The sequence below is a fragment of the Pseudomonas sp. XP2 genome, assembly GCF_053557975.1.
Genome location: NZ_JBNRIK010000012.1, coordinates 120167 through 170983 on the forward strand (window position 1 = coordinate 120167; position 50817 = coordinate 170983).

General features: G+C 63.9%; 48 protein-coding genes and 2 riboswitches. Of the genes, 32 read left to right on the forward strand and 16 right to left on the reverse strand.

The window, feature by feature from the left end:
• Positions 1-10: 10 nt before the first annotated feature.
• The 4 genes from ACK1VC_RS15100 to ACK1VC_RS15115 form a co-directional block, all read right to left on the reverse strand.
• Positions 11-955 carry a LysR family transcriptional regulator gene (locus ACK1VC_RS15100; RefSeq protein ID WP_024717697.1) on the reverse strand — a complete coding sequence of 315 codons (945 nt, stop codon included), beginning with the start codon at positions 953-955 and terminating at the stop codon, positions 11-13.
• Positions 956-1097: 142 nt separating this feature from the next.
• Complete coding sequence (locus tag ACK1VC_RS15105) at positions 1098-1808, reverse strand: YebC/PmpR family DNA-binding transcriptional regulator (RefSeq protein ID WP_016486024.1); 711 nt, start codon at positions 1806-1808, stop codon at positions 1098-1100.
• 97 nt (positions 1809-1905) lie between these two features.
• Positions 1906-3297: an FAD-dependent oxidoreductase gene (locus tag ACK1VC_RS15110; RefSeq protein ID WP_191087491.1), complete on the reverse strand. Its 1392-nt coding sequence runs from the start codon at positions 3295-3297 to the stop codon at positions 1906-1908.
• Positions 3298-3312: 15 nt separating this feature from the next.
• Positions 3313-4629 carry an MFS transporter gene (locus tag ACK1VC_RS15115; protein ID WP_016486022.1) on the reverse strand — a complete coding sequence of 439 codons (1317 nt, stop codon included), beginning with the start codon at positions 4627-4629 and terminating at the stop codon, positions 3313-3315.
• Between the two features lie 244 nt (positions 4630-4873).
• On the opposite strand from ACK1VC_RS15115, the gene ACK1VC_RS15120 reads away from it, so the two are divergent.
• Together ACK1VC_RS15120 and ACK1VC_RS15125 are read left to right on the forward strand one after the other, a co-directional pair.
• On the forward strand, positions 4874-5743 hold the full coding sequence (locus ACK1VC_RS15120) for a LysR substrate-binding domain-containing protein (RefSeq protein WP_023048826.1): 870 nt from the start codon (positions 4874-4876) through the stop codon (positions 5741-5743).
• A 141-nt stretch (positions 5744-5884) separates the two neighbouring features.
• Positions 5885-6256, forward strand: coding sequence for a DUF2784 domain-containing protein (locus ACK1VC_RS15125; RefSeq protein ID WP_191087490.1), 372 nt, complete (start codon positions 5885-5887; stop codon positions 6254-6256).
• Here the strand turns inward: ACK1VC_RS15125 and tam are convergent.
• Positions 6246-7022: a trans-aconitate 2-methyltransferase gene (gene tam / locus ACK1VC_RS15130; protein ID WP_016486020.1), complete on the reverse strand. Its 777-nt coding sequence runs from the start codon at positions 7020-7022 to the stop codon at positions 6246-6248. The two genes, ACK1VC_RS15125 and tam, sit on opposite strands and share 11 nt — an antisense overlap.
• Positions 7023-7126: 104 nt before the next feature.
• Between tam and ACK1VC_RS15135 the strand changes: the two genes are divergently transcribed.
• Entirely contained in the window at positions 7127-7306 is a 180-nt protein-coding gene (locus ACK1VC_RS15135) for a hypothetical protein (protein ID WP_016486019.1), read from the forward strand.
• A 3-nt stretch (positions 7307-7309) separates the two neighbouring features.
• Here ACK1VC_RS15135 and ACK1VC_RS15140 read toward each other — a convergent pair whose 3' ends face one another.
• Positions 7310-8725 (reverse strand): amino acid permease, encoded by a 1416-nt coding sequence (locus tag ACK1VC_RS15140; protein WP_016486018.1) that lies wholly within the window; start codon positions 8723-8725, stop codon positions 7310-7312.
• Positions 8726-9050: 325 nt separating this feature from the next.
• Between ACK1VC_RS15140 and ACK1VC_RS15145 the strand changes: the two genes are divergently transcribed.
• The gene (locus tag ACK1VC_RS15145) at positions 9051-10475 is read left to right on the forward strand and encodes an aminotransferase-like domain-containing protein (RefSeq protein ID WP_016486017.1); all 1425 of its coding nucleotides are present in this window, start codon (positions 9051-9053) and stop codon (positions 10473-10475) included.
• 141 nt (positions 10476-10616) lie between these two features.
• On the opposite strand, the gene ACK1VC_RS15150 is transcribed toward ACK1VC_RS15145, so the two are convergent.
• Together ACK1VC_RS15150 and ACK1VC_RS15155 are read right to left on the reverse strand one after the other, a co-directional pair.
• Complete coding sequence (locus ACK1VC_RS15150; RefSeq protein ID WP_023048829.1) at positions 10617-11855, reverse strand: Zn-dependent hydrolase; 1239 nt, start codon at positions 11853-11855, stop codon at positions 10617-10619.
• Positions 11856-11886: 31 nt separating this feature from the next.
• Complete coding sequence (locus ACK1VC_RS15155) at positions 11887-13191, reverse strand: MFS transporter (protein ID WP_095114839.1); 1305 nt, start codon at positions 13189-13191, stop codon at positions 11887-11889.
• A gap of 290 nt (positions 13192-13481) precedes the next feature.
• Between ACK1VC_RS15155 and ACK1VC_RS15160 the strand changes: the two genes are divergently transcribed.
• The 3 genes from ACK1VC_RS15160 (at position 13482) to ACK1VC_RS15170 (ending at position 15951) form a co-directional block, all read left to right on the forward strand.
• Positions 13482-14390: a LysR family transcriptional regulator gene (locus ACK1VC_RS15160; RefSeq protein WP_070086463.1), complete on the forward strand. Its 909-nt coding sequence runs from the start codon at positions 13482-13484 to the stop codon at positions 14388-14390.
• Between the two features lie 103 nt (positions 14391-14493).
• Positions 14494-15291: an SDR family NAD(P)-dependent oxidoreductase gene (locus ACK1VC_RS15165; protein WP_191087489.1), complete on the forward strand. Its 798-nt coding sequence runs from the start codon at positions 14494-14496 to the stop codon at positions 15289-15291.
• Positions 15292-15408: 117 nt separating this feature from the next.
• Positions 15409-15951: a WYL domain-containing protein gene (locus ACK1VC_RS15170; RefSeq protein ID WP_023048832.1), complete on the forward strand. Its 543-nt coding sequence runs from the start codon at positions 15409-15411 to the stop codon at positions 15949-15951.
• A 51-nt stretch (positions 15952-16002) separates the two neighbouring features.
• On the opposite strand, the gene nfsB is transcribed toward ACK1VC_RS15170, so the two are convergent.
• Positions 16003-16656 carry an oxygen-insensitive NAD(P)H nitroreductase gene (nfsB, locus tag ACK1VC_RS15175; RefSeq protein ID WP_095114837.1) on the reverse strand — a complete coding sequence of 218 codons (654 nt, stop codon included), beginning with the start codon at positions 16654-16656 and terminating at the stop codon, positions 16003-16005.
• Between the two features lie 111 nt (positions 16657-16767).
• Between nfsB and ACK1VC_RS15180 the strand changes: the two genes are divergently transcribed.
• Genes ACK1VC_RS15180 through ACK1VC_RS15190 form a run of 3 tightly spaced genes read left to right on the forward strand, consistent with a single transcriptional unit; the run spans position 16768 to position 19205 of the window.
• A complete protein-coding gene (locus ACK1VC_RS15180) occupies positions 16768-17691 on the forward strand; it encodes a LysR family transcriptional regulator (RefSeq protein WP_016486010.1) in 924 nt (307 codons plus the stop codon).
• Positions 17692-17739: 48 nt separating this feature from the next.
• On the forward strand, positions 17740-18570 hold the full coding sequence (locus tag ACK1VC_RS15185; RefSeq protein WP_016486009.1) for an AraC family transcriptional regulator: 831 nt from the start codon (positions 17740-17742) through the stop codon (positions 18568-18570).
• A 50-nt stretch (positions 18571-18620) separates the two neighbouring features.
• A complete protein-coding gene (locus tag ACK1VC_RS15190) occupies positions 18621-19205 on the forward strand; it encodes a LysE family translocator (RefSeq protein WP_191087488.1) in 585 nt (194 codons plus the stop codon).
• Positions 19206-19378: 173 nt separating this feature from the next.
• Here the strand turns inward: ACK1VC_RS15190 and ACK1VC_RS15195 are convergent, their stop codons facing one another.
• Complete coding sequence (locus ACK1VC_RS15195; protein WP_449117976.1) at positions 19379-20578, reverse strand: sugar transporter; 1200 nt, start codon at positions 20576-20578, stop codon at positions 19379-19381.
• A 205-nt stretch (positions 20579-20783) separates the two neighbouring features.
• Here ACK1VC_RS15195 and ACK1VC_RS15200 point away from each other — a divergent pair, with 205 nt between their 5' ends.
• Positions 20784-22100: a hypothetical protein gene (locus tag ACK1VC_RS15200; protein ID WP_145914430.1), complete on the forward strand. Its 1317-nt coding sequence runs from the start codon at positions 20784-20786 to the stop codon at positions 22098-22100.
• 141 nt (positions 22101-22241) lie between these two features.
• Here ACK1VC_RS15200 and calA read toward each other — a convergent pair whose 3' ends face one another.
• Entirely contained in the window at positions 22242-23294 is a 1053-nt protein-coding gene (gene calA / locus ACK1VC_RS15205) for a vanillin reductase (protein WP_060518776.1), read from the reverse strand.
• Between the two features lie 181 nt (positions 23295-23475).
• On the opposite strand from calA, the gene ACK1VC_RS15210 reads away from it, so the two are divergent.
• Positions 23476-24381: an AraC family transcriptional regulator gene (locus ACK1VC_RS15210; protein ID WP_060518777.1), complete on the forward strand. Its 906-nt coding sequence runs from the start codon at positions 23476-23478 to the stop codon at positions 24379-24381.
• A gap of 128 nt (positions 24382-24509) precedes the next feature.
• On the opposite strand, the gene ACK1VC_RS15215 is transcribed toward ACK1VC_RS15210, so the two are convergent.
• Positions 24510-25109 carry a TetR/AcrR family transcriptional regulator gene (locus tag ACK1VC_RS15215; RefSeq protein WP_016486003.1) on the reverse strand — a complete coding sequence of 200 codons (600 nt, stop codon included), beginning with the start codon at positions 25107-25109 and terminating at the stop codon, positions 24510-24512.
• Positions 25110-25200: 91 nt separating this feature from the next.
• Here ACK1VC_RS15215 and ACK1VC_RS15220 point away from each other — a divergent pair, with 91 nt between their 5' ends.
• From ACK1VC_RS15220 to ACK1VC_RS15235, 4 genes are all read left to right on the forward strand, one after another.
• Positions 25201-25797: an NAD(P)H-dependent oxidoreductase gene (locus ACK1VC_RS15220; RefSeq protein ID WP_016486002.1), complete on the forward strand. Its 597-nt coding sequence runs from the start codon at positions 25201-25203 to the stop codon at positions 25795-25797.
• A 122-nt stretch (positions 25798-25919) separates the two neighbouring features.
• Positions 25920-26426: a sigma-70 family RNA polymerase sigma factor gene (locus ACK1VC_RS15225; RefSeq protein ID WP_016486001.1), complete on the forward strand. Its 507-nt coding sequence runs from the start codon at positions 25920-25922 to the stop codon at positions 26424-26426.
• Positions 26423-27397, forward strand: coding sequence for a FecR domain-containing protein (locus ACK1VC_RS15230; RefSeq protein WP_191087486.1), 975 nt, complete (start codon positions 26423-26425; stop codon positions 27395-27397). Before ACK1VC_RS15225 ends, ACK1VC_RS15230 begins: the two co-directional genes overlap by 4 nt.
• A gap of 93 nt (positions 27398-27490) precedes the next feature.
• On the forward strand, positions 27491-29923 hold the full coding sequence (locus tag ACK1VC_RS15235; protein ID WP_095114833.1) for a TonB-dependent siderophore receptor: 2433 nt from the start codon (positions 27491-27493) through the stop codon (positions 29921-29923).
• Positions 29924-29930: 7 nt separating this feature from the next.
• Here the strand turns inward: ACK1VC_RS15235 and thpR are convergent, their stop codons facing one another.
• Positions 29931-30476, reverse strand: coding sequence for an RNA 2',3'-cyclic phosphodiesterase (gene thpR / locus ACK1VC_RS15240; RefSeq protein ID WP_095114832.1), 546 nt, complete (start codon positions 30474-30476; stop codon positions 29931-29933).
• Between the two features lie 158 nt (positions 30477-30634).
• On the opposite strand from thpR, the gene lpxO reads away from it, so the two are divergent.
• From lpxO to ACK1VC_RS15255, 3 genes are all read left to right on the forward strand, one after another.
• Positions 30635-31534 (forward strand): lipid A hydroxylase LpxO, encoded by a 900-nt coding sequence (lpxO, locus tag ACK1VC_RS15245; protein ID WP_060518784.1) that lies wholly within the window; start codon positions 30635-30637, stop codon positions 31532-31534.
• A 113-nt stretch (positions 31535-31647) separates the two neighbouring features.
• A complete protein-coding gene (locus ACK1VC_RS15250; RefSeq protein WP_013973174.1) occupies positions 31648-31992 on the forward strand; it encodes a carboxymuconolactone decarboxylase family protein in 345 nt (114 codons plus the stop codon).
• Positions 31993-32070: 78 nt separating this feature from the next.
• On the forward strand, positions 32071-32640 hold the full coding sequence (locus ACK1VC_RS15255) for a GNAT family N-acetyltransferase (protein ID WP_060518786.1): 570 nt from the start codon (positions 32071-32073) through the stop codon (positions 32638-32640).
• 132 nt (positions 32641-32772) lie between these two features.
• Here ACK1VC_RS15255 and ACK1VC_RS15260 read toward each other — a convergent pair whose 3' ends face one another.
• Entirely contained in the window at positions 32773-33519 is a 747-nt protein-coding gene (locus tag ACK1VC_RS15260; protein ID WP_016485995.1) for an outer membrane beta-barrel protein, read from the reverse strand.
• 160 nt (positions 33520-33679) lie between these two features.
• A riboswitch (cobalamin riboswitch) is annotated at positions 33680-33887 on the forward strand.
• A 109-nt stretch (positions 33888-33996) separates the two neighbouring features.
• Here ACK1VC_RS15260 and ACK1VC_RS15265 point away from each other — a divergent pair.
• From ACK1VC_RS15265 to ACK1VC_RS15295, 7 genes are all read left to right on the forward strand, one after another.
• Entirely contained in the window at positions 33997-36123 is a 2127-nt protein-coding gene (locus ACK1VC_RS15265) for a TonB-dependent receptor (RefSeq protein WP_191087485.1), read from the forward strand.
• 185 nt (positions 36124-36308) lie between these two features.
• Positions 36309-37475 (forward strand): DUF1624 domain-containing protein, encoded by a 1167-nt coding sequence (locus ACK1VC_RS15270; RefSeq protein ID WP_023048892.1) that lies wholly within the window; start codon positions 36309-36311, stop codon positions 37473-37475.
• 28 nt (positions 37476-37503) lie between these two features.
• A riboswitch (cobalamin riboswitch) is annotated at positions 37504-37700 on the forward strand.
• Between the two features lie 111 nt (positions 37701-37811).
• Complete coding sequence (locus tag ACK1VC_RS15275; RefSeq protein WP_023048893.1) at positions 37812-38822, forward strand: ABC transporter substrate-binding protein; 1011 nt, start codon at positions 37812-37814, stop codon at positions 38820-38822.
• Complete coding sequence (locus ACK1VC_RS15280) at positions 38822-39838, forward strand: FecCD family ABC transporter permease (protein ID WP_102690064.1); 1017 nt, start codon at positions 38822-38824, stop codon at positions 39836-39838. Before ACK1VC_RS15275 ends, ACK1VC_RS15280 begins: the two co-directional genes overlap by 1 nt.
• Positions 39835-40623, forward strand: coding sequence for an ABC transporter ATP-binding protein (locus ACK1VC_RS15285; RefSeq protein ID WP_016485990.1), 789 nt, complete (start codon positions 39835-39837; stop codon positions 40621-40623). Before ACK1VC_RS15280 ends, ACK1VC_RS15285 begins: the two co-directional genes overlap by 4 nt.
• Before the next feature lie 17 nt (positions 40624-40640).
• Entirely contained in the window at positions 40641-41075 is a 435-nt protein-coding gene (locus ACK1VC_RS15290) for a pseudoazurin (RefSeq protein ID WP_023048895.1), read from the forward strand.
• On the forward strand, positions 41072-42409 hold the full coding sequence (locus ACK1VC_RS15295) for an OprD family porin (protein ID WP_191087484.1): 1338 nt from the start codon (positions 41072-41074) through the stop codon (positions 42407-42409). Before ACK1VC_RS15290 ends, ACK1VC_RS15295 begins: the two co-directional genes overlap by 4 nt.
• A 47-nt stretch (positions 42410-42456) precedes the next feature.
• Here ACK1VC_RS15295 and ACK1VC_RS15300 read toward each other — a convergent pair whose 3' ends face one another.
• A complete protein-coding gene (locus ACK1VC_RS15300; protein ID WP_016485987.1) occupies positions 42457-42780 on the reverse strand; it encodes a hypothetical protein in 324 nt (107 codons plus the stop codon).
• A 122-nt stretch (positions 42781-42902) separates the two neighbouring features.
• The gene (locus ACK1VC_RS15305) at positions 42903-43400 is read right to left on the reverse strand and encodes a GNAT family N-acetyltransferase (protein ID WP_095115097.1); all 498 of its coding nucleotides are present in this window, start codon (positions 43398-43400) and stop codon (positions 42903-42905) included.
• A gap of 130 nt (positions 43401-43530) precedes the next feature.
• Here ACK1VC_RS15305 and ACK1VC_RS15310 point away from each other — a divergent pair, with 130 nt between their 5' ends.
• The 6 genes from ACK1VC_RS15310 to ACK1VC_RS15335 all read left to right on the forward strand — a co-directional run.
• Positions 43531-44010: a hypothetical protein gene (locus ACK1VC_RS15310; protein ID WP_016485985.1), complete on the forward strand. Its 480-nt coding sequence runs from the start codon at positions 43531-43533 to the stop codon at positions 44008-44010.
• 64 nt (positions 44011-44074) lie between these two features.
• Entirely contained in the window at positions 44075-45646 is a 1572-nt protein-coding gene (locus ACK1VC_RS15315) for a sensor domain-containing diguanylate cyclase (protein ID WP_191087483.1), read from the forward strand.
• Between the two features lie 146 nt (positions 45647-45792).
• Complete coding sequence (locus tag ACK1VC_RS15320; RefSeq protein WP_016485983.1) at positions 45793-46569, forward strand: ParA family protein; 777 nt, start codon at positions 45793-45795, stop codon at positions 46567-46569.
• A gap of 169 nt (positions 46570-46738) precedes the next feature.
• Entirely contained in the window at positions 46739-47149 is a 411-nt protein-coding gene (locus ACK1VC_RS15325; RefSeq protein WP_016485982.1) for a DUF2946 family protein, read from the forward strand.
• A 68-nt stretch (positions 47150-47217) separates the two neighbouring features.
• Positions 47218-49368, forward strand: a complete 2151-nt coding sequence (locus tag ACK1VC_RS15330) for a TonB-dependent receptor (protein WP_023048957.1) — start codon at positions 47218-47220, stop codon at positions 49366-49368.
• A gap of 198 nt (positions 49369-49566) precedes the next feature.
• On the forward strand, positions 49567-50817 hold a 1251-nt coding region (locus ACK1VC_RS15335; protein ID WP_449117977.1), incomplete at its 3' end, for an MFS transporter.

The window sequence follows — 50817 nt, forward strand, 5'->3', positions numbered from 1 at the left end:
CGCATACCTGCTATGGCAAACCCGCATGCCCGCCCTGCACGCCAAACTGCGACTGACGCCACAGCTCGAACACCCGGTTGCGCAACCAGCGATGCTCGGCCGAAGCCTGCAGCCGCTGGTGCCACACCACCCAGTAGCGCTGGCTATGCTCGATAAAGCCCAACGGCCGCCAGGCCAGGTCATGCAAGCGGCAAAGTTGCCGGGCGATGTGCTCGGGCACGGTGGCCACGGCCTGGCTGTTGGCAACGACCTTTACGGTGGCGGAAAAAAACGGCACTTCCAGGCTGACACGGCGCTGCAGGCCTTGGGCGCGAAGGTGACGGTCGATGAAACTGTCCTTGTCGCCACCGCCAGAAATCCGCACATGCTTGTGCGCCAGGTAATCGGCCTGGCTGAGCGAGGTGTGGGCGGCCAGCGGGTGATCGTGGCGCATCAGGCACACCGCGCGGTCCTCACCCAGCAAGCGCCCGTGCAGGTTGGGTGGCGACTCGTCGAACAAGGTGGTTGCCAGGTCGATTTCGCCGCTGGCCAGCAACGCATACTGGCCGGCCTGCCAGGTACGGTACTCCAGCGATACGCCGGGCGCTTCGTGTTCCAGCGCGGCCACCAGTAACGGCAGCATGTGCTCGGCCACGTAGTCCGAAGCGGCCAGGCAGAAACGGCGCTCACAGCGCGCTGGATCGAATACGGCGGGCTGGCGCAGGGCGTGCAGTTCTTCGAGGACCTGGCGTAGCGGTTCAACCAGGGCTTCGGCGTATTCGCTGAGTACGTAGCCGCGGCCTTGGCGAACCAGCAACGGGTCGTCGAAGGCTTCGCGCAGGTGGGCCAACTGGCGGCTGAGGGCCGACTGGCTGACGCCCAGGCGCTCGGCGGCGTGGCTGAGGTTTTTCAACTGCAGCAAATGGTCGAGGGTGCGCAGGTGGGCGAGGCTGAGGGAGGCGAAGGTGGGGTTCATGCAGGCTGCCTGCGGTGGCATTCAAGGGCCTATTCGCGGGCTCGCCCGCTCCCACAGGTTCACTGCTGTGCCGGAAGCTGCGGTGAACCTGTGGGAGCGGGCAAGCCCGCGAAGGGCCGCAAAGCGGCCCCGGATACACACATTAGTCAGTGAGGCCGACGTAGACGTTCTGCACGTCATCGTTCTCGTCGATCGCTTCGAGGAACGCTTCAACCTCAGCCAGTGCTTCAGCACTCAGGCTGGCTGCGCTCACCGGGTTCTTCGGGGTATAGCCGATTTTCGCCGCGGTCACGGTGAAGCCGTGCTCCGGCAGGGCCTTCTGCACGGCATCGAGGTCAGTGGTGTCGGTAATGAACAGGGTCGAGCCCTCTTCTTCACCTTCTTCGAAGTCCTGAGCGCCGGCTTCGATGGCAGCCATTTCCGGGTCGGCGTCACCTTCCGGGGTGGCTTCGATCAGGCCGACGTGGTTGAAGTCCCAGGCCACCGAGCCGCTGGCACCCAGCTGGCCCTTGCGGAACAGCACACGGATTTGCGCGACGGTGCGGTTGACGTTGTCGGTCAGGCACTCGACGATCAACGGCACCTGGTGCGGCGCGAACCCTTCGTAGGTTACTGCCGAGTACTGCACGGCATCACCGTCCAGACCAGCGCCCTTGCGAATCGCCCGCTCCAGGGTTTCACGGGTCATCGAAGCCTTCTTGGCTTGCACGATGGCCAGGCGCAGGCGTGGGTTCATGTCGGGATCGGCGCCCGATTTGGCAGCGATCTGGATTTCCTTGGACAGCTTGCCCATGACCTTGCCTTTGGCATTGGCCGCTGTTTCTCTATGTTTGGCTTTCCACTGTGCGCCCATGTCGACTCTCTTGTTTCAGCGGCCGGTTCAGGAAGCGACCGGCCAAAAGTGGGGGCATTTTATACGCCCTCGAGCATGGGATCGACAAGAAATCTCATCAGCCTTTATCGGCTTTGCCCGCCGCCGCCGCAAACCGCGCCAGGCGCACATCCAGGCGACGCGGCCGCAAGCCGTGATCCTCGGCGCGCTCCTTGCGACGGATGGCATTGCGCACCATCAGCGAGCCCAGGTAGCGGATCGGTTCGGGCGGGAACAGCCCCAGCGGCCCCTTGACCAGCGGCGAACGGGTCCACGGGTTATCCAGCCCCAGCGCCAGCGACGAAAGAATCTGCCCGCCCATATGACACGGGCCAACGCCGCTGCCGGAGTAACCAAAGCCGTAGAACACGTTGCCCTGACCGTCCAGGCGACCAAAGAACGGCAAGCCGGTCACCGAACGGTCCGACGGCCCGTTCCAGCTGGCCGCCAGTGGCACCTCGGCCAAGGCCGGGAAAAACTCGCCAAGGGTTTCGCGCAGCAAGGGCCGGTACGGCGAAGGCTGGTCGAATACCGGCAGCATGCGCCCGCCATACGCGAAGGTGTTGCCACCCTTGCCGAGCATCAGCCGACCATCAGAGGTGTTGTGGTAGTAATGCACGAAAATACGCGAGTCGAGCACGCTGATTCCGCTGTCCAGGCCGGTCTGGCCGAGCAGTTCGGGGCACGGCTCGGTGATCACCATGTCGCTGGAAACGATCGCCACACTGCGCTCGAACTGCGGGAAGGCGCGTGCCATCCAGGCATTGAGGCCCAGCACCACGCGGTCGGCGCGCACGGTGCCATGAGCGGTGCGTACCTGCACCGGGGCACCGTGCTCCAGGCCAGTCATGGCTGTGCCTTCATGAATGCGCACGCCGCGTTGCAAGGCCACCCGACGCAAGCCGCGCACCAGCTTGCCCGGCTGCACCGTGGCGGCGGCCGGCGAGAACCAGCCCTCCAGGTGCCGCGCCGAACCCGCCAGGCGCTGCACCTGCTCCAGTGGCAGGCGGCGGAACGAGTTGATCCCCTTGTGCTCCAGCGCGGCGATCACCGCATCGGTGGCGCCTATCTGGGCCGGGTTGGTGGCAGTGTACAACGTGCCGTCCAGCCGAAAGTCGCAGTCGATGCCATTGGCCGCGCAAAACTCGCCGATGCCGGCGATGCTGCGCTCCGACTCGCGCACCAGGCGCACCGCCTCGGCCACGCCGAACAGGCGTTCGAGGGTGAAGTACTTGGCCGACCAGGACAACGCGCAGCCACCATTGCGGCCACTGGCACCGGCGCCGCAGATGTCGGCTTCGATCAGCACCACCTCCAGGGCCGGTACGGCCTCCTTGAGCATCAGTGCCGTCCACAGGCCGGTATAACCGCCACCGACAATGCACACATCGCAACGGGTATCGCCTTGCAGCGGCGGGCACACCGCCTCCTGCGTGGAATCCAGGGCCTGTTGCAGCCAGAAGGGTCTCATTTGCTCGCTTTCCTTTCAGGTACGCAGTGGCTTGATTGCCATGCTGGTATTCGGTGCTACGTCGGTACTTTGTGCATTGCTGGCCGGGCGGCTGTTCCAGTGCGGTAACAGCACCAGCGCCGAGAACAGCGCGCAGCCAGCGAACACGATGAACACCGTGACGCCATCGAAGTAACCGGGTAGCAGCCCGCCCAGCACCGCCCCCACCGAGCCACAGCCGTTGACGAAACCTGCGGCGGTGGCGCCGGCCTTGGCGGTGCCGAAGTCGATGGCTGCAGCACCACTGATCATTGAGTCCGGCCCGTACAGGGTCAGGCCCATGACGAACAGCAAGGCCACCACCAGCATCACGCTACCGGTATGCATGGCCGCCATGAACGCCGCCAGGGTCATGGTCAGCAGCACCAGGCTGATCACGCAGGCCGGCATGCGCCGGGCGCCGAACAGTTTGTCGGAGGCCAGGCCGATCATGATCGGGCCTAGCAACCCCGCCAGTTCGAAGGCGGTCGGGATGATTGCCGCCCCCACCTTGCCCACCGATGGCATCTGTTCGAAGACAATCACCGGCCCCCACAACAGGATGGCGTAGCGCGCCGGCTTCAGCAGAAAGTACGCAAGCCCCAGGGTCAGCACCGTGCGGTTGCGCAGGATCTCCCTCAGCGGTGCCCACACGCTGCACAGGTTGTCCGCCGGGGCCATGCTCTGCGGCTCGGGCTCCACGGCCGGCAGGCCGACATCTTCAGGCTTGTTGCGCTGCAGGAAGAAAAACAGCACGGCCACCAGGGCCACCACCGCGGCACTGGAGAAGAACGCTGCGTGCCAGGTGCCCACCAGGGTATAGGCCCACCACCCCGCGAACGGTGAGGCCACCAGGCCGCCGAAGGCATAGCAGGAACTCCACAGGCCCAATACCCGCCCGCGCTGCGAAGCCGGGAAGAAGCTGCCGATGTTCTTGCACAAGCCGGCCCAGCCGGTGGACTGCGCCAGGCCCTGCACCAGCATGCAGGTGGCAAAGATCGGGAAGGTGGCGTAACTGCCCATCACCACTGCCGCCAGTGCAGAAATCAGCAACCCGCCAAGCACCACCACACGCGGGCCGAAGCGGTCGGCGAGCATGCCCCAGGTGAACTGGCCCACAGCGTAGGCGGCCAGGTAGATGGCGTCGAGGTTGGCCATGGCGGCCTTGTCGAGCATGAAGCCTGGGTCTTCGGCAATGCCCAGCTTGGCTACCGAGAAGGCTTTACGGGTGAAGTAGAAGGCGGCGTAAGCCAGCCAGGTGATGGCGAAAATCTGGATGCGCCAACGTTTCAACGCGGCTAGGGATTGATTCATGTAAGTCTGACCTCTTGCTCAAGTGTGCCGGCAGAATGTGAAGAAACGCCTGTCTTGTTCTTGTGTTACGCACAGCGATGACGAGGCTGTCATCGGGTCAGATGGCGCCGTGTGGGTGCCATGGCCCAGGCGGTACTCGTGGTACCCGCATCGGGCTGACATTCATGGAAACAGTTGCGCTAAGATAAATAAAATCGATTTATCGTATTACACACATAAGCCCAGCTTGTTACTGAGGTCTGTCATGTCGCTTTCCCACGCACAACTGAAGGCCTTCCATGCGGTGGCCGTGCACGGCAGCTTTACCCGCGCCGCAGAAAAGCTGTTCCTTACCCAGCCAGCGGTGTCGGACCAGGTGCGCAAACTGGAGGAGCGCTTCGGCGTCTTGCTGTTCCACCGCAACAAGCGTTCGGTGCAGCTCACTGATCTTGGCGAGCGCTTGCTGGGCATCAGCCAGCGCCTGTTCGCCTGCGAGGTCGAAGCTCAAGAGCTGCTGCACGATTCGCGTGCGCTGCACACCGGCAGCCTGGTGCTGGCGGTGGATGCGCCGGTACACGTGCTGCCGCAGATCGCCCGCTTCTGCCAGCGCTACCCGGGCATCCAGGTGAAAATCGAGACCGGCAACACCGATGAGTCGCTGGCCCGCTTGTTCAGCTACCAGGCTGACCTGGCCCTGCTCGGCCGGGATGTCGATGATGAGCGCCTGCATTGCCTGCCACTGCGCCGCGACCCGATGGTGGCGTTTGTTTCGCATAACCACCCGTGGTCCAGCCGTGGCTCGATCAGCCTCGCCGACCTCGACGACACACCCCTGGTGCTGCGCGAGCCCGGCTCGGTGACGCGCCAGACGCTGGAAGAAGAGATGCAACGAGCGGGTTTGCGGATTCGCCCGGCGATCCAGGTGGAAGGCCGGGAAGCGGCGCGTGAGGCGGTGGTGGTGGGGATAGGCGTGGGGGTGGTCTCGGCGGCCGAGTTTGGCGCCGATGCGCGGGTGTGCGCGTTACCGATTGTGGATTGTCAGCGGCATTTGACCGAGACGCTGGTGTGCCTGAGCGAACAGCGTACGCGCCGGGTAGTGGCGACCTTTTTGCAGATGGTTGAGGAAGGGTTGTAAGCCTGTACCGGCCCTTTCGCAGCGCAAGGCTGCTCCTACAGAGGAATGCGATAACCTGTAGGAGCAGCCTTGTGCTGCGAAGAGGCCAGTGCAGGCCACCCGACTATGCTGGGATAACTTCAACCCCCGGGCACACTAACCATGCTCTACCGCCTGGCCGCCGACACCCTCGTCCTGCTGCACCTGGCCTTCATCCTGCTGGTGCTGTTCGGCGGCCTGCTGGTACTCAAGTGGCGCCCTGCCCTGTTCATCCACTTGCCGGCCCTGGCCTGGGGCGTGGCGGTGGAATGCCTGCACCAGGGCTGCCCGCTCACCACCTGGGAAAACCGCATGCGCAGCGCAGCCGGGGGCGCAGGCTACCAGGGCGGCTTTGTGGAGCACTACATCTGGCCACTGATCTACCCCGCCGGGCTGACACCGCACATCCAGCTGTTACTGGGCAGCGTTGTGCTGCTGCTCAACCTCGGCGTCTACAGCTACGTGGCCTGGCAATGGCACCGTCCTAGCGGGTAGCGATCACGAACAACCGCGGGAACGGCAGCAGCACCTTGCCATCGGTGGCCGGCGGGTAGTCGCGCTGCATGGCCTGCAGGTACATCTGCAGAAAGTCGCCCTGCTCCTGCTCGTCAAGCCTGGCCAGGTAAGGCCGCAAGGCCGAACCCTTGAACCACTCCACCACCGCTTCGGCGCCACCCACCAAAGGGTGGTGATAGGTGGTGCGCCACACATCCACCCGCGCACACAGCGGGCTGAGCAGGTCGTAGTAGAACGCCGCACCGTGCCGTGGCGGCAACTGGAAATCGGCGAATTTCGCCGCCCAAGGGCCTTGGCTGGCAATCTCGCGCAACTGCCGATGGGCTGGTTCGTCGAGGTTGTCGGGGGTCTGCACGGCCAGGCTGGCGCCTTCACTCAACTGACGCACCAGGTGCGGGTACAGCGAGGCGTGGTCAGGTACCCATTGCAGCGAGGCATTGGCCAGGATCAGGTCTTGCGGCTCTGGGGCGGACCAGCCGGCAATGTCGGCAATGACCGTGCGTACCCGCGGGATGCACAGCCGTTTGCGTTCGCGGGCCTTGTCGATCATGTCCGGGTCGCTGTCCAGTGCCGTCACCTGGGCATCGGGGTAGCGCTGCAGCAGCACCTCGGTGGAGTTGCCCGGGCCGCAGCCCAGGTCGGTGGCGTGGCGCACCGGCCGTGGCGGGATGGCGGCGAGCAGGTCGCGTACGGCACGGGTGCGTTCGTCTTCGAACAGGGAATACTGGTTGGCGGACCAAGCCATGTGGGGCTCCTTTTGGGCGGGCAATGTGCCTAGCATATGCCATCTGTCGACTGTGAGGGCCCTATCGCCGGAACTGACCGCCTATGCGTGAAGTCAGTCCATGTATGCGCCTGCCCATGAAGACCTACATCGCCCTCGCCATCCTGGCCCTGATCGCCGCCGCCGCCCTGCTCGGCTCGCCGTGGATGAACCAGCGCTTCCACATGCCCGCAGAAAAAACCCAGGCCCAACAACGCGAAACGGCCGGGTCCCCAAGGGAGCCGGCCGTTTCCAGGCACGAGTGACGCTTAGTGCTGCTTGCTGCTGCCAGAGCGGATCTGGTGCACCACGCCCATTGCCACCACGACTGCCGCCGCAATACCGGTGGAAATCACCAGGATCTGGTAGTCAGGCATGAAGGCCATGGTGACCAGTGCGGCCACGATGAACGCGATCACCAGGTAGGTCAGCCACGGGAACAGCCACATCTTCAGGCGCACTTCCTTGCCTTCGGCAATCAGCTTGCGGCGCATGCGCAGCTGCGAGAAGGCAATGACCAGGTACACCAGCAGGGCGATCATGCCGGTGGTGTTCATCAGGGTATCCAGCACGTCTTTCGGGCGCAGGGTTTCGCTGAAGTTGATCAGCGCACACACCACGGCCACGGCGCACGAGCCCATGATCGCGTATACCGGTACACCGGTGCCGGCGCGGGTGATCTTGAAGAACGACGGCGCATCACCCCGTTGGGCCAGGGAGAACAGCATGCGCGAAGCGGTGTAGTGGCCCGAGATCAGGCAGCTGCTCACCGAGGTCAGCACCACGAAGTTCATCAGCAGCTCGGCATACGGCACGCCCAGCAGTTCCAGGGTACGGCGATAAGCGCCATAGCCGGAAACACCCAGGTGCGGGTCGTTCCACGGTACCAGGCAGACGATCAGGAAGATCGAACCGACGTAGAACAGGCACACACGCCATACCACCGAGTTGGTGGCCTTGACGATCTGCGCGGCCGGGTCCTTGGCTTCGGAAGCGGCGATGGTGACGATTTCGGCGCCCAGGAAGGCGAACATCACCCCAAGCAATGCACCGATCACGGTGGTGATGCCATTGGGCATGAAGCCTTCGGCGGTGAGGTGGCTGATGCCACGCACTTCACCAAACTGCCAGACGTTCATCACGGCAGCGGTACACACGATCAGGAAGCAGACGATCGCGATCACCTTGATCAAGGCGAACCAGAACTCGAACTCACCGTAGTGCTTGACGTTGAAGAAGTTGACGGTAATCAGCAACAGGGTCGTGGCCAGCACGAACACGTTGACGCTGACATCCGGGAAGAAGCCGTGCAGGATCTTGCCCGCCACATAGGCTTCCCAGGCCATGAGGATGACCCAGTACCACCAGTACAGCCAGCCGATGGTGAAACCGGCCCAGCGGCCAATGGCGCGGTCGGCGTAGGTGGAGAACGAGCCGGTGTCTGGCGAGGACGTCGCCATTTCACCCAGCATGCGCATGATCAGTACCACCAGGATGCCGCCCGCCAGGTAGGCCAGGACAGCGGCTGGGCCGGCGCTGTGGATCACGCTGCCGGAGCCGACGAACAAGGCGCCGCCAATAACCCCGGCGATCGACATCATCGTCAGGTGGCGCGACTTCAGCGAGGCACTGAGCTTGCTCTCGTGCCCGCCTTTCGCGGTGGTGGTTGTGGATGTTGCGTCCATCAGTTGTGTACCCCGTGCTTCTTTTTATCCAAGGAAAACCGTGAAACCCCGATGGCTGGCGGTTTCACCTGTACATCAGTGCTAATGCGGGCAGGATGGTGTGAGCGAACACACGCAGGCCCTCCATGGCGGCCTGCTGACGCGCCCCAGGACGACTGCCTGAAGCGAACTGAACATGCTTTATGTGGCGATATCCGACACCTAATGTAAAAATGTCCGACGCAGAGAGCCATGCACAGTGGCATGAATCTCGCACTGCACTGTACAGGTCGCCCATGCAGTACACCCTGCAAACGCCAGGCGATACGCACCCTGAAGGCCCCGAATGTTCGAATTACATCCAGACTCCCCCACCCCGCTGGTCAACCAGATCATCGACGGGTTGCGTGAGTTGATCGACAACCAGACCCTCAAGCCGGGCGCCAAGGTCCCGTCTATACGCGCCTTTGCCGCGAGCTATTCGGTGAGCACCTTCACCGTGGTCGAGGCCTACGACCGCCTGGTCGCCCAGGGGCTGCTGGTGAGCCGTGGCAATGCGGGGTTCTTCGTCAACCGTGCGGCGGGCGAAATGCTGGACCGGCACACTACCGAGGCCGACGCCAGTCGACCAATGTTCAACTCCGAGTGGTACCTGCAGCAGATCTTCGAGATCCGTCAGTTGCCCTACAAACCGGGGTGCGGCTGGCTGCCCAACGACTGGATGTACGAAGACGGCCTGCGTCGCGGGCTGCGCCAGGTGGCCGGCAGCCCACTGGAACTGTCGGGTTACGGCGACCCCATGGGCCTGATGGAACTGCGTACGCTGACAGCGCAGAATTTGCAGCAAGAGCTTTCCATCGTCGCCAACCCGGCACAGCTGATGCTCACCCACGGTGCCAGCCAGGCCCTGGACCTGGCCGCCCGCACGCTGGTGCGCCCAGGCGATGTGGTGCTGGTCGACGACCCTGGCTACCCCAACCTGATGAGCATCCTGCGTACCCAGGGCGCAACCCTGGTAGGCGTGCCACGCACCCCGGCCGGTTACGACCTGAACCAGCTGGAGCAGTTGCTCACCCACCACCGCCCGACGGCGTTCTTCACCCAGCCGCACCTGCACAGCCCGACCTGCTCACGCACACCGCTGCCGCAGTTGCACCGCCTGCTGCAACTGGCCAGCCAGCACGGCTTCCGCCTGGTGGAAAACAACCTGTACGCCGACATGGTCACCGAACCGCAGCCATGCCTGGCCAGCCTCGACCACCTGCAGCAGGTGGTGTACGTGGGCAGCTACTCCAAGAGCATCTCGCCCAATGTGCGGGTCGGCTACATGCTGGCCAACCCCGAACTGATGCAGAAGCTGCTGCACCTGAAGATGCGCTCAGGCCTGACCACCTCGCAGGTGATGGAGCGTGTGGTGTACGCCGCGATCATCGACGGCCGCTGGCGCAAGCACCTCAAGCGCCTGCGCCAGCGGCTGGCCGAGGCGCACCAGGAAGTTGGCCGGCATCTGCATCGACTGGGCTTCGAACTGTTCACCGAATCGGATGAGGGCATGTACATCTGGACCCGCCACCCGGCGATTCCGGACAGTGCCGCATTGCTGGATGATGCGCTGGAGAAAGGCATCATGCTTGGGCCTGGGCAGTTGTTCATGGTCGATGCCAAAGCGACCGGGTGGATGCGCTTCAATGTGGCGTTCAGTACGGACCCGGCGATGTGGGAGTTGCTGGAGAAGGTGTTCGTCAAGCATGTGCGAAGGGGTGGGATGTAGTTCGCCACGACATCCTCAGCGTGGGTAAGGTTTGCAGGAACTTGTGGGAGCGGGCTTGTCCCGCGAAGGGGGCCTGGCGATACATGGCACCGGCTTTGCCGGTGTTCGCGGGGCAAGCCCGCTCCCACAGGGTCCCCCTATTCAATGAGTTATGTCGACACGGCCTGCACGTGCCAGCACAGCGTTCAGCAGTACATCCGCGCCCTGTCGGGCATCATCAGGCAGCACGTCCTCAGCCTCGTTGTGGCTCAGGCCACCGACGCAGGGGATGAACACCATCGCCGTCGGGCAGTACCGCGCCAACAGAATGGCATCGTGACCCGCCCCGCTGACAATCGATTGCTGCGCATACCCAAGGCCATCCACCGCTTGCTGCACGGCAGCCACGCAGTCGGCATCGAACGGGGTCGCCGGGCTCACCCAGTGGCGCTCGATACGCACTTGCAGGCCGCGCTGGCTGGCGATGGCTTGCAGCTTCAGGGTCAGCTCGCGCTCCATGGCTTCGATGGCCTCGTCGCGGTGATGGCGCAGGTCGACCGTGAACTGCAGCAGGCCGGGAATGGTGTTGCGCGAAGACTTGGCAATGGAGAGCTCACCTACGGTGGTCAGGCCTTGGGGGGAAAAGTCCGCTGCCAGTTGCTCGACCGCCTGGATCATCCGCGCAGTGCCGTACAGCGCATCCTTGCGCAGCAGCATCGGCGTGGTGCCGGCGTGTGCCGCCATGCCCTCGACCGTCACGTCCAGCCAGCGGATAGCCTGGCCACCACTGACCACGCCAATGGCCTTGGCGTTGTCTTCAAGGATCGGGCCTTGTTCGATATGCGCCTCGAAATAGGCATCCACCTCGCCGCCCAGCGGGCGTTGGCCGGCGTACCCGGTGCGGTGCAGTTCATCGGCGACGCTGACGCCATCGGCATCGCGAATGGCCAGCGCCTCGGCCAGCGCGAGGCTGCCGGTGAACACCGCCGAGCCAAACATGGCTGGGGTGAAGCGCGCGCCCTCCTCGTTGGTCCATACGGCAATTTCCAGTGGCTTGCGGGTCTGGATGTTCAAGTCGTTCAGGCGGCGCACCACCTCCAGGCCGGCCAGCACGCCATAGACGCCATCGAAACGGCCTCCTTCGGGCTGGGTGTCGAGGTGGCTGCCCATCATGACCGGGGCGGCATGCGGGTCACTGCCGGCACGGCGGGCGAACAGGTTGCCGATGGCATCTACCGACAGGCTAAGGCCCGCTTCGCGGCACCAGTGGCTGAACAGTTCACGGCCGGCTTTGTCCTCCTCGCTGAGGGCCAGGCGGCAGTTGCCGCCGCGGGCGGTGGCGCCGACTTCGGCCATGGCCATCAGGCTCGCCCACAGGCGTTCGCCATTGCTTTTCAACATATGCGGGTACTCCAGAATAGTGGGGGTTCGATCAGGCCAGTTCCAGGCGCTGGCTACGGGCGTACTGGCGCGCCAAGGCGAGCACGCAAACCAGCGAAATGGTGGCGATCAGGGTGTAGAAGGCTGCCATCGGCCACCATTGGCCGCTGAAGGTATGGGCCAGCCAGGTGCCAATCAGCGGGGTCAGGCCGCCAGCGATCGCGCCGCAGATCTGATAGGCCAGAGAAATGGCGGTGTAGCGCACGCGGGTTGCGAACATGCCGCTGACATAGCCGGCAATCACCGCGTAGAAGGAAGCCATGCAGGCTGCGGCCAGGGCGATGCCAAGCACGATCAACGGGCCCTGGCCCGAGCTGACCAGCACGAACATCGGGTAGGGCGAGGCCATCGCCAGCAGTGCAACCAGCGCCAGGAAGCGCGTCGCGCCGACCTTTTCCGACAGCCACGCCGCAAGCGGCTGCACACAGAACTGGATGATCGCCACAAAGAACAGGCATTCAAGGATCAACGAGCGCTCCAGGTGCAACTGCTGGGTGGTGTAGCTGATCATGAAAGTGTTGGTGAAGTAGACCCCGGCAATGCCCAGGGTGTTGGCGCCGATGCACAGCAACAGCGGGCGCCAGGCGGTGCGCAGCACTTCAAGGACTGGCGCCTGCTCCTTGCGCCGAGCCTTTTGCGCCTGCTCGCGGCTGGCGATGAACTCGGGTGACTCATTCACCCCCAGGCGAATCGCCAGGCCCACCAGCAGCAGCAACGCGCTGGCCAGGAACGGCACGCGCCAGCCCCAGCTCATCAGTTCCTCTTCAGGCAGGCGGGTAACCGCGCCAAAGGCCAGAAGCGACAGAATCAGGCCAGCCGGGCTGCCCAGCTGGGCGAACGAGGCGAAGAAGTTGCGCCGACCTTTGGGCGCATGCTCGCCGGCCATCAATACCGCCCCGCCCCACTCGCCGCCCACGGCAATGCCCTGGACGATGCGTAGCAGGATCAACAGCACCGGCGCGGTGGCGCCGATCTGCGCGTAAGTCGGCAGCAGGCCGATGCACACGGTAACGATGCCCATCATCAGCAGGGTGATGACCAGCGACTTCTTGCGGCCGATTCGGTCGCCCACGTGGCCGAAGACGATGCCGCCCAGCGGCCGGGCGAAGAAGCCCACGGCGAAGGTGCCGAACGCGGCCATGGTGCTGAACAGGCTGTCGTCAGAGGGGAAGAACAAGGCACCGAACACCAGGGCGGCGGCGGTGGCGTAAATGTAGAAGTCGTACCACTCGATCATGGTACCGATGAACGCGGCGGCGGCTGCACGGCGGGGCTGGGCGGAAGCGGTGGGGTTCATGGGGGCTCCTTTGCTTGTTGTTCTGGCAGGAGTTGCTGGGACACGGTGGCGCTCTGGTGGCGCTTGGCCTGCTGGTTCGGTGCTGGCTTGTTCGCGGGCTCGCCCGCTCCCACAGGGGTCGCACCCTGTCTGCAACAGTGCAGTACCTGTGGGACGGGGCAAGCCCGCGAAAAAGCCGCCGCCGACACACCGGGCTTCAATGCATGCGATTTATCGGCCCGGGGCTATGATTAGTCAATTTTCTATTTATTATTCGAACTATTAACCACGCTTATTATCGAGCCCCCGCCATGTCTGACCGCCTGCTCAACGACCGCCTCGACTGGAACCTGCTGCGCACCTTCCGGGTCATCGGCCAGGAGCTGTCCATCAGCCGCGCCGCCGCCCGCCTGCACCTCACCCAACCGGCGGTAAGCCAGGCGCTCAAGCGCCTTGAAGAGCAGCTCGGCCGCCAGCTCATTGCCCGCCGTGGGCCGCGCTTCGTGCTGACAGAAATGGGCGAGCAGCTGTTCCAGCTGGCCGGCGAGGTGTATGGGCAAATGTCGCAGATCGGCGGCTTGCTGGAGCAACCGGCGGACGAAGTGGTGGGCAAAGTGCGCCTGCTGATGATCAGCCGCATCGTCAGCGAACGCTTCGACAACTTCCTCGCCGACTTCCACCGCCAGCGCCCGCGAGTGGAACTGGAAATCGACGTGATGCGCAGCTCCGACATCGTCGCCGCCCTGCAGGAAAAAACCGCCACGGCGGGCCTTAGCCTCACCCGGCGTGCACAGCCACGGCTGGAACAGCGGCTGTTCCTGCGCCAACGCTATGCGTTTTTCTGTGGCAAGCACCATGCCCTGTTTGGCCAGGCCGAAGGCGACCTGCAACGGGAGAACTTCGTCAGTTTCACCAGCGATCAGATTGGCGGCATGTTGTCGCCGCTGACCATTTTCCGAGACCTGCAAGGGTTCGCCGGGCGGATCGTGGCCTCATCGCCAAGCCTTGAAGAAGTCCGCCGGCTGGTGATCGCCGGGTTTGGCATCGGCTGCCTGCCCGAGCATGTGGTGGCACCGGATGTCGAAGCGGGGTTGCTGTGGAAGCTGGCGCCGCAGGAAGGGATTGCCGATGTGGATATTCACCTGTTGTGGAACAGGGAACAGCGGTTCAGCCGGGCGGAAGAGGTGTTTATCGAGGCGTTGCAGCGTGTCATAACCTAGCGCTTCTGAGCGGCTCCATAGACCTCGCGCGCTCGCGCTTGCCAACCTGCGTGCTTCACTAGAATGGCTTGCATCACTGCAACTCACTTACAGGAGCCATCCCATGAACATCGACCTCGGCGGACGCACCGCCATCATCAGCGGCTCGACCGGCGGTATTGGTCTGGCCATCGCCCGTGGCCTGGCCCGCGTCAATGCCGACGTGGTCATTGCCGGCCGCAGCCAGAAGTCGCTGGACGCCGCCCTCGCCGAAGTGCGCAAGCAAGGTGGGCGTGGCCAGGTGCACGGCGTGGTCGCCGACCTGGGTACCGCCGCCGGTGCCGAAACCCTGTTCGCTGCCCACCCACGGGCCGACATCCTGGTCAACAACCTGGGCATCTACGACGACGTCGACTTCTTCGATGTAGACGACAGCGAGTGGGCGCGCTTCTACGAAACCAACGTGCTCAGCGGTGTGCGCCTGGCCCGCCACTATGCCCCGGGCATGATCGAGAACGGCTGGGGGCGGATCCTGTTCATTTCCTCGGAATCGGGTGTCGCCATTCCTGCCGACATGATCAACTACGGCGTGACCAAGGCCGCCAACCTGGCCGTTTCCCATGGCTTGGCCAAGCGTCTGGCCGGCACCGGGGTTACCGTGAACGCAGTGCTGCCGGGCCCGACCCTGACCGATGGCGTGACCGCGATGGTGGCCGATGCAGCCAAGGCTTCCGGGCGCAGCATTCGTGAAGAGGCGGACAACTTCGTCCGCACCGCGCGGCCAAGCTCGATCATCCAGCGCGTCGCCGATGTCGATGAGGTTGCCCACCTGGTGGTGTACCTCGCCTCCCCTTATTCCTCCGCCACCACCGGCGCGGCCCTGCGGGTCGACGGCGGCGTGGTCGACAGCCTCGCTATCTGAATTCAACTGGCGGCATTCGGGGAAAACTTGGATCCCATTCTATGAGAGGGTATGCTGCGCAATAGCTATACGCCACTATCCAGGCAGGTTTGACGCCTGCCTTCAAGGACGAAGCCTTTGCCCAGCCACCCAACCCGCCATACCATCGCCCGACAGTGGCAGCTGCTCAAGTTGCTGCCCGGCCGCCACCCCGGGATGAGCTCTACCCAGTTGCAGGCCGCCCTGACAACCGTGGGCCATACCACCAGCAAACGCACCGTCGAACGCGACCTGGTCGAGCTTGCCGCGTTGTTCCCGTTGCAGTGCAACAGTAAAGGCATGCCTTACGGCTGGTACTGGCAACCGGGCCTGAGCCTGAGCGAAGCGCAGCAGCTGCAACCCGACGTGCTTACCCCCCCGGACCACGTTGAACTGCATGCCTGGGTCGATGACGCGCTGGCCCGCCGCCTGGAACAATCACCCCTGTCAGCAGACATGCAACTGACACCGCAAGCGAGCGGCGGCGCCGTGCTGGTCGCTACCGTGGCCGACAACCGGGCGCTGATGGGCTGGCTGCTGTCCCAAGCAGGTTCTATCCGCATCCAGGCCCCGCTGGCGCTGCGTGTGGCCATGCTCGAACAGCTGCGCCAGAGCCTGGCACTGCACGATGGCAGTTATTGACTGGCAAGCAAAATTCATTGTCAGGCGGGGCCGTCTGTGGCCCCGGTAATCTCACAAGAAAGTGAACACTTGCGAAGCCGGCAAGCGTGATTTGTTCAGCCCGGCGTTGAAGTCCGACTCGCTGCGATAACCCAGGCTGAGGATCACCACACTGGTAAAGCCACGCTCACGCAAGCCCAGCTCAGCATCGAGCACCTTGCTGTCGAAGCCTTCGATCGGGGTTGCATCCAGACCATGCGCCGCTGCCCCCAGCAGCGCCGTACCCAAGGCCAGGTAAGTCTGCTTTTCCATCCAGTGCTGCACGTCCTTCTGGTCATAGCGGTGCAGGTTGACGTAATGGCGGCGGCTCTGGTTTTGCCCGGCGCGGGCTTGCTCGTCACGGAAACGGCCATCGGCAGCCTCTTGATCAAGCACCGCATTGAGGTGCGCTTCGGTCATTTCGGTGCGGGTGCAGAATACGATCACGTGCGACGCATCGAGGAGCTTGGGTGTGTTGTAGGCAAAACCCTCGTTGGTACTCTTTGCCAGGCGGGCCTTGCCTTCGGCGGTATCAGCAACGATGAAGTGCCACGGCTGTGAGTTGACCGAGGACGGGCTGTGGCGCAGCTGTTCAAGCAAGGCATCGACAGTGGCCTGGGGAATACGGCGCGAGGCATCGTAGGCTTTGGTGGTGTAGCGGCGCTTGGCCAGCGAGACGGTATCCATGCAACAACTCCGGGAATCAACGGTGTATGTGGCGTGTATCTTATCTTTCCAGTACAAAAGAAAAACCGGCACAATGCAGCAACACTTTCATCCACGGAGTGAAAATGCAACATGCTGCGTATTGCCGACCTCGAACTGTTTGCCCGCAGCAGCGTACTGGGCAGCTTCACAGCCGCCGCCCATGAAGCCGGCCTGCTGCCGGGCCAGGTGGCCGCAGCAATCAAGCGCCTGGAGCGCGACCTCGATGTACGCCTGTTCGCCCGCACCACGCGCAGCCTGCGCCTGACCGCCGAGGGCGAGCGCTACCTGCCCACCGCGCTGAATGTGCTGGAGAGCTTGCGCCAGGGCCATGAAGACCTGCATGGCAACCCCAATACCCTGCGCGGCACCCTGCAGGTGTCGGCACCTTCCGACATGGGCCGCAACATGTTGCTGCCCTGGCTCAGCGCTTTTCGCCGCGAGCACCCGGCATTGCAACTGCGTTTCTTCCTGTCCGACCAGATTGCCGACCTCAACCGCGACCCGGTGGATGTGGCCATCCGCTATGGCCTGAACCAGGATGCCAACTACATCGCTCTGCCATTGGCCGACTGGAACCGCAGAGTGCTGGTCGCATCGCCCGACTACCTGGCCCGCCACGGCCGCCCGCTCAGCCCCGACGCCCTGCAGCAACACGCCTGCCTGCTGTACATGCAGCACAACCGGGTATACGACAAGTGGCAGCTGGGCAACCGTACCGTGCAGGTGCGCGGGCCGCTGGTCAGTGACGATGCCGACGTCATCCGTCGCCTGGCCATTCAAGGCGAAGGCATCGTCTACAAGTCGTGGCTGGATGTCAGCGCCAACATTGCGGCCGGTGAACTGGAAATCGTCCTGCCCGAACTGCTCGGCGAACCTACCCCGGTCACCTTGGTCTGCCCGCATCGCAAGCAGCTCACACCGGCAGTTTCGCAATTGCACCTGTGGCTGCGCGAGCGCTTCGAGGCCCTGCGTGATCGGGCACTGACCAACGGCTGCACAATCGTTCCAGACTGAGCCGGGGGGTTGCGCTAAGGTAGCCATTTACCCCAACGGCACACGTTCATGAGCAACTGGATCGACCTCAAGCAAGACGCCGATACCGGCATCGAATCGGTCCGGGCGCATTTCGTCGGACATGCCTACGACCCGCACTGGCACGACAGCTTTCTGGTCGGCGTAACCGAGCAGGGCGTGCAGCAGTTCAACTGCCGTCGGGTGCGCCATCGCAGCACGCCGGGGCAGGTATTCTTGCTCGAGCCTGGCGACATCCACGATGGGCTGGCGCCCACCGAAGAAGGCTTCACCTATTCGACGCTGTACCTGCAGCCCGCTTGGCTAGACCAACAGCTGCGGTCGCTGTTCGAGCACACACCGGGCGACAGCCTGCCCAGTTTTGCCGATACCCTGTGCCACGATGAGCGCCTGGCGCGGGCCACCGCCCTCGCCTTCTGCACCGTGCACGACCGGGACTTGCGCATCGTGCGGCAAACGGCCATGGACGACCTGCTGGCCTGTCTGACCCGCCACATGCACTGGCGCCGACGCATCAACCCCGACCCGCGCCTGCCGCTGAGCGCGCAGCGCGCGCGTGATTACCTGCACGCCCACCTGGAGCGCGACGTCGGCCTGGAAGACCTGGCCCAGGCCTGTGGCATCGACCGTTTTCGCCTGACCCGTGCATTCAAGGCCGCGTTCGGCATTGCACCGCATGCCTACCTGATCCAGCTGCGCCTGGCCCGGGCACGGCGCCTGCTCGCCCAGGGCCAGACGCCTGCCGATGTGGCCGTGGCCTTGGGCTTCGCCGACCAGAGCCACTTGGGGCGCTGGTTCCGTCGGGCCTACCGGCTGACCCCTGCCGACTACCGCAGGCGCTGCTCAAACCTTCCAGACTGAACCCCTGAAGGCAGCGAGCATGGTGCTTCGATTTTCCGGAGCCATGAACCATGTCGCAGTCGTTGTTGCCTTTCATTCTGTTCGCCCTGGTTGCCAGCATCAGCCCGGGGCCGACCAACCTGCTGATCCTGGTCCATGGCGCGCGCGCAGGTTTGCGCGCGAGCCTGGTGCCAATCGTGGCGGCCTGTGGCGCGGCAGCGGCAATCGTGTTGATGGTCGGTCTAGGGCTGGGTGAGCTGCTCCTGCGTCACCCCTTGGCCCAACAGCTGATGAGCTGGGCCGGCGTGTTGTGGCTAAGCTGGCTGGCGTGGAAGATGCTGCGCAGTGCCGCCACCCCCTTGCAAGCGGCCACCGCGCAAGGGCTCAGTGCTTTCAGCGCCGCATCGCTGCAGGTGGTGAACCCCAAGGTGTGGCTGATGGCTGTGGCGGTGGTCGGGGTATTTGCAGCGCCGTCATTGCCGGTGTGGCAACTGGCGCTGGTATTTTTGCTGATCGCCCTGCCGTGCATGGCAGCCTGGGCGGTGCTGGGGGTGGGGAGCGCCAGGTGGTTGCAGGCACCGCGGCGGTTGCAGCTGTTCAACCAGGTGTTGGCGGGGGTGCTGTTGATTTCTGCCTGGGCTGCCGTACTGGCTTGAAGATCAAGCGGTATCCCCTCGGGTCTACGGGGCACCTGAAGGAGCGGCCTTGTGTCGCGATCGGGGCGCGCAGCGGCCCCAAGATGTCAGCTTCGCCGCAGACATTGCCGGGGCCGCTTTGCGGCCCATCGCGGCACAAGGCCGCTCCTACAAAAAGCCCGCTGGCCATTGGGTCAGTGCGTCAGCGCCTCGCGGAAGCGCCGGGTGCTGGCAACAGCCATTACCAGCCCGACCACCGCCACGCTACCGCCCACCAGGCCGATATCCGCCACATCCATCTGGCTGCTGACAATACTGCCCAGCAGCGCACCGCCCCCAATCCCGATGTTGTAGATACCCGAGAACAGCGCCATGGCCACATCGGTGGCATCGGATGCCAGCTTCAACGTCTTGGACTGCAGCGACAGGCTGAAGCTGAGGATCGCCACACCCCAGAACATGCTCAGCGCCGCGAACGCGTAGAAATTGCCCGACAGGGGCAACATCAGCAACAGGCATGCGGCGAGCAAGCCGATCGAGCCTACCAGGAAGCCATGGGGGAAACGGTCACCGTAGCGGCTGAACAGCAATGAACCGAATACCCCGGCACCGCCGAACAGCAACAACAACAGCGTGGTGCGCTCACCGCCAATCTGCGCCACGTGCAGGGCAAACGGTTCGATATAGCTATAGGCGGTGAACTGAGCGGTAATCACCAGCGTCACCAGCAGGTAGGTAATCACCAGCGCCGGGCGCTTGAACAGGATTGGCAGGCTGCGCAACGAGCCCGAGTTCTGGCTGGGCAGCAGCGGCAGCGACTTCATCAGGCACAGCATGGTGGCCAGCGCGACCCCGGCAATGCTAAGGAAGGTAACACGCCAGCCCAGCGCCTCGCCCACCACGCGACCCAACGGAATGCCCAAAACCATGGCCAGGGTGGTACCGGTGGCCAGCAGGCCCAGCGCCTTGGCCTGCTGGCCAGGTGGCGCCACGCGTACTGCCAACGAGGCGGTAATGGCCCAGAACACCGCATGCGACAGGGCGATGCCGATACGGCTGACCAGCAGCATGGCAAAGCTCTGCGACAGCCACGACAGCAAGTGGCTGACGATGAACACCAGGAACACGAACAACAGCAGGCGCCGCCGTTCGATGTTGCGGGTCAGCAGCATCATCGGCAGCGAGGCCAGCGCCACCACCCAGGCATAGATGGTCAGCATCAGCCCGACCTGGGCGGTGCTCATGTCGAAGCTGCGGCCAATGTCACTGAGCAACGCCACCGGGACGAACTCGGTGGTGTTGAAGATGAAGGCCGCCAGGGCCAGGGCGATGACGCTCAGCCAGCTGCCGCTGCCGGCCGCGGGCGGCATGTGGGTGGGTATGGGTCCGTTCATGGGTGGAAAACGCTTCTCCGCAGACAAGGCAACAGTTCGCACGCCAGCCACCCGCTTGCAGGGGTGCCGACGTACGCGCTGTTATTGATAGGAATGCACGGCATGGTACGCGTCAACCCGGGGCCTCACAACCGCAAGGCAGGCAGAAGGAGTACCATGCGCGCTTTGTGTGAAACGCGTGTGCAACAAGGAGCCCGATCCGCTCATGGACAAGCAGCACCCCCAGCAGCAGTGGCAGCAGGCAGTCATTGCCTATGCCCAGGCCGTCAATGACTACGTCGCGCAGGGCCGTGCGCAAGGCTGGGACAATCTTGAAGAGCCGCAGGCGCCAGCCACCGGGCACCTGCTGGACGCCTGGCTGACAGCCCTGCAGGCAGCCAATCACCCTGGCGCCGACGAACAACAGCGTCGAGCCTTCCGCGAAGCCTGGCCACCTGCGCACCACCCCCTGGTACCGTTGCTCGAAGACCACGGCCAAGGCATCAGCAATGTCCTGCTGCTGGAGGATGGCAGCCTGCTGGCACGCATCGGCATGCCTTACGACAAGGGCCATGTGGTGCGTATCGGCCACCAAGAGGTAACCCCGGTCATCGGCATCGAACACTTTGGCCGCTGCCCGGCCCGTCGCTACTTCGCCCTGGCCAACGCCGAAGGCGTGCGTGTGACCGATGGCTGGGGCGGCCCACACGTGCAGCGCCTGGCCTGGCCAACCGGGCTGGAGGGGTTGCCGCCAGGTTACCCGTTCGAACCGTTCGACCTGCCGCCCACCCCGACCGCGCTGATCCCCTTCCCGGATGGCCAACGCGTGCTGCTGGTGAGTGCCGAAGGTATCTTCGTGCTGTCCACCGAGGGTGCGACTCGCCTGCTGCCACAGCAGACACGCGTGCTCGATGAATTGGCCGAAGGCACCGACCCGGACGACATCAGCCTGGGGCTGAGCATGGAGCATGGCGCGGTGTCGGCGGATGGCCGGCTGATCGTGGTGGGTGAGCAAGGCAGCCGGCACCTGGTGCTGGACGCGCAACTCAGGCTGCTGGCGGACATCGGCCCTGGCAGCGAGTACCCGCACTTCGCGTTGTTCAACCGCGCGGGTGACCACCTGGCCCTCAATGCCTGTCATTTCTACAGCGGCGCCACGTTGGGGGTAAACGTCGCCGATTTGCCGGGGCTGGAAACCGACTACTACAGCCAGGACCCACGTACCCCACTGCTGCAGGATGGCGCGCGGGTATACGCCGGCGTAGCGCGTAATGGCGAGTACATTGTGGGGGATGCCTATGGCTACCTGCGGGCGTTTGGCGAGGACGGTACGGAACACTGGCAGCATTACCTGGGCTCGACCATCAGTGCGATGGATATCAGCGCCGACGGGCAAACGCTGGTGGCGGCTAGCCACGCGGGGGTGGTGTCGGTAATTGCGCTGGATAACGGGCGGCCTGAATGGCAGATCGGCACCGGGGCACATGGCGAGGTGCGGCGGTGGTTGTTCTGGCGGGGGTGGGACAAGGCGATGGTCTGGTAACAGAACCAGGATTTGTTGCAGCCTGTACTGGCCCCTTCGCGGGTGAACCCGCTCCCACGGGACCGCACATAGCGTGAATGCCGTGGTGCAACTGTGGGAGCGGGTTTACCCGCGAAGAGGCCAGGACAGGCAGCCGATCAATCAGCCTTGCAACGTGGCCATGTCGATCACGAACCGGTACTTGACATCACCGGCGATCATCCGCTCATACGCCTGGTTGATGTTACGGATATCCAGCATCTCGATATCGCAGCGGATGTCGTGCTCGGCGCAGAAGTCCAGCACTTCCTGGGTCTCGGCGATGCCACCGATCAACGACCCCGCCAGCACCCGGCGCTTCAACACCAGGTTGGCCGCATGCACGGGCGGGTCGATCGGTTCGATCAGGCCAACCAGGATGTGCACACCATCGAACTTCAGCGTTTCCAGGTACGGGTTGAGATCGTGTTGCACCGGAATGGTATCGAGCAGGAAATCGAAACGACCAGCTGCGGCGTGCATCTGCTCGGGGTCGGTGGACACGATCACATGGTCGGCACCCTGGCGACGGGCTTCCTCAGCCTTGGCCTGGGAGCGAGTGAACAGGGTCACTTCCGCACCCAGAGCCTTGGCCAGCTTGATGCCCATGTGGCCCAGCCCGCCCATGCCGAGGATGCCGACCTTGTGGCCCGGACCGACGCCGTGATGCTTGAGCGGCGAATAGGTGGTAATGCCGGCGCACAGTATAGGTGCGGCGCTGGGCAGGTCCATGCCGGCCGGGATGCGCAGCACGAAGTGCTCGCTGACCACGATGCTGCTGGAGTAACCGCCCATGGTGTTGCTGCCGTCGACCCGGTCCGGGGTGGCGTAGGTCATGGTCGGGCCTTCCGAGCAGTATTGCTCCAGGTCCTTGGCGCAGGCTTCGCAATGGCGGCACGCGTCGACCATGCAGCCGACGCCAACCAAGTCACCCACCTTGTGTGCGGTGACCTTGGCGCCCACCGCCGTGACCCGGCCAATGATCTCGTGGCCAGGCATCAGCGGGTACACGGCAATGCCCCATTCGTTGCGTGCCTGGTGGATGTCGGAGTGGCATACGCCGCAGTACAGGATGTCGATGGCGACGTCGTCCGGGCGCGGGCTGCGGCGCTCGAAGGTCATGGGGGCCAGAGGGCTGGAAGGGGTTTGGGCGGCGTAACCGATGGCGGTATACATGCAGGTCCTCGCAGGGAAGTGAAACGATTCAGGCGACGCATTTTGCGCGTCCAACCGCGTCACGCCCACGGCAGATTCTCCGGCATCCATGCCTGATTATCCGAAGATGCCATCTGATAACTCGCGCCATCCCCTTAATCTGCGATGATTAAGCTGTCTGATCCTCTGCCCTTGGTTTAACATGCAACTGACCCGCCACGTCGACGCCAATTCGCCACTTTGTACGCTGATCCGCAGCCTCGCCACGCGCCCGGGCTTTGTGCCCACGCACCTGCCCCAGGTACAGGTGCTGAGCTGGGACCACTATGTGGCCAGCAGCCCGCAGATCTACGAACCCAGCCTGATGATCCTGGCCCAGGGCAGCAAGCTGGCGCGCCTGGGGCCGCGCACCCTGGAGTACGGCGCCGGGCATTACCTGGTGCAGGCGTTGTCGGTGCCGTTCATGTGCGAAACCTTCGCCACCCCTGACGCGCCATTGCTGGGCGTGGCGGTGGACATCGACCGTGGCGTGCTGGGTGAACTGGTGCAGAGCATGGGCCTGGTGCCGGACGCTGCAGTACAGGCGCAAACACCGCAATCGATGACCTCGGCGGCACTGGATGCGCCAATGCGTGACAGTGTGGAACGGCTGCTGCACTGCCTGCAGGACCCGCTTGATGCCAAGGTGCTGGGCCCGGCGCGCGTACGTGAGGTGCTGTATACCGCGCTGCGCGGCCCGCAGGCCGGTGTGTTGCGAGCACTGGTGGAGCAACAGGGGCATTTTGCCCGCATCGGCGCCGCCCTCGCCCACCTGCGCGAGCACTACGCCGAGCCGCTGAGCGTGGAGGCACTGGCCGCGCGGGCCAACATGAGCGTTTCGACCTTCCATGAACACTTCAAGCGCTGCACCGACATGGCACCGATGCAGTACCTCAAGCGCTTGCGGCTACTCAAGGCGCAGCAGATGCTGATCGGTGAAGGCCTGGGGGTGGCGCAAACAGCGCACCGGGTGGGTTACCAGAGCACCTCGCAGTTCAGCCGCGAGTACAAGCGCCAGTTCGAGCGCAGCCCGGGGGATGAACAGCCCTATCAGAGCTTGCCTGTGTAGCGAAGCCAGTTATCAAGCATGCTCGATCACTGTGGGAGCGGGCGCGCCCGCGAAGCAGACAACGCGGTGGATGGCACCGGCTATGCCGGTGTTCGCGGGTGCGCCCACACACAATGGTCGCATGCGCTTCATGTTTGCCGTTCGACCATGGCGATAATGGCGGCCTTGAGCTCAGCCTTGGCCTGCCCGGCTTCCAGCTCTCCCGCTGCAGCCGCCTGGGACAGCGCATCCGCTGCCCCGACCAGCAGGCGCATGCCGGCAACCCCTACATTGCCGCTGGGCGAAAACCCGGCCAAGGCTTCGCGGCACTTGTCCAGGAACGGCTGCTCGTACGCCCGTTTCAGCGCCTCCAGTTCCGGCGACCCGGCCAGCGCTGCCGACACCCCGGGTATCTCCCGGCCCTGGCTCATCACGCAGTCCACGTAGGCCTCGGCAATCACCCGGGCGCGGCTGGCCAAGCTGGCTTCACAGCTGGCCAAGGCTTGCGCCAGCATCTGCGACTGACGCGCATCGTATTCCTGGTACAGCGCCATCAGCAGCCCGTTGCGGGTCTCGAAATGGTCATAGACCACCGGCTTGGTTACCCCCGCCTGTTCAGCCAGGCGGCCCAGGCTCAAGGCATCGGTACCCTCCTCCCGCACCAATTGCCAGGCCATGTCCAGCAACTGCCTGCGTCGGTCGTCGCGGCTCAGGCGCTTGCGGGAACGGGCTTGATCGTTGCTTGACATCGATTACCTACCAAAAGTAACTTACTAAGAGTAACTTACCTGGAGTATATAACGCTTCAGGCTACCCTGCACCGTTGAATGGAGAGCCACCATGCACGCTCTGATCGTCGTCGGTCACCATGACCCGCAATCCCTCACCCACGCGCTGGCCCGGCAGGTTGCCGACGGCCTGGCCAGCGTCGGCCACAGCAGCGAAATCGCCGACCTGGCCAGCGAAGGCTTCGACCCCCGCTTCAGCCTGGCAGACCATGCCGTGCACCGCCGGCTGGCAGCACCGCCGGCTGATGTACTCAACGAGCAGGCACGCATCGAGCGCGCCGATGCCCTGGTGCTGGTCTATCCGGTCTACTGGTGGTCACTGCCGGCCCTGCTCAAGGGCTGGGTCGAACGGGTATTCAGCAATGGCTGGGCGTTCGACTATGAAGAAGGCGCCACGGTGAAGAAATTGCGTGGCATGAAGGTTCACCTGATCGGCGTTGCGGGTGCCGATACAGGCACCTTCGAACGGCACGGGTATGGCGAGGCGATGCGCGTGCAGATCGAGCACGGCATCTTCGACTATTGCGGCGCCGAGGTACTCAGTTCCACCTTGCTGGATGACAGCGAAGGGCCTGACCAGCTTCCCCACTTGCACCATGCACACGCCTTGGGCAAAAAACTGTTTGCAGATTGCCAGGCCGCAGCCTGAACTGTGCGCAGTGCCGCTACTCAAGTAGCGGCAGCTCGGTTCTGCACACCGGCCCATTGCAGGAAATCAGATGACCCGGCTACCATTGAGAACGATTCACACTCACAACCGGAAGCCAGGCGTTGGACAGCACATCGACCCGTAAACTGGGCTTTTTCTTCAGCGACCACCATCGCTGGTTGCTCCAGCACATCCACAAACGCCTGCGCAACCACGCCGACGCCGAGGACACCGCCGCCGAAGCGTTCTGCCAGATGCTCGGTGCACGCGTCGATCCAGACAGCATCCAGCAGCCTCGCGCCTACCTAACCGTCATCGCCCGTCGGCTGATCTTCGACCGCCATCGCCGTCGCCAGCTCGAGCAGGCCTACCTGGAACACCTGGCGCGGCTGCCGGAGGCCGTAGCGCCATCGGCCGAGGAGCAACTGCTGCTGATCGAGGCCCTGGTGAGCATCGATCAGGCACTGGACGGCTTGCCGGCACTCGTCAAAGCCACCTTCCTCTTTAGCCAGCTCGATGGCATGCACTACGCCGACATCGCGACAAAGCTGCAGATCAGCGAACGCTCTGTCAGCCGCTACATGAAACAGGCGTTGCGCCAATGTTACCTGTGTGAGCTGCAGGCATGAGCAGGCCTGCCCTGGACCGGGTCAGCGAGCAAGCCATCGACTGGATGGTCGAGCTCAGGGCCGCTACGCCTGACCCGGCGCTGCTGCAACGAGTCAGGCTGTGGCTGCAGCAAGACCCCGCTCACCAACAAGCCTGGAACCGCCTGGAGCAACGCCTTGGCCATCCATTCGCCGCGTTGCTCGCCCTGGATCAACGTGCCCCTGGCCAAGCAGCAGAGGCACGCCGATTGCTGATGCAGCCTACTCGCTCACGGCGTGAGGTACTTGGCGCCATGGCCAGTCTGGGGCTGTTCGGCGCGGCGCTGTGGGGTGGATGGCGCAGCGACACCGCCCAAGGCTGGCTGGCCGACCTGCACACAGGCCGTGGCGAGCGGCGCAGCTTCACCTTGGCAGACGGCAGCCGCCTGAGCCTGAACAGCGCCAGTGCGGTAGACGTACAGTTCGATGCCGGGCAGCGTCTTCTGATGCTGCGTCACGGCGAGTTGCTGATTCAGGTTGCACGCGATCCATTGCGGCCTTTGCGCGTGCGTACCGCACAAGGGCAAGTACAGGCTTTGGGGACACGGTTTCTGGTCAGCCAGGAACAAGACGCCACCCGGGTCGTGGTGCTGCAGCACAGTGTCCGCGCCAGTCTGGCCGATGGACAGTGGGCGGAGCTGCACCAAGGGCAGGCTGCCCTGCTGCGCAGCAACACCATAGAACGGCTGACGGGCGAGCAACAGCAACGGGCTGCATGGCTTGAGGGCCGCCTTGAGGTCCTCGACCAGCCCCTGCATGTAGTGGTTGACGCGCTGCGCCCCTACCTGCGCGGCTACATCCGGCTCGCCCCAGCGACACGCGATCTGCGGGTACAGGGCGTATTTCCTCTGGACCAGCCACAGCAGGCGTTCAAAGCGTTGGCCGAGGCCCTGCCAATCAGCGTGGCGCGCTATGGCCCGTGGCTGATATTGATCGACGTGAAAACCGCTTGATAAAAATATTTATCGAAATCATTCGCAATCGTGGCAAGTTTTCTTTGCTCATCCCACATACCTCCTGACAGCCACTTTATTCGGGAGTAATCCGTGTACAACCCCTTGCCCCGCGCTCTGCCCCTGGTCGCTGCCCTGGTCAGCTACAACGTGCTTGCCCAGGCGCAAACCCAAGTGTTCGACCTGCCACCCGCCAGCCTGGCTCACACGCTCAACCGCATCGCCAGCCAGAGCGGCCACATCATCGCGCTGGAGCCAGCACTGGTGCGCGGCAAGCAGGCACCTGCCGTGGTCGGCCAGATGAGTGCCGAGCAGGCCATGCAAGCTGCGCTGGCCGGCAGCGGCTTGCAGTTGCGGGTTTCCGCCGAGGGCCATTTCAGTGTGGCGCCCGGCAACCTGGGCAGCGACGTCATGGAGCTGGGCAGCACCAGCATCACCGACAACTATGTGGATGCAACCAGCGAAGGCACCGGGTCGTATGCTGCCCGCGCGGTGACCCTGGGCAAAGGCACGCATACCCTCAAAGAGATTCCCCAATCTGTCACTGTCATCACGCGCAAGCAACTGGATGACCAGGGCATCACCGACTTGCAGGACGCGCTTAACCACACCACGGGCATTGTAGGCGCGCAGGGCATTGGCCCTGGCGTGGTCGTGACCTCGCGTGGCTTTCAGATTGATGACTGGCAGTACGACGGTGTGCCGATTCCGCGAAACAACTATTCGCTGGGCAACTGGGCAACCCAGGACCTGGTGTTCTTCGACCGCGTGGAAGTGCTGCGTGGTGCTTCGGGCCTGTTGCAAGGTACAGGCAGCCCAGGTGGTGCGATCAACCTGGTGCGCAAGCGGGGCCAAGCGGCGCCGACCGTTACGCTGACAGGCAAAGCCGGCTCGTGGGACCACTATGGCCTGCAACTGGATGCCGGCGGCCCGCTGACGACCGACGGCCGTGTGCGCGGGCGGCTTGTCGCTGACGAAGACCAAAGCGACAGCTTCATCGACTATGTCTGGAGCAAAAACCATTCGCTGTACGGTGCGCTGGACATCGACCTGACCGATGCGACGACAGTGGGCGGCGGCATAAGTTACAACCGTCAGCAGTCCCGGCCGATGCTGCGCGGCCTCCCACGCTACGCCAATGGTAAACCGGTCGAACTACCGCGTTCGACTTACACCGGCGCCCGCTGGAGCCGCGCAGAAACCGACGTCACCACGTACTACCTGGACCTTGAACACCGCTTCAACGATGACTGGACCTTCAAGGCCGCTGCCGTGCGCATGGATGAAACCAACACATCCACCCACCAGCGCGTGCAGAGCACCCGCCAAGGCGTTGCGCCTGACGGCAGCGGCATCACCTACGCCGACTGGCTCACCGATTTTCACTCGACCAAACTGGGCCTGGACATGAACGTGGTGGGCCACTTCGACACAGGTTCGCTGGCCCATGAGATCACCGTGGGTGGCAACTATTCCAAGCTGACCTCGGATGATGCCTACTGGCGCAACTTCGACGCAGGCGGCAACATCTTCGACATCGACCATGACCGCCCGGAACCCAGCCGCGACAGCGTCTTCGAGGGCGAACTGGCACGTGCCAACAGGGCCAGCTACGACATCCGCCAGAAAGGCCTGTACGGCGCCTGGCGCATCAAGCCTACCCAGGATCTGACATTGATCCTCGGCACGCGTGTCAGCTGGTTCGACTACAGCTGGGATTCGATCGACTTTGACAGCCTGACCGACCCTGGTACCCGCTACCCGACCAGTCGCATGACCGAAACGGGCCAAGTCACCCCTTATGCCGGCTTTGTCTACGACCTGACCCGCGAATGGGCCTGGTACGCCAGCTACACCGACGTGTTCGTACCGCAAACCGAACGCGCTGTGGGCAATACGCCGCTCAAACCGGTGATCGGCAGCAACTACGAAACGGGCTTGAAAGGCGAACTGCTCGACGGCCGGGTCAATGCCTCGATCGCACTGTTCCGCTACGACCAGGAAAACCGCGCCGTCACCGACGTAGCCTCGGGCTTCGCTTGCGATGACTGGTACTGCTCCACCGCAGCGGGCAAGGTGCGCAGCCAAGGCGTTGAAGCCGAAATCAGCGGCGAAGTGCTGAGTGGCCTGCAACTGTTCGCAGGCTACACCTACAACACCACCAAGTTCCTCGATGACCCTGACGACAAAGGCCGCACCTTCAGCCAGTGGACACCCAAGCACATGCTGCGCGCATGGGCCGATTACACCCTGCCACTGGACGGCCAGCGCTGGAGCACCGGCCTGGGCTTCACCACCCAGAGCCACACCCTCGGCTACGAGCGTACCTACACCGTGCCTGGCTATACCGTCTGGAGCGCACGCCTGGCCTACCAGCTAACCTCCGAAGTGAACCTTGCCGTGAACGCCAACAACCTGTTCGACAAGAAGTACTGGGTTGCAGGCTTCAACCAGCTCAATGGCAGCAACAATTATGGCGAGCCACGCAATTTCATGCTGACGGTCAAGTACACCCCGCAACTCTGACCCTGGGTCAGTCTGCCAGCGGCCACTGCGCCAAGGGCCAGTAAGCGCCCTTGCGCGACTCGTAGAGCGTGAAGTGGCGCGCGCTGAGGTAGAACTCCGGCGCGCTGCTGGCCTCGGGTGGTTGCCCGTGGTAATCCCTGGACAGGGTCAAGTGCGGCCGATACTCACGGTTGGCCGCCTCCACCCCCAACGGCAGCAGTGCCTGCTGCAAGCCGTACACCAGTTGCAACAGGGCCGGCGGTGTCTGCTGTGCCTCCAGCACCAACGCGCCGGCCCGCTGCCACACCTGCAAACGGTCAAGCAACAGCCGCGGTGCCAGAGTTGGCAACGTCAGTTGATCGACTGCCGCACAGATCGCCGGCACCTGTGCGGTATCCACATCGCCGAGGAACAACAGCGTGACATGGAAGTTGGCCGCGGGGACGGGTTTGCCGCTGCGCAGGTTCAGCGCCCGGCGCCACTGAGCCAAGGCATGGCGCTGGGCATCGCTGACCGGCAAGGCGAAGAACAGCCGTTTGAACGGGCTACCGCTGGGGCGTATATCCTGAACCATACCAACTCCCTGACATGAAACGTTTGCGCAAGACTGTAGGGCATTACACCAATGTCGCCCCGGTGTTTCGTAACAATAAGTACAAACTACCCCCATGATTGTTTATGCTGGCGAGCTTATGCCATGACGCATGGCCATTTTTCGACAAGTAAACGTCCATGAAAATTGCACTCGTACTTATCTTCGCCCTCTCGATTGCCTACGTGCACCTGCGCGGTCGGGTTCGCCACAAATTGACTCGCCAGCTGGGCGACCACTCCAGCTTCCTCGCCCCGGTCAACAGTTTCCTGTACCTGTTTTCCAAGCTCCCGGCCAAGCCGTACTTGCCGGTCGAAGCCTTCCCCGAACTGAAGCCGCTGCAAGACCACTGGCAGGAAATCCGCGAGGAAGGCCGCCAGTTGCTGCACGTGGGCGAAATCAAGAAGTCCGACAACTACGATGACGTCGGTTTCAACTCGTTTTTCAAGACTGGCTGGAAGCGCTTCTACCTGAAGTGGTACGGCGAAAGCCACCCTTCGGCGATGGCCCTCTGCCCACGCACCACCGAACTGCTGCAAAGCATCGGCACGGTCAAGGCTGCCATGTTCGCTACCCTGCCGCCGGGCGCCAAGCTGGTGCGCCACCGTGACCCGTATGCCGGCTCGTACCGCTATCACCTGGGCCTGGACACGCCGAACGATGACGGTTGCTACATCGACGTGGACGGCGAGAAATACTCATGGCGCGATGGCGAGGGCGTGATCTTCGACGAGACCTACATCCACTACGCGGCGAACACGACCGAGCACAACCGCATCATCCTGTTCTGTGACGTCGAGCGCCCGCTCAAGTACCGCTGGGCCACTGCGTTCAACCGCTGGTTCAGCCGCAACGTCATGGCCGCCGCCGCCGCGCCCAACGGTGCCGGCGACAAGACCGGCGGTATCAACCGGTTGTTCACCCGCATCTACAAGATCCGTGAACGCGGCAAAGCGCTGAAGAAGCGCAACCGCCTGCGCTACTACGTGGAAAAGTGGGCGGTGGTTGCAGCGCTGGTGCTGGTGTTCATCTACATTTGAAGGCTCAACGCGCCCACAAGTGCTGCTGCACACCCACCAAAGTACAAGCCTCGCAGGTGTCACTCTTCGACTAGCCTGAAAGCTCCACTCGCAACCACCACAAGGTGAAGACGATGAGCATGATGGACTGGGACGCCTACCGTAAGCAGTTGATGGCCGGCATCGGCGATCTCAAGCAACTCTCCCCCGACACCGTGGCCGGTTACATGACCGCCAGCGGTGCAGGGGCCAAGACCAACCACCTCGACGCCAAGACGCGTGAGTTGATCTCACTGGCCGTGGCCGTGACCACCCGTTGCGACGGCTGCATCGCCGTGCATTCGCAGCAGGCGGTCAAGCACGGGGCCAGCCGCGAGGAAATTGCCGAAGCCCTCGGCGTCGCCGTGGCGATGAACGCCGGTGCTGCGCTGGTGTACTCGGCGCGAGCCATGGATGCGGTGGGCAAGGCCAACGGCTAGGCCCAAACGGCGTCGTCGCCCTTGCGCGACGGCGCCGCGCCCCACAGACTTGGCGGCCCAGCCCTTGCAGGAGCCCGCATGATCCACGTTCGCCCTATGACAGCCGAAGACTTCGAGCGCTTCTGGCCCACCTTCCAGGCCATTGTCCAGGCCCGTGAAACCTACGCCTTTGACCCCGAGCTGAGCATCGATCAGGCCCGCCAGCTGTGGCTGGAGCTGCCATTGCACACGCTGCTGGCCGAAGAAGATGGCGAGCTGCTGGGTTCTTATTATCTTAAGGCCAATGCCGCCGGGCCTGGCGCGCACGTGGGCAATTGCGGCTATATGGTGTGCGAACAGGCACGCGGCCGAGGTGTGGCACGCCTGATGTGCGAGCACTCGCAGAAGCTGGCGCGCCAGGAGGGCTTTCTGGCCCTGCAGTTCAACTCGGTAGTGGCCAGCAATGAAGTTGCGGTGGCACTGTGGCACAGGCTGGGATTTGAAACGGTCGGCCGCTTGCCCAAGGCTTATCGCCATGCCCGCCTGGGGCTGGTGGACTGCCTGGTGATGTACAAGTGGCTGGCAGAGGAGCCGGTGGTGGAGAAACCACCGCTGCTGATCGGGCGCAAGAACATCGAGGCACGGGTGTCGCGGCGTCGCGGGCGCTAACCTTCTCTCGCAGGTTCGGCCCCTTCGCGGGCTTGCCCGCTCCCACAAGTACTGCGCAGCACCTAAAGGCTGTGCGGTCCCTGTGGGAGCGGGTTCACCCGCGAAGAGGCCGGGCCTGCTAAACGCTCAGCTTCAGAACGCCAAGCCCACCTTTACACCAAACTCGTCACGCTTGAGCTTGGTGTTGTCTGCCACTGGCGAATCTTCGTCCAGCTTGTATTCGGTGCGGGTGTAGTACACCCCGGCCTGCACCGGCAAAGCGCCCTGCTGGTTCATCAGCAACGTCACTTCGGCGTACGGGTTGGTGCGGTCTTTGAGGTCGACCGTGTCGCTGCCAAAGTCGTCCACTTTCAGCCGCGCACGGCCGTCCAGGGTGTGGCGCGCGCCCACTTCAACCCGCAGGGTCGAGGCGTCGAACTGGTGGTTGTAGCCCAGCGCCGCCTTGGCAAAGGGCGACTTCACGGTGAGCTTGGTATCAAGGTCGTTGATTTCCGGCTCGAAGCGCGACCAGCTGTAGCCGCCGCCCACGGTCACATCGACGAAGTTGCGAGCGTCCAGCGCCGCACGCCAGCCAAGGTCCAGGTCAGCCTGGGCTTCCTTGAGCTTGTTGTCGTTCTTCTTGCCGTATTTGGCTTCGGCGCCGATTTGGTAGATGAAACCGGATTCGGCTGTCAGCTTGTTGCCGAAGGTGGCGAACACACCGCCCTGGCCCATGTGTTCCTTGTCGCTTTCACTGCCACCTTCGAACTTGAACTTGTCGTAGGCGCCCTGCAGACCGATGGTGAACAGCGGGTCGGTGCTGGGTGCGGCGGTGGCGGCCAGCGGTGCGGCGATCAAGGCGAGCAGGCAGGTGTGGCGCAACAGATGACGAGCAGGCATGCGTAAAGTCTCCATGACTTGGTAACGAAAGACGAACGCGCGGTTCGAGACAAACGCCACACGAAAAGTTCGAAAAAAAATCAGTAAAAACACGCAACCCTGTGTTTTATCGGCGTATTCATGGCACGCCAACATTTGACGCCTTAGCCTTTCAGTGGTCAGATGCGCGCCAGTTTCAGGTGCCCTTCGCCGCCGCGCGCAGGGTGAAACGGGAAGCCGGTGCGTCATGTTACCCATGACAAGTCCGGCGCTGCCCCCGCAACGGTAAGCGAGTGAACCCTTCGAGATACCACTGTGCACGTGCATGGGAAGGTGAAGGTTTCATGCCCCTCGCAAGCCCGGAGACCGGCCTGGAGCTTCACTTGGCAACCCGCGGTGGGCGGGCGCAGGCCGGAATCCGTGCGCGCGCCTGCCTGCATGGTTCGCCTTTGCGTGTTTTCCACCGGGATCCATTCATTCCTGCAGCAGTGGAACGACATGTCCCGTATGTTCAAGCTTCACCCCCTGGCGGCCTGCCTGGCCGTCGCCCTCCCGGCCCTGGCCGATGGCCATGACCGGCAGCCCTTGGCCTTGCCTTCCACGGCCATCACCGACACCCTCGACAGCCGCACCCTCGACCTGGCCACGCCGACCCAGGCAGGCTCGCGCCTCGGCCTCAGTGCCCTGGAAACACCGGCCAGCACCAGCAGCATCAGCGCCGAGCAGATTCAGCAGCGCAACAACCTCACCGTGCAGGATGCGGTGACGCGGTCGCCGGGCATCACCTTCGTCGGCTCCCCCGGCGACGGCGGCACAGGCCTGTCCGCCCGCGGCTTTGCCGGTCACAGTTCGGTGATGACCCTGTTCGACGGCGCACGCCTGTACACCGGTGCCGGCACCCAGACGTTCCCGGTCGACCCGTGGATGGTCGAGCGTATCGATGTCATTCGCGGCCCGGCTTCGGTTCTGCATGGCGAAGGCGCCACCGGCGCGGTGATCAACGTGATCCCGAAAAAACCGTTTGCCGGCGAGGTGCGCAACCACCTGCGCCTGGGCTACGGCTCGTGGGACCGCCAGCAGCTCGGCCTGGACAGCGGCGGCAGCCTCAGCGAGCGCCTTAGCTATCGCCTGACCCTTAACCAGCAGGCCGGCAACGGCTGGGTCGACCGCACCACATCGCGCAGCCTGGCCCTGAGTGCCGCGCTGCGTTTCGATGCCAGTGACGACCTCAGTTTCACCCTTGCCCACGACCGTGGTGATGCAGAGCCTGCCAACTACTACGGCACCCCGCTGATCGACGGCCACTACCGCAGCAGCCTGCGCAATAAAAACTACAACGTGCAGAACGACGTGCAGCACTACGTCGATGAGTGGACCCGGCTGACCACGGACTGGACGCTGAACGACCACGTCAGCGCCAGCAACCAGCTGTACTACATCAAAAGCCGCCGCCACTGGCGCAATGCCGAAGACTACAGCTGGGACGCCGAGCGCCAGCAATTGCAGCGCGGCAGCTACCTGGAGATCAAGCACAACCAGGAACAGTTCGGCGACCGCCAGACCTTCACCTTTGACCACAGGCTGTTCGGCCTTGCCAGCAAGACCGTGGTCGGCGCGGAATACAACAAGGTCCGCTTCAACGTCGACAGCAACGCGCCCTACAACGATGTGGGCGGTGACTACATCGACCCATGGCAGCCAGAACCGGGCGGGTTCCACAGCGCCTCGCCACTGCGCCCGCAAACCTTGTCCAGCACCCACACCTTCGCTCTGTTCGCCGAGAACCGCTTGCAGCTGAGCGACCGGCTGTCGCTGGTCACTGGGGTGCGCCGCGACCAGAACCACATCGACCGCACCAACCTGGCCAACGACAACCGCAGCGACCGCAGCCTGCAAGGTGGCAACTGGCGCGCCGGGCTGGTGTTCGCAGTCACCGATGACTTGGCGCTGTACGGGCAGTACTCCACCAGCCAGGAGGGGGTCAACAACCTCATCAGCCTCAGCCCCACCCAGATGCACTATGACCTGACCGAGGCGAAACAGACCGAGGTTGGCCTCAAGCAGCGCTTCTGGAACGGCCGTGGCGAATGGACGCTGGCCGCCTACCACATCGTCAAAAAGAAGCTGCTGGTGGACGACCCGATCACCCACGAGAAACAACAGGCTGGGCAGCAGACGTCCGATGGCCTTGAGGCAACCCTGGAACTGGCACTGGCGCATCAGTGGCAGGTGTCGGCCAATGCATCGCTGGTACGCGCCAGGTATGACGATTTCGACGAGATGGTCGGCGGTGTAGCGCAGGACCGTGCCGGCAACCGGCCGGCCAACGTGCCACGGCGTACCGCCAACCTGTGGCTGAGCAAAGGCTTCGGCCAGCAGGTAGAGGCCGGCGTGGGTGTGCGCTACGTGGATGAGCGTTATGCCGATACTGCCAATTCCCAACGTGCCCCCGGCTACGCCGTGGTCGATGCCAACATCGCCTGGCAGGTGCTGCCGGATGTGAAGTTGGGGTTGCAGTTGAACAACCTGTCTGATCGTGAATATGTGCAGTCGGCGTTCAGTGGGCAGCAGTGGTTGATGGGGATGCCACGATCGTACTTTGCGACGGTTGATTACACCTTCTGACCTGAGTTGCCTGTAACGGCCTCTTCGCAGCACCAGGCTGCTCCTACCAGTCACCACCGACCGGTAGGAACAGCCTTGCGCTGCGAAGAGACCGGCACAGGCAACACAAAAACCTCTACCAACCTCTCGTCGATTAGTTATAAGATAACGTTTCACATGACATTAATTCCTATCAGCGACCCTCCATGACAAGCGCCAGCGCCACGCCCTCCTTGATCACCCAGCGCCTGCAAAGCATCGATGCCCTGCGCGGCCTGGTGATCCTGTTCATGCTTCTGGACCACGTCCGCGAAACGTTCTTCCTGCACCGACAGGTCAGCGACCCGATGACCATCGACGCTACAGAGCCTTCGCTGTTCTTCAGCCGGACCCTGGCCCACCTGTGCGCGCCAGTGTTTGTCCTGCTAACCGGGCTGTCGGCCTGGCTGTACGGCGAAAAGCACCAAGGCCGCGGCGATGTCTCGGCGTTTCTGTTCAAGCGCGGGTTGTTCCTGGTGGTGCTGGAATTCACCCTGGTCAACTTCGCCTGGACCTTTCAGTTGCCCCCCAGCGTCATCTACCTGCAAGTCATCTGGGCCATCGGCGTCAGCATGATCGCCCTGTCGCTGCTGGTATGGCTGCCACGTGCTGCCCTGCTCGCCCTGGGCGCAGCCATCGTTGCCGGCCACAACCTGCTCGACGGCCTGCACTTTGGCGTGGAGTCAGCCCTGCACGTGCCATGGGCAATCCTGCACGACCGGGGCTGGCTTGAGTTTTCCGAAAACCTGCGCCTGCGCACGTCTTACCCGGTGCTGCCATGGATCGGCGTCATCGCGCTGGGTTATGGCCTGGGCCCCTGGTTTGCCCGTGGCAGTGCGGCTGGCCAACGCCAGCAGCGCCTGCTGCTGGCGGGTTTGATCGCGTTGCTGGGCTTTGTCGCGTTGCGCATGTTCAACGGCTACGGCGAGGCGCCGTGGAGCGGTTACCCCACCTTCACACAAACCGTCATGAGCTTCTTCAACATCACCAAGTACCCGCCTTCACTGCTGTTCCTGGCCTTGACCCTGGGCTGCGGCCTGCTGTTGCTGCGCGCCTTCGAGCGCGCCGGCCAGGCCCGCTGGGTCAGCGCGCTGGCAGTGTTTGGCGCAGCACCGATGTTTTTCTACCTGTTGCACCTGTACGTGCTGAAGCTGTTGTACCTGGCCTGCGTGGCGCTGTTCGGCCTCAACCATGGCGACTACTTCGGCTTCGACGGCATCGCGGCGGTGTGGCTGGGTGCAGTGGTGCTGGCGGTTTCGCTGTACCTGCCGGTGCGCGGGTTCGCTCGCCTGAAAGCGCGCCGCCGCGACATCACCTGGCTGAAGTACTTCTGAAAAGCGTTTTCACCCGGCGGCACGATGGTCTACCATGCGGGCCGCCGGTTTCCACCACGGAATTAATAGGGAATCCCAGGCCCGCCAATACGGGCCAAACGGAACTGCCCCCGCAACTGTAGGTGCCGAGCCTGCTCCATTGATGCCACTGGGCCACAACCCGGGAAGGCCGGAGCCGGGCCATGACGCACCAGTCAGGAGACCTGCCGGCCTACATTTACCAACCGGCGGGGTGTCCGGGATTGGCCATCAGTGTTGCCCCTGCCCTCGGCGGGGGCTCGGCGATGCCTGTCCGTGCGTTCCTCACCCGAACTGTCCGATAGGAGATCGCCCAGCATGCTGCCCCGTTTCGCCACCCTGCTCGCCGGCCTCGGCCTCACTGGCCTGGCCCAGGCCGCCGCCACCCACTACCCGCTCACGGTCGAGAACTGCGGCAAACCGCAGACCTTCGCCCAGGCCCCGCAGCGCGCCGTCACCATCGGCCAGGCCGGCACCGAGATACTCTACGCACTCGGGCTTGGCGACAAGCTGGCGGGCACTTCGCTGTGGTTCAACAACGTGCTGCCCGAGTACCAGGCGCAGAACGACAAGGTGCCGCGCCTGGCCGACAATGACCCCAGCTTCGAGGCCGTGGTCGGCAAGCGCCCGCAGCTGGTGACCGTGCAGTTCGAATGGATGGTCGGCGCCCAGGGTGTGGTCGGCACCCGCGAGCAGTTCGATGAGCTGAAGATCCCCACCTACCTGCTGCCGTCGGACTGCGAAGGCAAAGACAACCTGGTCGGCGCCGACGGCACCCGCCTGCAGGCGTTTCAGGTAAACAGCATCTACAAGAGCGTCAGCCAGCTGGCCGAGATCTTCGATGTGCAGGACCGCGGCACTGCGTTGAACGCCGAGCTGAAAGGCCGCCTGGACAGCGCCAAGGCGCAACTGGCCGGCAAGGACCTGTCTGCCACCTCGGCACTGTTCTGGTTCTCCAGCGCTGACCTCGACATCGACCCTTACGTGGCGGGCCGTCAAGGGGTCGCGGACTTCATGCTACGCACGTTGGGCGTTCGCAACGTGGTCGAATCCACCGAGGAGTGGCCGACCGTAGGCTGGGAAACCCTGGCCAAGGCCAACCCCACCTGGCTGATCATCGCCCGCATGGACCGCCGCCGCTTCCCCGCCGACGACTACCAGAAGAAGCTGGAGTTTCTGCGCAACGACCCGGTAACCCGCAACATGGATGCGGTGAAACACGATCGCATCATCGTCCTCGACGCCGACGCCATGCAGGCCGGCATCCGCCTGTTCCGTGGCCTGCAGACGCTGTCCGCCGCCTTTGCCAGCGGTAAAGCACCCCAGTGATGAGCCGCCTGCTACCTTGTATCGCCGTTGCCCTGGCGGCACTGCTGACTGCCTTGCTGGCCGGCACCGCCATTGGTGAGACCAACCTGTCGCCCAGCGTGGTCGGCCAGGTGCTGGCCAACCAGCTGTGGCAGGCCGGCTACCCGGTTGACCCGATCGACGCCGGCATCGTCTGGAACTACCGCCTGACCCGCACCCTGGTCGCGGCAGCCTGCGGTGCCGGCCTGGCCACCTGTGGTGTGGTTCTGCAGGCGCTGTTGCGCAACCCGCTGGCCGAGCCGTACCTGCTGGGGCTGTCGGCCGGCGCCTCGACCGGTGCAGTGCTGGTCGGCCTGCTGGGCCTGGGTAGCCTGACGCTGAGCATGTCCGGGGGCGCCTTCATGGGGGCGCTGGCTGCGTTCGCCCTGGTGCTGGTACTGGCCCGCGCGGCCGGCCCTGGCAGCAACAACGCGCAGGTGATCCTCGCCGGTATCGCCGGCTCGCAACTGTTCAACGCTCTCACCGCCTTTCTCATCACCAAGTCGGCCACCGCCGAACAGGCACGCGGCATCCTGTTCTGGCTGTTGGGCAATCTCAGCGGCGTGCGCTGGCCATCGGTGTGGCTGGCCGTACCGGTGGCGCTGTTTGGCCTGGTAGTGTGCCTGTGGCACCGCCGCGCACTGGATGCCTTCACCTTCGGCGCCGATTCGGCTGCATCGCTGGGCATCCCGGTGCGGCGCACCCAGCTACTGCTGATCAGTTGCACAGCGCTGGTGACGGCCGTGATGGTGTCCATCGTCGGCGCCATCGGTTTTGTCGGGCTGGTGATTCCGCATGCCCTGCGCCTGCTGCTCGGCCCAGGCCACAGCCGCCTGTTGCCCGCCAGCGCACTGGGCGGTGCACTGTTCCTGATTGCCGCCGACGTCCTCTCACGCACCTTGATCACGGGCCAGGTGATTCCCGTGGGCGTGGTCACCGCACTGATCGGGGCGCCCGTCTTCGCGCTTATTCTGGTCAGCCGCCGAGGGCACTCATGACGGTCATGACAGCTGTACAGCTTGCGCCGCTGAGTTGCCAGGGCCTAGGGCTGCAACTGGCCGGCACTGCCGTGCTGCGCGATATCGAGCTGAGCGTTGTAGCAGGTGAAACCCTGGGCATCGTAGGCCCCAACGGCTCCGGCAAGTCCTCACTGCTCAAGTTGCTGGCCGGGCTGCGCAAGCCGGCCAGTGGCAACGTGCAACTGCTGGGCGAACCGCTGGCACAACTGCCCCGCCGCCGGGTTGCGCAGGCCCTGGCACTGGTCGAGCAACAAGCTGACACCCTCGACGCAATCCGGGTGTTCGACGCCGTTGCCTTGGGCCGCACACCTTGGCTGTCGGCATTGGCACCCTTCTCTCGAGAGGACCGTACCATCGTCGAACAGGCCCTGGCTGACCTCGACGCCCTGCACCTGCGCGCACGCCTGTGGGGGTCGCTGTCGGGTGGCGAGCGCCAGCGCGTGCACATCGCCCGCGCCCTGGCACAACGGCCACAGGTACTGTTGCTGGACGAGCCGACCAACCACCTGGACATTCAGCACCAGCTAAGCCTGCTGCAACAGGTTCAAGCCCTGCCCGTGACCACGCTGGTGGCCTTGCACGATCTCAACCAGGCACTCACCTGCGACCGCGTCGCGGTACTGGACAAGGGCCGCCTGGTCGCCCTTGGCAAACCGTTCGAAGTCCTCACCCCCGAGCGCCTGCTGTGCACCTTTGGCGTGCATGCCCGCTACCTCACCGATCCCTTCGATGGCGCGCGCATCCTGCGTTTTCGCGCCCCCTGAACCAGGAAGTTCCACTGATGCTGTTGCGCCCTGTCGCCCTGCTGCTTGCCAGCGCCCTGCTTGCCCCGGCCGCACTGGCCGAGGTGCATGAAGTGAAAATGCTCAACCGCGGCAGCGAGGGCGCCATGGTGTACGAGCCGGACCACCTGCGCATTGCCCCCGGCGACACGGTGCGCTTTCTGCCCACCCAGAACGGGCACAATGCGGCCAGCGTGACCGGCCTGCTACCGGCGGGGGCCGAGGCCTTCAAGAGCAAGTTGAACCAGCCGTTCGAGCAGACCTTCAGCGTGCCGGGGGTATACGGCATCCAATGCATTCCGCACCTGGCGATGGGCATGGTGATGGTGATTCAGGTCGGTGACGCGCCGGCTACCGAGTTGCCAGCCAGCTTGCCTGCGCGGGCGCAAGCCCGCTTCGCAGCCCAGTTGCAGAAGCTTGAGGCAGCGCGATGAACCGGCTGTTGTTGGCGCTGCCACTGTTGGGGTTGTCGCCCTTTGCCCTGGCCGACTCCGCTCAGTCGCAAAGCAACGGTTTTGTCGAAGACAGCAGCTGGAGCATCCTCAACCGCAGCGTATTCGACCAACGCAACTACCGGCACGGCGGGCGTAACAGTGCCGCGCGCAATGCCTACAAACCGCGCAGCGAACGTGATGGCAAGGCTGAGGAATGGGCCTACGGTTTGATGGGGACATTTCAGTCCGGCTTCACTCAGGGCCTGATCGGTGTCGGCGTCGATGCCCATGCCTATCTGGGCGTACAACTCGACAGTGGCGGCGGGCGCGCGGGCAAAGCACGCCTGCTGGGGATGGATAACGACGAGCATCCAAAAAACGAATACAGCCGCGCAGGCGCGGCGCTGAAGTTGCGGGTATCCAATACTGTACTGTCCTATGGCGAACAACGCGTCAAAACCCCGGTGTTCAGCTCTTCCGACAGCCGCCTGCTGCCCGAAACCGCCACAGGGTTCTTCCTCACCAGCAACGATTTCGACACGCTAACGCTGGTGGCCGGGCACTTCAACGAAAGCGCCGACCGCAATGCCTCCAGCCACGACCAGGGCTTCGTGGTGAATTACTCCAACGGCAAGCAGGGCAACAGTTTTGACTTGGCGGGCGTGGTCTGGAACCCCGGTGCAGCATTCAGCGGCAGCCTGTACACCTCGCGCTACGAGGACAGCTGGAACCAGCACTACCTGGGTAGCACCCTCAGCCACGCGCTGGATGACCGACGCAGCATCAGCCTGGACCTCAACCTGTACCGCACCACAGACACCGGCAAGGCGCTGTCCGGGCGCATCGACAACACCACCTGGAGCCTGGTCTCGCGCTACAACCAGGGGCCGCACGGTTTCAGCCTTGGCTGGCAACAGGTCGACGGCAACACCCCGTTCGACTACGTGACGCGAGGGGCAATCTTCATTGCCAACGCCGTGCAGATGTCGGACTTCAACGCCCCGAACGAGAAGTCCTGGCAGGCACGCTATGACCTGAACATGGGGGCCTATGGGGTGCCGGGGTTGAACCTGACGGCGTTGTATGTGCGGGGGTTCGATATCGACGGCACGCATGTCGACCCCAATGGCGGGTATGCATACCTGGGGTATGGCAAGGGTGGCAAGCATTGGGAACGCGACCTCGAGGCGAGGTATGTGGTGCAAAGTGGCAAGGCCAAGGGGACGACGTTCTCGGTGAGGCATAACGTGCACCGGGGGAACACGGCGCAGGCGGAGCTGGACGGCGACCAGATACGCTTGGCGGTGGAGTGGCCGTTGTCTGGGGGGGGCTGATAGACCGGGTTGCCTGGACTGGCGGCGGTTTGCGGCCCCAGGATCCATCAGGCAACAGCGCTACCCGCAGGCAGCAACCCCCACTGCGCTTGCTCCTGCTCACTCATCGCGGCCAGCACCTCGGCAAACGTGCGCTGCAGCTCCGAACTGACATTGCCAAACGCCCGGTAATGGGTAAGCAAGTAGCGCTTCACCGTCCTGGGCCAGCGCCGCTCGTTGTGCGCCGCGTTGATAATACCTTTGGCATCATGGCGCGTCGCCCCACGCCACAGTTCCATCAACCTGTTCTCGAAATCACCGAAGGTCCACAGGCCAGTGCGGTCTTCGAATTCGTCAAGCAGTTTGAGTTTGTACAGGGCCATGTGTGGCATCGTGAGCCTCCCTCGTGTGCAGTGAATAAGCCGTGCACAGGGGAAGGTAAGCAAGCAGGACCGGCCTGGATATGAACGCGTCGATCACACCCAAAGCGCCGTTGTAGGCAATTTCCCACAGATCAGGGCAATCGCAAGTGCATGTGCGTGGTCTGCCAGACCGGGTCTTGCTCCACATTCACCACGGCAAACCCTTGCCGCTCCCAGAACGCAATCGCACCCGGCAGAAACGGATGCGTATGCAGGTACAGGCAGTCGATACCTGCCTGCTCCGCCCGCTCGCGCAACGCGCCGAACAACGCGGCAGCCAGGCCATGCCTGCGGTAGGCCGGCAACACGAACAGGCGCACCACCTCGACCACCCGCTCAGCGTGATAATCAAGCTGAGGGAAGCGGTGGTCATAGGGCAAGTAGCCGATCACCGCAACCAGCCGCCCGGCATCACGCGCCTCAAGGAAGCACCCCGCACCGTCCAGGTAAGTCTCGGCAAAATGCGCAAGGTCGTGCGGCAATGGCGCTTTTGCAAGCATCGGGAACAACTCGCGGCGTGCGCTATCGACAAACGCCACGACTTCGGCAATGGCGACGCGCGCCACAGGTTGCAGGGTCCAGTTCGGCATGGGGCTGTTGGCAGTGGTGGGAGGGCAAGGTTCTACCCCAGTGTGCCGTTCAAGGCAAATCACAAAGCTCGTCGTGGCCGGGCGGACATCGGTATAATCGGCCGTCTTCACTGCCCGACCAGGCCACGCCATGCCTCGCTTCCAGACGTTGCTGTTGCCCCTGCTGCTGACTGCCGCCCTCACCGCCTGCGACCAGAAACCCTCTCGTGAAGACCAGATCCTCGCTCAGTTGCCGCTGCAAGAGGCCTATACCCATAACATCGAGCGCATGGCCGCGCTGCTCGGCCGCACTCACCCGCAGCTGTCGCAAGCCACCATCCAGGGTGTACTGCGCAAGTACCTGACCGTCGAGGACCAGCGCCAGGACCTGTTCCGGCTGTACAGCGAAAAGAACTTCAGCGACGCCGAATTTGCCACCATCGTTGCTGCCACCCAGGACCCGGCCAAGGCCAGAGCGCTGGAAGACACCGAAGCGGGCAAGCGCCTGAGCGAAAAACTCACCGCCCTGATGCGTGAGACCGCCCGCGACGTCAAGGTGCAGGCACTGGTCGAGCGACGCATGCAGCAGGTAGAAGACGAACTGAATGCGCTGGACAGGGCTGGTTCCTGAACGCGGTTCCCCACTTCCCCTAGCGCGAAAGGTCGTCGCTACTTTCAATCAATCGAGGTCAGGATTGCCACACGCCAAGCACGGATTGCGCCTGGATCTACGCACACTCATTCTGGTGCTCTGCGCCCTTACCGCCCTGGTCATGCTGTGCGCCAGCTATTTCGCCAGCTACCGGGTGCAGCGCCAACTGCTGATCGACCACGCCCTGGAAGCCAACCGGGTGTATGCGATGAAGCTGGCCAGCATCACCGAGACATTCATCGGCAACGCCCAGCAGCAGCTGAGGTTCAGCGCCGGCGTACAAGGCCGGCAGCTAAGCGATGCCGCGGCGCTGCTGGGGGAAACCGACCGTGTACTGGGCCAGAGCATGGCCTTCAACTCCACTTTCGTCATCGATGCCAACGGCGTGCTGCGGGCCGTATCCCCCGCCCCGCTGCGGCATCTGATTGGCACCCTTGTCCAGTCGCCCGGCGCTCAGGAAGCACTGCACGAACGCCGCCCGCTGGTTTCCACACCCTACCTTTCGGCGGCCGATAACCTGGTGGTGGCGCTTTCACACCCCATGTTCGACAGCGACGGTCGCTACCTGGGCTATGTCGGCGGCAGCCTGTACCTGCGTGAACGCAACATCCTCAACAGCCTGCTGGGCGAACACTTCTACAAGGACGGTTCGTACCTGTATGTGGTCGACCGCAACCGTCGCCTGCTGTACCACCCCAATCACGAACGGGTAGGCACGGTGGTAGAGGGCAACGCCCTGATCGACCAGTTGGCGACGCTGGACAACGGTACTCGGCAAATCACCAACAGCCTGGGCGTGGAAATGCTCGCCGGGTTCGCCACCGTACCCAGCGCCGGCTGGGGGGTAGTGGCGCAGCAACCGCTGGCGCAGACGGTGACGCCACTGAACCACCTGATCCTCAACGTGGTGGGCACTTCTGCGCCTCTGGCGCTGGTGGGCTGCCTGTTGCTGTGGTGGCTGGCCATGACCATCGCCCGGCCGCTGTGGCAACTGGCTGCCGGTGCCCGCTCGATGGACCGTGCAGGCACCGCCGAGCGCTTGCACCGCGTGCGGGCCTGGTACTTCGAGGCGGCCGAGCTCAAGCGTGCCCTGCTGATCGGGCTGAACCTGCTGCAGGAGCGCATCGGCCGGCTCAACCGCGACGCCCAGACCGATCCGCTGACCGGCCTGGGCAACCGCCGCAGCCTGGAGTTCAGCCTGTCATTGCTGGAAGCCGAAGGCCGGGCCTTTGCCGCCATTGTGCTGGACATCGACCATTTCAAACAGGTCAATGACAAGCATGGGCATGAGGTCGGCGACCAGGTGCTTCGCCGACTGGCAGAGTTGATGCGCCGCTGCTGCCGCGAGGGCGACCTGCTGTGCCGCACCGGGGGCGAGGAATTCCTGATGCTGCTGCCGGGGGCCAGCCTGGACGTGGCGACAGTGGTGGCCGAGCGGCTGCGGGTGACGGTGCAGGATACGCCCGTGCCGCCGGTGGGCGCGGTGACGGTTTCGCTGGGGGTGGCACGCTGGGATGGCGAGGCGGGCAGCGAGCCTGTGGATGCATTGAGCAAGGCTGATCGGGCGCTCTACCTGGCAAAGCAGAGCGGGCGCAATCGGATGTGTGTGGCCTGAGCCTCCTGTTGCACCTTTACCCGCGAAGAGCCCGGCACAGGAGAAGTTGAAACCAGCAGCTGTAACAATCTTTGTCATAAAACTGTCGCGTTACAGTCATAGGATTGACCCCAACCTGACATTTTCACTTCATGGATGAGCGTCTCATGCGTCGTGTGGTCTTCAATCAGAAAGGTGGCGTCGGCAAGTCCAGCATCGCCTGCAACCTCGCCGCTGCCAGTGCTGCCGAGGGTTACCGAACGTTGCTGGTCGACCTCGACCCGCAAGCCAATGCCACCTATTACCTCACCGGCCTGGTCAATGACGCCATACCTGCCGGCATCGCCGACTTCTTTCGCCAGACCCTGTCAGCGGCCACTGCCGCCGGCAAGAAGCACCGGGTGGCGATCACCGAAACCCGTTACAGCAACCTGCACCTGGTCACCGCAAGCCCCGATCTCAGCGACCTGCAAAGCAAGCTGGAGAGCAAGTTCAAGATCAACAAGCTGCGCAAGCTGCTGGTGGAACTGAGCGAGGACTACGAGCGGATCTACATCGACACCCCGCCAGCGCTCAATTTCTACACCTTCAGTGCGCTGGTGGCAGCAGAGCGCCTGCTGATCCCGTTCGACTGCGACAGCTTCTCGCGCCAGGCCCTGCACAGTGTCATGGCCGAGGTCGAGGAACTGCGCCAGGACCACAACCCGGCGTTGCAGGTAGAAGGTGTGGTGGTCAACCAGTTCGCCGGGCGCACCGCCCTGCACCGGACCCTGATCGACCAGTTGCGCAGCGAAGGCATGCCCGTGCTGCCGGTGTACCTGAGCAGTTCGATCAAGATGCGTGAATCGCACCAGGCGTCAGTGCCGTTGGTGCACCTGGCGCCACGGCACAAGCTGGCGCTGGAGTTTGTCGATTTGCTGGATGTGCTGGAGCGGGCGGCCTGACAGCCCCTGGGGGCGCTCTGCGCCCCTATCTCGACACAAGGCCGCTCCCACAGGAGATCGCGGTTGCCTGTGGGAGCGGCCTTGTGTCGCGATAGGGCTGCAACGCAGCCCCAAAAACTTGCAGTAAAAGCACTACCCGACCGTTCATCCGGATGGTAGATTCGCCGCCATGAAAATCACCCGGCACACTCGCACGCTGACTGCCTGGACGCTCTATGCCAGCGTCCTGTTCAGCCTGTTGCTGTGCGGCCTGCACCATGGCCAGATGGGTGGCCTGCGCCTGGCCGGGCTGGAAGGCGGCTTCTGCTCGGTCAACAGCGAACACGGCGTGGCCATTGACCTGGACGGTGCCGGCGGTGACCAGCACATGGCCCAGCTCGACTGCCCGGTGTGCTCCTCGTTTGGCCTGGCCGTACCGCTCAGCAGCGGCGGCTGGTCATTCACCCCGGCGCAAGCCGTGGCCACCTCGCCCATCGTCGTGCGCAGCTGGGCACAACCGCCGCCACGCTACCAACGCCCCGCCCTCAACCCACGTGCCTCCCCCGCCGCCTTCCCCGCAGCCGTACTTCATTTCGCCTGACATCAGCCGGGCGCGCCTGCGTGTGCGCTCGCCGTCAGCCATGACCTTTGCGTGGAAGACATACCAACATGCTTCGCAAGACCTCCCTGGTGCTCCTCATGGGCACCTGCAGCTTTGCCTGCGCTGAAACAGCCCCTGTGGAACTCGGCGCCACCACCATTGACGGCGAACGCGACGCCGCCAGCGGCGTGCAACTGGACGAGCCGATCCGTACCGGTTCGCGCCTAGGCCTGACCGCGCGGGAAACACCCGCCTCGGTCAGCGTCTCGGACCGTCGCCTGATCGAAGAACGCGGCGCCAAGGACAGCCAGGACGTGGTCAACGCCATGACCGGCGTCAACGCCTCGGCCAACCCCGGCTTTGGCGGCTTCGTTGCCTACCGCGGCTTTACCCAGAACCAGGTCACCCAGTTGTACAACGGCATCAACCTGGGCTACAGCAGCGCCACCCGCCCAGTGGACGCCTGGGTTCTCGACCGTGTCGAGCTGATTGGTGGGCCGTCTTCGTTCCTGCACGGCGCGGGTGCGGTGGGCGGCTCGATCAACTACATCACCAAGCTCGCCAGCCGCGACCAACAGACAATCGATGGGCGTATCCGCTATGGCAGTTTCGACGACAGCGAGGTGGCGTTTGGTATCAACCAGGCGCTGGCCAGCAACCCCGCCGATGCCCGCCATTTCATGCGCCTGGACTTCAGCCGCGGGCATGGCAACGGCTACGTCGACCGCAACGAACGGGATACCGACAGCCTGGCCTTTTCGCTGCTCAGCGACCTGGCCCCCAACCTCACGCACACCCTGGCGGTCGAGTACCAGGAAGACCGCGAACAAAGCCCCTACTGGGGCTCACCGATTCTGCCCGGGCGCAGCACGATGAAGATCGACAACAGCCGCCGCTTCGAAAACTACAACGTCGCTGACGGCCGCTATGAGCAGCGGGTGCGCTGGCTGCGTTCGATCCTCGACTACCAGATCAGCGACAGCACCAGCGTGCAGAACACGCTGTACCACTACAATGCCCAGCGCGATTACCGCAACCTCGAACGCTACGCCTACACCCGCGATGGCAAGGTGCAGCGCAGCAGCCCCTACCTGCAGCGCCACGACCAGAACCTGCTGGGCGACCGCATCGAACTGCGCCATGACAACCAGCTGCTGGGCCTGACCAGCCAGTGGTCGCTGGGGCTGGAGTACTCGCGCATGCGCCAGACCCTCTACCCCACCTCCGGCAGCTGGAGTGACGTGGTCGATGCCGACCACTTCAACCCCGGCAGCTTCGATGACATCCCCGGGGTGAATGCCGGCCTGACCAAGCAACGTCACCACGAGGTCATCAACCGCGCCGTGTTTGCCGAAAACCGCTTGCAGCTGACCGAGCGCCTGGCCCTGCTGACCGCCCTGCGCTACGACTACCTGGACATGGAGGTCACCAACTACGGCGCAGTCTCTCCCACCTCGCCGGCCTATTTCGAACGCCGCTGGGAACCGCTGTCCGGGCGCATCGGCCTGACCTATGCGCTGACGCCTTCGGCCAGCCTGTATGCGCAGTACAGCACCTCCGCCGACCTGCCCGCCGGCTCGCTGGCGGCAGCGACCTATTCCAACGTCGGGCTGTTCGACCTGTCCAAGGGCGAGCAGTGGGAAGTGGGCAGCAAGTTCGACTTCCTCGATGGTCGCGGTGCGGCCACGCTGGCGCTGTACCAGATCGTGCGCAAGGACTTTGCCGTGCGCGATTCGAACGACGCAAACCTCACGGTCCAGGCCGGGCAGCAGACCTCACGTGGTGTCGAACTGTCCGGGCGCCTGCAGGTAACGCCGAAACTGCTGGCCGAGGCCAACTATGCCTATGTCGATGCGCGGTACGATGAGTTCAACGAGGCAGTCAGCGGCAAATCGGTTTCACGCAAGGGCAATGCGCCGACCAACGTGCCGGCCAATGTCGCCAACCTGTGGCTGACCTACAGCCTGTCGCCGGCATGGTCGGTGGGCGCCGATGGGCGCTACGTGGGCTCGGTGTATGCCGACAACGCCAACAGCCTGAAGGCCCCGGCCTACACCCTGTTTGGCGCTTTCGCCCGCTACCGGCTGGATGAACACACCACGCTGACCGGGCGGGTGCGCAACATCACCGATGAGGTGTATGCCAAGCAGGCCTATAACAGCCAGTACTACATGGGGCCGCCACGCACCTTCGAGCTGGCGCTGGACATGCGCTTCTGACGCAAGCCAGGTTGCCGTATTCATTGCTCTGGCAGGTTGGCTGTTAACCGCAATGGCGGTTAAATCAGGTATCCCGAGGTCGCACTCGACAAAGCATCGTCCAGCGCCCGGTTATCTACTGGCAAGCACAATAATGATGGCGCGGCCCGACCGCGCCACTTTTCATCATGGCTGCCAATGGAACCGGAGAGCACCCGCATGTCCGCACCTCATGAGGTATCCCCCGCCACCCTGCGCAGGGTGATCGCCGCCTCGGCCATCGGCAATTTCGTCGAATGGTTCGACTTCGCCGTGTATGGCTTTCTCGCCACCCTGATCGCCAGCCAGTTCTTTGCCAGTGAAGACCCCAGCGCGGCGTTGCTCAAGACGTTCGCGGTGTTTGCCGTGGCCTTTGCCCTTCGCCCGCTGGGCGGGATCGTGTTTGGCGCGCTGGGCGACCGCCTGGGACGCAAGCGCATCCTGTCGCTGACCATCCTCTTGATGGCAGGCTCCACCACCCTGATCGGCCTGCTGCCGACCTACGCCAGCATCGGTCTGGCAGCCCCAGTGCTGCTTACCCTGGCGCGCTGCCTGCAGGGTTTTTCTGCCGGTGGCGAATACGCGGGGGCCTGCGCCTACTTGATGGAGCATGCACCCAATGACAGGCGTGCCTTCTACGGCAGCTTCGTGCCGGTCTCGACTTTTTCCGCCTTCGCCTGCGCCGCTGTGATCGCCTATGGGCTGGAAGCCAGCCTGTCGGCCGAGGCGATGGGTGCCTGGGGCTGGCGCGTTCCCTTCCTGGTTGCCGCACCGCTGGGGCTGGTCGGCCTGTACCTGCGCTGGCGTATGGAAGAAACCCCGGCATTCCGCGAAGCCGTCGCCCAGGGCAAGGAACATGAGCATTCACCGCTCAAAGACACCCTGCGTCACCATGGCCGGGTCATTCGCAACCTGGGGGCCTTCATCTCGCTGACTGCCCTGTCGTTCTATATGTTCACCACCTACTTCGCCACGTACCTGCAACTGGTGGGCAACCTGACCCGCGCGCAGTCACTGCTGGTGACCACCGTGGCGCTGCTGTTCGCCGCCGTCGGCTGCCCGCTGGCCGGGGCGTTCTCGGACCGCGTGGGGCGGCGCAAGACCATTGGCTTTACCTGCCTGTGGGTGATGCTGTGCGTGTTCCCGGCGTACTGGCTGGCCAGTTCGGGCTCGATGTCCGGTGCGCTGCTGGGGGTGATCCTGCTGGCGGTGGGGGCCTTGTGCAGTGGTGTGGTGACCGCAGCATTGCTGTCGGAGAGCTTCCCCACCCGCACCCGCTATACCGCTTCGGCGATTACCTACAACGTGGCCTATACCCTGTTTGGCGGTACCGCGCCGCTGGTGGCGACCTGGCTGATCGGGCAGACCGGCAGCAGCCTGGCACCGGCGTTTTACCTGGTGGTGATTGCGCTGGTAGCGTTGGTGGGGGGG

What these genes read in the sequence shown, in the direction of transcription:
- ACK1VC_RS15100 (WP_024717697.1), bottom strand. Translation starts at nt 955, where the DNA reads ATGAACCCCACCTTCGCCTCCCTCAGCCTCGCCCACCTGCGCACCCTC.
- ACK1VC_RS15105 (WP_016486024.1), bottom strand. Translation starts at nt 1,808, where the DNA reads ATGGGCGCACAGTGGAAAGCCAAACATAGAGAAACAGCGGCCAATGCC.
- ACK1VC_RS15110 (WP_191087491.1), bottom strand. Translation starts at nt 3,297, where the DNA reads ATGAGACCCTTCTGGCTGCAACAGGCCCTGGATTCCACGCAGGAGGCG.
- ACK1VC_RS15115 (WP_016486022.1), bottom strand. Translation starts at nt 4,629, where the DNA reads ATGAATCAATCCCTAGCCGCGTTGAAACGTTGGCGCATCCAGATTTTC.
- ACK1VC_RS15120 (WP_023048826.1), top strand. Translation starts at nt 4,874, where the DNA reads ATGTCGCTTTCCCACGCACAACTGAAGGCCTTCCATGCGGTGGCCGTG.
- ACK1VC_RS15125 (WP_191087490.1), top strand. Translation starts at nt 5,885, where the DNA reads ATGCTCTACCGCCTGGCCGCCGACACCCTCGTCCTGCTGCACCTGGCC.
- tam (WP_016486020.1), bottom strand. Translation starts at nt 7,022, where the DNA reads ATGGCTTGGTCCGCCAACCAGTATTCCCTGTTCGAAGACGAACGCACC.
- ACK1VC_RS15135 (WP_016486019.1), top strand. Translation starts at nt 7,127, where the DNA reads ATGCGCCTGCCCATGAAGACCTACATCGCCCTCGCCATCCTGGCCCTG.
- ACK1VC_RS15140 (WP_016486018.1), bottom strand. Translation starts at nt 8,725, where the DNA reads ATGGACGCAACATCCACAACCACCACCGCGAAAGGCGGGCACGAGAGC.
- ACK1VC_RS15145 (WP_016486017.1), top strand. Translation starts at nt 9,051, where the DNA reads ATGTTCGAATTACATCCAGACTCCCCCACCCCGCTGGTCAACCAGATC.
- ACK1VC_RS15150 (WP_023048829.1), bottom strand. Translation starts at nt 11,855, where the DNA reads ATGTTGAAAAGCAATGGCGAACGCCTGTGGGCGAGCCTGATGGCCATG.
- ACK1VC_RS15155 (WP_095114839.1), bottom strand. Translation starts at nt 13,191, where the DNA reads ATGAACCCCACCGCTTCCGCCCAGCCCCGCCGTGCAGCCGCCGCCGCG.
- ACK1VC_RS15160 (WP_070086463.1), top strand. Translation starts at nt 13,482, where the DNA reads ATGTCTGACCGCCTGCTCAACGACCGCCTCGACTGGAACCTGCTGCGC.
- ACK1VC_RS15165 (WP_191087489.1), top strand. Translation starts at nt 14,494, where the DNA reads ATGAACATCGACCTCGGCGGACGCACCGCCATCATCAGCGGCTCGACC.
- nfsB (WP_095114837.1), bottom strand. Translation starts at nt 16,656, where the DNA reads ATGGATACCGTCTCGCTGGCCAAGCGCCGCTACACCACCAAAGCCTAC.
- ACK1VC_RS15180 (WP_016486010.1), top strand. Translation starts at nt 16,768, where the DNA reads ATGCTGCGTATTGCCGACCTCGAACTGTTTGCCCGCAGCAGCGTACTG.
- ACK1VC_RS15185 (WP_016486009.1), top strand. Translation starts at nt 17,740, where the DNA reads ATGAGCAACTGGATCGACCTCAAGCAAGACGCCGATACCGGCATCGAA.
- ACK1VC_RS15190 (WP_191087488.1), top strand. Translation starts at nt 18,621, where the DNA reads ATGTCGCAGTCGTTGTTGCCTTTCATTCTGTTCGCCCTGGTTGCCAGC.
- ACK1VC_RS15195 (WP_449117976.1), bottom strand. Translation starts at nt 20,578, where the DNA reads ATGAACGGACCCATACCCACCCACATGCCGCCCGCGGCCGGCAGCGGC.
- ACK1VC_RS15200 (WP_145914430.1), top strand. Translation starts at nt 20,784, where the DNA reads ATGGACAAGCAGCACCCCCAGCAGCAGTGGCAGCAGGCAGTCATTGCC.
- calA (WP_060518776.1), bottom strand. Translation starts at nt 23,294, where the DNA reads ATGTATACCGCCATCGGTTACGCCGCCCAAACCCCTTCCAGCCCTCTG.
- ACK1VC_RS15210 (WP_060518777.1), top strand. Translation starts at nt 23,476, where the DNA reads ATGCAACTGACCCGCCACGTCGACGCCAATTCGCCACTTTGTACGCTG.
- ACK1VC_RS15215 (WP_016486003.1), bottom strand. Translation starts at nt 25,109, where the DNA reads ATGTCAAGCAACGATCAAGCCCGTTCCCGCAAGCGCCTGAGCCGCGAC.
- ACK1VC_RS15220 (WP_016486002.1), top strand. Translation starts at nt 25,201, where the DNA reads ATGCACGCTCTGATCGTCGTCGGTCACCATGACCCGCAATCCCTCACC.
- ACK1VC_RS15230 (WP_191087486.1), top strand. Translation starts at nt 26,423, where the DNA reads ATGAGCAGGCCTGCCCTGGACCGGGTCAGCGAGCAAGCCATCGACTGG.
- thpR (WP_095114832.1), bottom strand. Translation starts at nt 30,476, where the DNA reads ATGGTTCAGGATATACGCCCCAGCGGTAGCCCGTTCAAACGGCTGTTC.
- lpxO (WP_060518784.1), top strand. Translation starts at nt 30,635, where the DNA reads ATGAAAATTGCACTCGTACTTATCTTCGCCCTCTCGATTGCCTACGTG.
- ACK1VC_RS15250 (WP_013973174.1), top strand. Translation starts at nt 31,648, where the DNA reads ATGAGCATGATGGACTGGGACGCCTACCGTAAGCAGTTGATGGCCGGC.
- ACK1VC_RS15255 (WP_060518786.1), top strand. Translation starts at nt 32,071, where the DNA reads ATGATCCACGTTCGCCCTATGACAGCCGAAGACTTCGAGCGCTTCTGG.
- ACK1VC_RS15260 (WP_016485995.1), bottom strand. Translation starts at nt 33,519, where the DNA reads ATGCCTGCTCGTCATCTGTTGCGCCACACCTGCCTGCTCGCCTTGATC.
- ACK1VC_RS15265 (WP_191087485.1), top strand. Translation starts at nt 33,997, where the DNA reads ATGTCCCGTATGTTCAAGCTTCACCCCCTGGCGGCCTGCCTGGCCGTC.
- ACK1VC_RS15270 (WP_023048892.1), top strand. Translation starts at nt 36,309, where the DNA reads ATGACAAGCGCCAGCGCCACGCCCTCCTTGATCACCCAGCGCCTGCAA.
- ACK1VC_RS15275 (WP_023048893.1), top strand. Translation starts at nt 37,812, where the DNA reads ATGCTGCCCCGTTTCGCCACCCTGCTCGCCGGCCTCGGCCTCACTGGC.
- ACK1VC_RS15280 (WP_102690064.1), top strand. Translation starts at nt 38,822, where the DNA reads ATGAGCCGCCTGCTACCTTGTATCGCCGTTGCCCTGGCGGCACTGCTG.
- ACK1VC_RS15285 (WP_016485990.1), top strand. Translation starts at nt 39,835, where the DNA reads ATGACGGTCATGACAGCTGTACAGCTTGCGCCGCTGAGTTGCCAGGGC.
- ACK1VC_RS15290 (WP_023048895.1), top strand. Translation starts at nt 40,641, where the DNA reads ATGCTGTTGCGCCCTGTCGCCCTGCTGCTTGCCAGCGCCCTGCTTGCC.
- ACK1VC_RS15295 (WP_191087484.1), top strand. Translation starts at nt 41,072, where the DNA reads ATGAACCGGCTGTTGTTGGCGCTGCCACTGTTGGGGTTGTCGCCCTTT.
- ACK1VC_RS15300 (WP_016485987.1), bottom strand. Translation starts at nt 42,780, where the DNA reads ATGCCACACATGGCCCTGTACAAACTCAAACTGCTTGACGAATTCGAA.
- ACK1VC_RS15305 (WP_095115097.1), bottom strand. Translation starts at nt 43,400, where the DNA reads ATGCCGAACTGGACCCTGCAACCTGTGGCGCGCGTCGCCATTGCCGAA.
- ACK1VC_RS15310 (WP_016485985.1), top strand. Translation starts at nt 43,531, where the DNA reads ATGCCTCGCTTCCAGACGTTGCTGTTGCCCCTGCTGCTGACTGCCGCC.
- ACK1VC_RS15320 (WP_016485983.1), top strand. Translation starts at nt 45,793, where the DNA reads ATGCGTCGTGTGGTCTTCAATCAGAAAGGTGGCGTCGGCAAGTCCAGC.
- ACK1VC_RS15325 (WP_016485982.1), top strand. Translation starts at nt 46,739, where the DNA reads ATGAAAATCACCCGGCACACTCGCACGCTGACTGCCTGGACGCTCTAT.
- ACK1VC_RS15330 (WP_023048957.1), top strand. Translation starts at nt 47,218, where the DNA reads ATGCTTCGCAAGACCTCCCTGGTGCTCCTCATGGGCACCTGCAGCTTT.